Source organism: Glutamicibacter sp. JC586 (assembly GCF_009805585.1).
GTDB lineage: Bacteria > Actinomycetota > Actinomycetes > Actinomycetales > Micrococcaceae > Glutamicibacter.
Window position 1 is genome coordinate 230,686 of record NZ_VHIN01000009.1, and the last position, 57,671, is coordinate 288,356.

At 55.1% G+C, this 57,671-nt stretch carries 56 protein-coding genes and 1 other RNA gene (2 of these 57 only partly in view); 20 read left to right on the top strand and 37 right to left on the bottom strand.

The features are described 5' to 3' along the window. A protein-coding gene (locus FJV47_RS07510; RefSeq protein WP_159611614.1) for an AzlC family ABC transporter permease crosses the window boundary here: on the bottom strand, window positions 1-308 show its start. Its footprint begins 442 nt before the window's first position; 308 of the gene's 750 nt are visible here — the first part of the coding sequence; it begins with the start codon at window positions 306-308; the stop codon falls past the left edge of the window. 81 nt (window positions 309-389) lie between these two features. Here FJV47_RS07510 and FJV47_RS07515 point away from each other — a divergent pair, with 81 nt between their 5' ends. Then, entirely contained in the window at window positions 390-824 is a 435-nt protein-coding gene (locus FJV47_RS07515; protein ID WP_200831973.1) for an Lrp/AsnC family transcriptional regulator, read from the top strand. Here FJV47_RS07515 and FJV47_RS07520 read toward each other — a convergent pair. From FJV47_RS07520 to FJV47_RS07535, 4 genes are read right to left on the bottom strand one after another with little or no spacing between them, the layout of a single operon-like run. Continuing rightward, window positions 821-1,201, bottom strand: a complete 381-nt coding sequence (locus FJV47_RS07520) for a hypothetical protein (protein WP_159611616.1) — start codon at window positions 1,199-1,201, stop codon at window positions 821-823. The genes FJV47_RS07515 and FJV47_RS07520 overlap by 4 nt on opposite strands. A 6-nt stretch (window positions 1,202-1,207) precedes the next feature. Further along, window positions 1,208-1,636: an HIT family protein gene (locus tag FJV47_RS07525; RefSeq protein WP_159611618.1), complete on the bottom strand. Its 429-nt coding sequence runs from the start codon at window positions 1,634-1,636 to the stop codon at window positions 1,208-1,210. Between the two features lie 24 nt (window positions 1,637-1,660). After that, window positions 1,661-2,497 carry a sulfurtransferase gene (locus FJV47_RS07530; protein ID WP_159611620.1) on the bottom strand — a complete coding sequence of 279 codons (837 nt, stop codon included), beginning with the start codon at window positions 2,495-2,497 and terminating at the stop codon, window positions 1,661-1,663. Between the two features lie 5 nt (window positions 2,498-2,502). Further along, on the bottom strand, window positions 2,503-3,198 hold the full coding sequence (locus FJV47_RS07535; protein WP_159611622.1) for an MBL fold metallo-hydrolase: 696 nt from the start codon (window positions 3,196-3,198) through the stop codon (window positions 2,503-2,505). Between the two features lie 150 nt (window positions 3,199-3,348). On the opposite strand from FJV47_RS07535, the gene FJV47_RS07540 reads away from it, so the two are divergent. Both FJV47_RS07540 and FJV47_RS07545 read left to right on the top strand, forming a co-directional pair. After that, window positions 3,349-3,756 (top strand): Fur family transcriptional regulator, encoded by a 408-nt coding sequence (locus tag FJV47_RS07540; RefSeq protein WP_159611623.1) that lies wholly within the window; start codon window positions 3,349-3,351, stop codon window positions 3,754-3,756. A gap of 131 nt (window positions 3,757-3,887) precedes the next feature. Then, window positions 3,888-5,348, top strand: coding sequence for an HNH endonuclease (locus tag FJV47_RS07545; RefSeq protein WP_159611625.1), 1,461 nt, complete (start codon window positions 3,888-3,890; stop codon window positions 5,346-5,348). Between the two features lie 131 nt (window positions 5,349-5,479). On the opposite strand, the gene FJV47_RS07550 is transcribed toward FJV47_RS07545, so the two are convergent. The 4 genes from FJV47_RS07550 to FJV47_RS07565 form a co-directional block, all read right to left on the bottom strand. Then, a complete protein-coding gene (locus tag FJV47_RS07550) occupies window positions 5,480-6,340 on the bottom strand; it encodes a metal ABC transporter permease (RefSeq protein ID WP_159611627.1) in 861 nt (286 codons plus the stop codon). Window positions 6,341-6,349: 9 nt separating this feature from the next. After that, the gene (locus FJV47_RS07555) at window positions 6,350-7,183 is read right to left on the bottom strand and encodes a metal ABC transporter ATP-binding protein (protein ID WP_159611629.1); all 834 of its coding nucleotides are present in this window, start codon (window positions 7,181-7,183) and stop codon (window positions 6,350-6,352) included. A 131-nt stretch (window positions 7,184-7,314) separates the two neighbouring features. After that, on the bottom strand, window positions 7,315-8,388 hold the full coding sequence (locus FJV47_RS07560; protein WP_200831974.1) for a hemolysin family protein: 1,074 nt from the start codon (window positions 8,386-8,388) through the stop codon (window positions 7,315-7,317). Then, window positions 8,381-9,703 carry a hemolysin family protein gene (locus FJV47_RS07565; RefSeq protein ID WP_159611631.1) on the bottom strand — a complete coding sequence of 441 codons (1,323 nt, stop codon included), beginning with the start codon at window positions 9,701-9,703 and terminating at the stop codon, window positions 8,381-8,383. The genes FJV47_RS07560 and FJV47_RS07565 overlap by 8 nt, the downstream gene beginning before the upstream one ends. 429 nt (window positions 9,704-10,132) lie before the next feature. Between FJV47_RS07565 and FJV47_RS07570 the strand changes: the two genes are divergently transcribed. The 3 genes from FJV47_RS07570 (at window position 10,133) to FJV47_RS16760 (ending at window position 14,877) form a co-directional block, all read left to right on the top strand. Next, window positions 10,133-13,885: a multifunctional oxoglutarate decarboxylase/oxoglutarate dehydrogenase thiamine pyrophosphate-binding subunit/dihydrolipoyllysine-residue succinyltransferase subunit gene (locus FJV47_RS07570; RefSeq protein WP_159611633.1), complete on the top strand. Its 3,753-nt coding sequence runs from the start codon at window positions 10,133-10,135 to the stop codon at window positions 13,883-13,885. Between the two features lie 213 nt (window positions 13,886-14,098). Further along, entirely contained in the window at window positions 14,099-14,704 is a 606-nt protein-coding gene (locus tag FJV47_RS07575; RefSeq protein WP_159611789.1) for a GDSL-type esterase/lipase family protein, read from the top strand. A gap of 98 nt (window positions 14,705-14,802) precedes the next feature. Further along, on the top strand, window positions 14,803-14,877 hold the full coding sequence (locus tag FJV47_RS16760) for a 50S ribosomal protein bL37 (RefSeq protein WP_369299107.1): 75 nt from the start codon (window positions 14,803-14,805) through the stop codon (window positions 14,875-14,877). A gap of 72 nt (window positions 14,878-14,949) precedes the next feature. Here FJV47_RS16760 and rsrA read toward each other — a convergent pair whose 3' ends face one another. Then, window positions 14,950-15,210, bottom strand: coding sequence for a mycothiol system anti-sigma-R factor (gene rsrA / locus FJV47_RS07580; RefSeq protein ID WP_159611635.1), 261 nt, complete (start codon window positions 15,208-15,210; stop codon window positions 14,950-14,952). Window position 15,211: 1 nt separating this feature from the next. Next, window positions 15,212-15,865, bottom strand: coding sequence for a sigma-70 family RNA polymerase sigma factor (locus tag FJV47_RS07585; RefSeq protein ID WP_159611791.1), 654 nt, complete (start codon window positions 15,863-15,865; stop codon window positions 15,212-15,214). A gap of 278 nt (window positions 15,866-16,143) precedes the next feature. On the opposite strand from FJV47_RS07585, the gene aroA reads away from it, so the two are divergent. From aroA to crcB, 6 genes are read left to right on the top strand one after another with little or no spacing between them, the layout of a single operon-like run. Then, a complete protein-coding gene (gene aroA / locus FJV47_RS07590) occupies window positions 16,144-17,466 on the top strand; it encodes a 3-phosphoshikimate 1-carboxyvinyltransferase (RefSeq protein WP_255474747.1) in 1,323 nt (440 codons plus the stop codon). Further along, window positions 17,466-18,557, top strand: a complete 1,092-nt coding sequence (locus FJV47_RS07595; RefSeq protein WP_159611637.1) for a ribosome small subunit-dependent GTPase A — start codon at window positions 17,466-17,468, stop codon at window positions 18,555-18,557. The genes aroA and FJV47_RS07595 overlap by 1 nt, the downstream gene beginning before the upstream one ends. Window positions 18,558-18,572: 15 nt before the next feature. Next, window positions 18,573-19,376, top strand: a complete 804-nt coding sequence (locus tag FJV47_RS07600; RefSeq protein ID WP_159611639.1) for an inositol monophosphatase family protein — start codon at window positions 18,573-18,575, stop codon at window positions 19,374-19,376. After that, on the top strand, window positions 19,376-20,011 hold the full coding sequence (locus FJV47_RS07605; protein WP_159611641.1) for a metal-dependent transcriptional regulator: 636 nt from the start codon (window positions 19,376-19,378) through the stop codon (window positions 20,009-20,011). The genes FJV47_RS07600 and FJV47_RS07605 overlap by 1 nt, the downstream gene beginning before the upstream one ends. 19 nt (window positions 20,012-20,030) lie before the next feature. After that, window positions 20,031-20,456 (top strand): CrcB family protein, encoded by a 426-nt coding sequence (locus FJV47_RS07610; protein ID WP_235026389.1) that lies wholly within the window; start codon window positions 20,031-20,033, stop codon window positions 20,454-20,456. Between the two features lies 1 nt (window position 20,457). Continuing rightward, window positions 20,458-20,841 (top strand): fluoride efflux transporter CrcB, encoded by a 384-nt coding sequence (gene crcB / locus FJV47_RS07615; protein WP_159611643.1) that lies wholly within the window; start codon window positions 20,458-20,460, stop codon window positions 20,839-20,841. On the opposite strand, the gene FJV47_RS07620 is transcribed toward crcB, so the two are convergent. From FJV47_RS07620 to FJV47_RS07685, 14 genes are all read right to left on the bottom strand, one after another. Then, a complete protein-coding gene (locus FJV47_RS07620) occupies window positions 20,838-21,311 on the bottom strand; it encodes a DUF2568 domain-containing protein (RefSeq protein WP_159611645.1) in 474 nt (157 codons plus the stop codon). The genes crcB and FJV47_RS07620 overlap by 4 nt on opposite strands. Before the next feature lie 230 nt (window positions 21,312-21,541). Then, window positions 21,542-21,910: a transfer-messenger RNA gene (ssrA, locus tag FJV47_RS07625) on the bottom strand. 119 nt (window positions 21,911-22,029) lie between these two features. Further along, window positions 22,030-22,503: an SsrA-binding protein SmpB gene (gene smpB / locus FJV47_RS07630; RefSeq protein WP_159611647.1), complete on the bottom strand. Its 474-nt coding sequence runs from the start codon at window positions 22,501-22,503 to the stop codon at window positions 22,030-22,032. A 54-nt stretch (window positions 22,504-22,557) separates the two neighbouring features. Continuing rightward, window positions 22,558-23,991 (bottom strand): M23 family metallopeptidase, encoded by a 1,434-nt coding sequence (locus tag FJV47_RS07635; RefSeq protein ID WP_159611649.1) that lies wholly within the window; start codon window positions 23,989-23,991, stop codon window positions 22,558-22,560. 55 nt (window positions 23,992-24,046) lie between these two features. Next, window positions 24,047-24,961 carry a permease-like cell division protein FtsX gene (gene ftsX, locus FJV47_RS07640; RefSeq protein WP_159611651.1) on the bottom strand — a complete coding sequence of 305 codons (915 nt, stop codon included), beginning with the start codon at window positions 24,959-24,961 and terminating at the stop codon, window positions 24,047-24,049. Continuing rightward, window positions 24,958-25,755: a cell division ATP-binding protein FtsE gene (gene ftsE, locus FJV47_RS07645; protein WP_159611653.1), complete on the bottom strand. Its 798-nt coding sequence runs from the start codon at window positions 25,753-25,755 to the stop codon at window positions 24,958-24,960. The genes ftsX and ftsE overlap by 4 nt, the downstream gene beginning before the upstream one ends. Window positions 25,756-26,034: 279 nt before the next feature. Further along, window positions 26,035-27,150 (bottom strand): peptide chain release factor 2, encoded by a 1,116-nt coding sequence (prfB, locus tag FJV47_RS07650; protein WP_159611655.1) that lies wholly within the window; start codon window positions 27,148-27,150, stop codon window positions 26,035-26,037. Window positions 27,151-27,197: 47 nt separating this feature from the next. After that, window positions 27,198-27,704 (bottom strand): hypothetical protein, encoded by a 507-nt coding sequence (locus FJV47_RS07655; RefSeq protein ID WP_159611657.1) that lies wholly within the window; start codon window positions 27,702-27,704, stop codon window positions 27,198-27,200. Further along, a complete protein-coding gene (locus FJV47_RS07660; RefSeq protein WP_159611659.1) occupies window positions 27,646-28,092 on the bottom strand; it encodes a TadE/TadG family type IV pilus assembly protein in 447 nt (148 codons plus the stop codon). The genes FJV47_RS07655 and FJV47_RS07660 overlap by 59 nt, the downstream gene beginning before the upstream one ends. Then, window positions 28,085-28,459 (bottom strand): TadE family protein, encoded by a 375-nt coding sequence (locus FJV47_RS07665; protein WP_159611661.1) that lies wholly within the window; start codon window positions 28,457-28,459, stop codon window positions 28,085-28,087. The genes FJV47_RS07660 and FJV47_RS07665 overlap by 8 nt, the downstream gene beginning before the upstream one ends. Before the next feature lie 54 nt (window positions 28,460-28,513). Beyond that, a complete protein-coding gene (locus FJV47_RS07670) occupies window positions 28,514-28,729 on the bottom strand; it encodes a hypothetical protein (RefSeq protein WP_235026392.1) in 216 nt (71 codons plus the stop codon). 78 nt (window positions 28,730-28,807) lie between these two features. Beyond that, window positions 28,808-29,749 (bottom strand): type II secretion system F family protein, encoded by a 942-nt coding sequence (locus tag FJV47_RS07675; RefSeq protein ID WP_159611663.1) that lies wholly within the window; start codon window positions 29,747-29,749, stop codon window positions 28,808-28,810. Then, window positions 29,746-30,597 carry a type II secretion system F family protein gene (locus FJV47_RS07680; protein WP_159611799.1) on the bottom strand — a complete coding sequence of 284 codons (852 nt, stop codon included), beginning with the start codon at window positions 30,595-30,597 and terminating at the stop codon, window positions 29,746-29,748. The genes FJV47_RS07675 and FJV47_RS07680 overlap by 4 nt, the downstream gene beginning before the upstream one ends. Beyond that, window positions 30,597-31,820, bottom strand: a complete 1,224-nt coding sequence (locus tag FJV47_RS07685) for a CpaF family protein (RefSeq protein WP_159611665.1) — start codon at window positions 31,818-31,820, stop codon at window positions 30,597-30,599. Before FJV47_RS07685 ends, FJV47_RS07680 begins: the two co-directional genes overlap by 1 nt. Before the next feature lie 759 nt (window positions 31,821-32,579). Here FJV47_RS07685 and FJV47_RS07690 point away from each other — a divergent pair. Continuing rightward, window positions 32,580-35,750, top strand: coding sequence for an FtsK/SpoIIIE domain-containing protein (locus tag FJV47_RS07690; RefSeq protein WP_159611667.1), 3,171 nt, complete (start codon window positions 32,580-32,582; stop codon window positions 35,748-35,750). On the opposite strand, the gene FJV47_RS07695 is transcribed toward FJV47_RS07690, so the two are convergent. Continuing rightward, the gene (locus FJV47_RS07695) at window positions 35,751-36,164 is read right to left on the bottom strand and encodes a hypothetical protein (protein WP_159611669.1); all 414 of its coding nucleotides are present in this window, start codon (window positions 36,162-36,164) and stop codon (window positions 35,751-35,753) included. Window positions 36,165-36,519: 355 nt separating this feature from the next. Here FJV47_RS07695 and FJV47_RS07700 point away from each other — a divergent pair, with 355 nt between their 5' ends. Beyond that, on the top strand, window positions 36,520-36,768 hold the full coding sequence (locus tag FJV47_RS07700) for a WhiB family transcriptional regulator (protein WP_159611671.1): 249 nt from the start codon (window positions 36,520-36,522) through the stop codon (window positions 36,766-36,768). Window positions 36,769-36,979: 211 nt separating this feature from the next. Next, window positions 36,980-39,175, top strand: a complete 2,196-nt coding sequence (locus FJV47_RS07705; protein ID WP_159611673.1) for a Stk1 family PASTA domain-containing Ser/Thr kinase — start codon at window positions 36,980-36,982, stop codon at window positions 39,173-39,175. Between the two features lie 56 nt (window positions 39,176-39,231). Here FJV47_RS07705 and FJV47_RS07710 read toward each other — a convergent pair whose 3' ends face one another. Beyond that, complete coding sequence (locus tag FJV47_RS07710; RefSeq protein ID WP_370514995.1) at window positions 39,232-40,626, bottom strand: class II 3-deoxy-7-phosphoheptulonate synthase; 1,395 nt, start codon at window positions 40,624-40,626, stop codon at window positions 39,232-39,234. Window positions 40,627-40,703: 77 nt separating this feature from the next. Next, the gene (locus FJV47_RS07715; protein ID WP_159611675.1) at window positions 40,704-41,375 is read right to left on the bottom strand and encodes a 1-acyl-sn-glycerol-3-phosphate acyltransferase; all 672 of its coding nucleotides are present in this window, start codon (window positions 41,373-41,375) and stop codon (window positions 40,704-40,706) included. A gap of 135 nt (window positions 41,376-41,510) precedes the next feature. On the opposite strand from FJV47_RS07715, the gene FJV47_RS07720 reads away from it, so the two are divergent. The 3 genes from FJV47_RS07720 (at window position 41,511) to FJV47_RS07730 (ending at window position 44,658) form a co-directional block, all read left to right on the top strand. After that, window positions 41,511-42,296 carry a carboxylesterase gene (locus FJV47_RS07720; RefSeq protein ID WP_159611677.1) on the top strand — a complete coding sequence of 262 codons (786 nt, stop codon included), beginning with the start codon at window positions 41,511-41,513 and terminating at the stop codon, window positions 42,294-42,296. Beyond that, the gene (locus FJV47_RS07725; RefSeq protein WP_159611679.1) at window positions 42,293-42,736 is read left to right on the top strand and encodes a hypothetical protein; all 444 of its coding nucleotides are present in this window, start codon (window positions 42,293-42,295) and stop codon (window positions 42,734-42,736) included. The genes FJV47_RS07720 and FJV47_RS07725 overlap by 4 nt, the downstream gene beginning before the upstream one ends. A 110-nt stretch (window positions 42,737-42,846) precedes the next feature. Then, complete coding sequence (locus FJV47_RS07730; protein WP_159611681.1) at window positions 42,847-44,658, top strand: long-chain fatty acid--CoA ligase; 1,812 nt, start codon at window positions 42,847-42,849, stop codon at window positions 44,656-44,658. Here the strand turns inward: FJV47_RS07730 and FJV47_RS07735 are convergent. Together FJV47_RS07735 and FJV47_RS07740 are read right to left on the bottom strand one after the other, a co-directional pair. Then, window positions 44,631-45,173: a hypothetical protein gene (locus FJV47_RS07735; RefSeq protein ID WP_159611683.1), complete on the bottom strand. Its 543-nt coding sequence runs from the start codon at window positions 45,171-45,173 to the stop codon at window positions 44,631-44,633. The two genes, FJV47_RS07730 and FJV47_RS07735, sit on opposite strands and share 28 nt — an antisense overlap. Before the next feature lie 106 nt (window positions 45,174-45,279). Beyond that, the gene (locus FJV47_RS07740; protein ID WP_159611685.1) at window positions 45,280-48,735 is read right to left on the bottom strand and encodes a pyruvate carboxylase; all 3,456 of its coding nucleotides are present in this window, start codon (window positions 48,733-48,735) and stop codon (window positions 45,280-45,282) included. Window positions 48,736-49,085: 350 nt separating this feature from the next. Here FJV47_RS07740 and FJV47_RS07745 point away from each other — a divergent pair, with 350 nt between their 5' ends. Beyond that, window positions 49,086-49,901, top strand: coding sequence for a ParA family protein (locus tag FJV47_RS07745; RefSeq protein ID WP_159611687.1), 816 nt, complete (start codon window positions 49,086-49,088; stop codon window positions 49,899-49,901). A gap of 90 nt (window positions 49,902-49,991) precedes the next feature. Here FJV47_RS07745 and FJV47_RS07750 read toward each other — a convergent pair whose 3' ends face one another. The 4 genes from FJV47_RS07750 to FJV47_RS07765 form a co-directional block, all read right to left on the bottom strand. Then, window positions 49,992-50,585: a MerR family transcriptional regulator gene (locus tag FJV47_RS07750; RefSeq protein ID WP_159611689.1), complete on the bottom strand. Its 594-nt coding sequence runs from the start codon at window positions 50,583-50,585 to the stop codon at window positions 49,992-49,994. Window positions 50,586-50,827: 242 nt separating this feature from the next. Further along, window positions 50,828-51,310 carry a bifunctional nuclease family protein gene (locus tag FJV47_RS07755; RefSeq protein ID WP_159611691.1) on the bottom strand — a complete coding sequence of 161 codons (483 nt, stop codon included), beginning with the start codon at window positions 51,308-51,310 and terminating at the stop codon, window positions 50,828-50,830. Window positions 51,311-51,350: 40 nt separating this feature from the next. Continuing rightward, a complete protein-coding gene (locus FJV47_RS07760; RefSeq protein ID WP_159611693.1) occupies window positions 51,351-52,106 on the bottom strand; it encodes a MerR family transcriptional regulator in 756 nt (251 codons plus the stop codon). 72 nt (window positions 52,107-52,178) lie between these two features. Further along, window positions 52,179-52,631 carry an FHA domain-containing protein gene (locus tag FJV47_RS07765; protein ID WP_159611695.1) on the bottom strand — a complete coding sequence of 151 codons (453 nt, stop codon included), beginning with the start codon at window positions 52,629-52,631 and terminating at the stop codon, window positions 52,179-52,181. 266 nt (window positions 52,632-52,897) lie between these two features. Here FJV47_RS07765 and FJV47_RS07770 point away from each other — a divergent pair, with 266 nt between their 5' ends. Continuing rightward, window positions 52,898-53,269, top strand: coding sequence for a DUF488 domain-containing protein (locus FJV47_RS07770; protein ID WP_159611697.1), 372 nt, complete (start codon window positions 52,898-52,900; stop codon window positions 53,267-53,269). 221 nt (window positions 53,270-53,490) lie between these two features. Here the strand turns inward: FJV47_RS07770 and FJV47_RS07775 are convergent, their stop codons facing one another. The 3 genes from FJV47_RS07775 to FJV47_RS07785 form a co-directional block, all read right to left on the bottom strand. After that, on the bottom strand, window positions 53,491-55,380 hold the full coding sequence (locus FJV47_RS07775) for an FAD-binding monooxygenase (protein ID WP_159611699.1): 1,890 nt from the start codon (window positions 55,378-55,380) through the stop codon (window positions 53,491-53,493). A 243-nt stretch (window positions 55,381-55,623) separates the two neighbouring features. Further along, the gene (gene abc-f, locus FJV47_RS07780; RefSeq protein WP_159611701.1) at window positions 55,624-57,318 is read right to left on the bottom strand and encodes a ribosomal protection-like ABC-F family protein; all 1,695 of its coding nucleotides are present in this window, start codon (window positions 57,316-57,318) and stop codon (window positions 55,624-55,626) included. Window positions 57,319-57,532: 214 nt separating this feature from the next. Further along, window positions 57,533-57,671, bottom strand: the 3' end of a protein-coding gene (locus FJV47_RS07785) for a PhzF family phenazine biosynthesis protein (protein WP_159611703.1). The gene runs 698 nt beyond the window's last position; the window shows 139 of its 837 coding nt (coding positions 699-837); its start codon lies beyond the right edge, outside the window; it ends in the stop codon at window positions 57,533-57,535.

Below are 57,671 nucleotides of genomic sequence, written 5' to 3' on the forward strand. Positions count from 1 at the left end.
GAAATCGCATAGAACACATGCCTAAAGTTGACCAGCAACGTGGTCAGCGCGATGTGCGAAAGAGGAGCTACCGCAACGACGAGGCCAATCAATAGAAATTCCAGCGAGCCTGCGAAGACCAAACCGGCAAGTAATGGTGCAGACCACCAAGGCAGCCCCACTCGTACCAAGAGCACGCCCAGGGCCAGTCCCAACGGAACTACTGCAACGGCCGCCGGCAATACATTTTTGGCTCCCAAGCGCACCTGGTACCAGCGATTATCACCCACCTCGTGAACCGCTTCTTTAATTGCTAGATTTTCTGCCATGAAGCAATTTTAGGTATAAAATGACCAAATATGATTGCCAATTGACGCGAGGAATGGCTCAAGATCGGCAATAATAGGAACATGGATGATCTCGATCGAGCAATTATTGCCGAGCTGGAAAAAGACGCTCGAATCAGCAACTTGGAACTATCTCGTAGGGTTGGGCTCACACCCGCCCCGTGCCTGCGCCGCGTACAAAAGCTAGAGTCCGAGGCCATTATCAGCGGCTACAAGGCAATCATTAACCCCAAGGCCTACGGCCGCGGGTTCGAGGTGACCGTAGCCATTGACGTCGAGATGAACAACGAGCACAGCCTCGATGAGTTTGAGACGGCCGTGCACAACGTCGAAGGTGTTACCGAAATTCGCCGGCTCTACGGACAGCCAGACTACTTTCTAAGAATTCAGGTTGCCGACGCCGAAGCCTACGACCGAGACCTCATTCCGAAACTGACTGCGCTTCCCGCAGTACGACGGGTCACCTCTCATATGACCATGCGCCGAGTCAAAGGTTAAGGAACCACCGGGGTCGCGAGGACTTGGAACTCGTCTTCGTAGACGATGCGCCCCGGATGATCGCTTTCTAGTTTCTCCCACGGCACTTGGTGCGCGTCGAGCAACACCAAATATTGCTCAACGCGCTCTAGTAGATGCCGGGCACTGCTTTTGAACCAGGCTACTGCCCCAGGGTTGATCTGGTGATCGTAGACATCTGGATACCGATCGCTCGGATCGGGATAAGCCTCGTTGTACCAGTCGTTCCCGGTTCGCCATACGACCTGCTGGGTGGCGCTGAACTTTCCATCGCGACCAAGGACATTGGCCAACCCAAAAATCCCGGGGTGCACCCCACGCGAATTGGGCCGAGTCGACTGGTACCTTACAAATTTCACCTACTGCTAATCCTGCGGCACAAATTCGCCGTGCCCGTCAGCAACCAATCCTTCACGCAAGCGCTGCGCGTTGCGATCCATGGTTGCCGGGTCGGGGTTCTCGCTCGCGTTGGATAGATCAAAGTCCGCCAGCGAATTAGTGGGCCAGACGTGCACATGCAGATGCGGCACTTCAAAACCTGCGATCATTAAGCCCGCACGCTGCGCCTCAAATACTCGCTTCTGGGTCTGTCCAATCTTTCTGGCGACCAAGGTCAGGTGAGTGACTAGCTCTTCGGAGGCGTCGGTGAACTCATCCACTTCCTCACGAGGCACCACGAGGGTGTGCCCGTCGGAGAGCGGACCAATGGACAAGAAAGCCACACAGGTCTCGTCTTGCCACACGAAGCGTCCCGGAATCTGACCATCAATAATCTTGCTGAACAGCGTACTCATTGCTGCCTTTCTTTTGCGAAAATTCTAGTTTCGATGCTTTTCGTCGCTGGTTGCCACCGGCGCTTGCGGGTAGGAACAGTATTCTGACCAGCTGCCCGGATAGAGCCCGAGTTCAATACCCGCACTGGCCGCGGCGAGCACCTGATGGGCAGCCGTAATACCCGAGCCACAATAAGCCGCCGAGCCCTGTTGCTGCACTCCCAACTTGGTGAAACGTGCCAGCAGTTCTTCGCTACTGCGGAAGTTGGCCTGCGCGTCCAAATTATCGGTGGTCGGCCGATTCACAGCACCCGGAATATGGCCTGCGACCGGATCGATCGGTTCTTCAATTCCCAGATAGCGTGCGGTGGCTCGGGAATCGATCAATACCCCGGTCAGCGTGCCTAATTCGTCAAATTCCACCACCGACATGCGCCCCCAAGATAGTGCTACGGTTCCAGGTTGAGCCGTTTCAGGGCCAGTGGCAAGTTGATACCCGGCACGCTTCCAGGCCTCTAAACCGCCATCAAGCACCTGAACATTTTCGAACCCTGCATGACGCAATAGCCACCAAGCCCGAGCCGCTGCCAGCGCACCGGAATCGTCGTAGACCACGACCGAGCTGCCGGCACTTATCCCCCAACTTTGCGCAGCAGCCTCAAATTCTGCTGGCAGTGGCAAGGGGTGGCGCCCGGTGTGCTTCCCCACGCTGCCCGAGAGCTGGGATTCCAGGTCTACAAAGGCTGCGCCCGGAATATGACCTTCCCGATACTGTGCTTCTCCATCGTCGCGACCTAGAACCCAACGAACATCCAACAGCACCAACGAGTCGTCCTCGCGCACAAGACTTTCTAGGTCCGCAACGGAAATCAATGGGTTCATGTGCACTACCTCGCTAGGAGTTCTTCAACCTTGTATTCATTACCTACCACTAACCGCTGATATGAGCTGCCCGCACTCTGCCCGATAGTGCCAAGCTGGCGGTCGAACAGTCCGACGCCAGTTTCGTTGAGCAGTCCATCGTGGATCGGAACCCAGGTGGTCGCGTTAACCGCCACCGCAAAGTCGGCAGCTTCGGACATCTTGCCCCACGGTGCCATCACCGGCAGTAGCAAGAGATCAACCGGCACGTCCACCGGCACTTGATAGCTATCCCCCGGATGGAAGACGATCGGCTGGCCAACGGCCCGATCACCGAGCACGTAGCCCACATTGGCCACCAGATCGATGGAGCGGTGGATCGTTGCATGAGTACCGCCTACCGCGCGTACTCGAATCCCACCGACGATGAAGTCGGCGCCGGCGCACACCTGGTGCACCTGTGAAGCGGTGGCCGCGGGGAGTTTCTCGCGCAGAGTCTTGACCAATGCCAAAGGCGCGTAAACTTCCAACACCGGGTTGGCGAGCAACGCCTCGACGATGGCTTGCGGGTGGGCATGGTCCATATGTTCGTGAGTGATCAGCACCGCCGACTTTCTCTCGAACGCCCCAGTCAGATCCGAGAAACCGCCTGGATCCAGCAGCAGAGAACCGTCGATGGTACTCAGCTCAATACACGAATGGCCCCTAGTTTTGATGCGCATATCTTTACCCTAGGCTTCGCGCCCCGCCAGTGCCAGCGCCAGACACGCATCCATGAGAAAAATTGGCTAAAATTGAATGAAAGTACAGGTGATCACCCGGCAGTTTGGGTCGAACCGGTCCGCCACGAAGTCAAGGAATGGTGCACGTCGATGTCCCAGCCAGAAACCCGGATTACCAAGCAACGCTTAGCTGTCGCGCAAGCGCTGAGCGAGATCGATGATTTCGCCACCGCGCAGCAGCTACACCGTTGGCTGCAGGACTCCGAGAAGAAGGTTTCACTGGCGACGGTGTACCGTCTTTTGCAGTCTATGGCCGACGACGGCTTAGTCGACGTGTTGCGCAGCGGGGACGGCGAGGCTCGCTTCCGCCAGTGCGTTACCGATACCCACCACCACCATCTGGTTTGCCGTTCTTGCTCAAAAACCGTGGAAGTCCAGGCCCCATCGGTCGAACGTTGGGCAGCCCGCGTCGCTGCAGAGCACGATTTCTCTGAACCTGAACACACCGTTGAAATCTATGGCGTCTGCGCCGACTGCAGGGCAAAGAATAACGCCTAAACCTGAACCAGCAACAGGTCCAGATCGCCTCAATTCAGTGCTTGACCTGCAGCTCAATCGAGTTCTAAAAGTTATCCACTTGTCACCAAATATTCGAAGACATTTTCTATTAATCAGCGTAAACTGATGTCATGTCCGAAGCAAAGACGCCCGGAAGTGGCCTCTCATTTCAAGCGGATCAGCCGGATCTCGAAGTCCAGCTGATCCAGCTGCAAAAGACTTTGTCGTGGATCCAAGACCACGGCAATAAGGAAGACTGCGCTCAGGCCATCGAATCCATCGAAGGTGTCATTTCATCCCTGAACTGCTCGCAAGCAGGCCTAGCTCACCAGCTAGAGAAAGACGTTCTACGCGAGAATGAAGAGCGCGGTACCAATCTTGATGATCAGGTACGCGGTGCGGCCAGTCGCGTTGCCATTGCCCGCAAGCGTTCCCAGCACGGTTCAAGAAACTACATGACGAACTGTCGCATCCTCTTCGAAGACACACCTAACATTCTCGCCGCATACTCACGCGGCGAATTCACCGAAGCACAGATCCAAGCAATGCTGACTCCTCTGCAGGATGTTCCGCCACTGCGCCGGGCTGAGTTTGACTCGGTTTACGGACAGCATCCGGACATGTTTGAATCCATGGGACCCAAGCGGATCAAGGAAACGGTTGCCAATTACACCGTCAAATACGCCTCTGACCGGGAAGACAAGAAGCTCAAGGAAGCGAACGAGCATCGCTATGTTCGTTTCCGTACGGACCGTGAAGCCGGATGCGTTTTCGTCCAAGCACGCCTGCCCATCGTAGGTGGGCTCGGATTACAGATGTCGTTACGACAGCAGTCTTACAAGATCAAGAGCAAGGGCGACCCTCGCAATCGAACGCAGATCCAGGCGGATCTGCTCTCCCGGTGCATGTTCATCGATGAAAACGGTGAAGAAACGATCAACGTCCAGCTAGGTCTGATCATGACGGATAAGGCTCTGTTCATGGGTGATCGGGAACCTGCCTATTTGGAAGGTTACGGCTACATTCCAGCACAGACAGCGAGGGAATTGATTAGCGGACAGTCCATTCCTAACGAGATGACTTTCGAAGAAATGGATGCAAATCTGACTCCAGAGAACATTGAGCGGATCGAAGTGGTCACTGAGATCATGCGCCTCTATACGGCTCCGGGGGATCAAGAACTGATCGCAATGGATTCAAAAGCAAGGTTCTTCCCACCAAAACTCAAGAAGTTCATCAGAATTCGCGACCGGCACTGCCGCACCCCGTTCTGTGACGGGTTGGTCGAGGAAACGGACCATGTCACTCAGTTCGCACGCGGGGGCAAAACCAACGCGTCTAATTCCTTAGGCCGTTGCGAAATATGCAACAAGGCAAAGCAGGCCACCGGATGGTACGAGTACTCCGCGTTTAATGATCGCCATTCGATACTAATCTGCCCTGGTTCCAGCATGTCTTACCGGTCCACCGCCCCGCCGGCGACTGGATACTTACATGAATCATTCCCACAACTTATGTGTGAATCCCAGTGGTTCAACTACTTCAAGGAACGACTTCATCGACCTGTGGAGTTACGTTTGGTGGAGGCCTAGCCCTCAAATCATTAGTCGTGCGCTGTTCTTGCGTGACCGTATATTTGTCCCGCCCCGCACCGTTTTGCCCCCTACTTGGCGCCCGAGGACTATTCTCTGGCGCGGCAGGAGGTCAGCGGAGAGACAGTCAGCTAAACCTGATGACGACGTCGCGGCGAACGTACGTATTCGATGCCACGGCACACTACATAAATCAAGAACGAAATAGTTGTGACATACGGGCTGATTGGCAATGAACCAGCCAGAGCCAGCAGGATGCCACCGACTACGGCCAGTTCTGCAAACGCTATTGATAGTACGACGGTAAGTACTGGATTCGACGTCACTCTCATCGCCGCTGCAGCCGGAGTAATCAGCAATGCTAGGACAAGCAGAGCACCTACCACCTGGATAGTCACTGCCACTGCCAAGGCCAAGATGACCATGAAGAAAATCGATAGCCCTGAAGTGCGCACGCCTCTAGCGTTGGCCACGACGGGATCAACCGATGCAAATGTCAGTGGTCTCCATACCAGGAGCAAAGCGAGAACCACAACGAGTGAGAGCACCAACATGCCGGTGAGTTGAACGTTATCTACTGCGACAATTTGTCCGGTCAGCAGGCCGAATTTATTCGCACTCCTGCCCTCGTAGAGAGACAAGAACAAGATGCCTAGTCCCAAGCCGAAAGGCATCAGTACACCGGTAATGGAGTTTCGATCGCGCGCTCGGGTTCCCAAAAATCCAAGAATAAGCGCTGCAACCAGGGAGCCCAGCACAGAACCTGTGACCACGTCGGCGCCGATTAGCAAGGCAAACGCGGCGCCCGCGAATGACAGTTCGGCAATTCCATGAACGGCGAAGGCCATATCGCGCATCATGATAAAGATGCCGATCAGTCCCCCAACAACGCCCAAAACTGCGCCGGCGATCAGTGAATTGGAGACCAAAGGCAGAAGTAACCCATAGTCGTCAAAATTAAATGCTTTATCGATGAAGTCCGAAAAGTTCATGTTTAGCCTCTACTTTCCGGTCTCTAGTTCGATGTCGTGTGCGTGATCGTGACCGTCGGCCGGCAATGGACCTGAGCCTTCTCCAGCAACAACCACAATCCGACCATTCACGCGCAGCACCTCAACCGGTGCACCGTAGAGATCAGTGAGCACTGAGCTCTGCATGACCTCATCGACCGTGCCCAAATGGAACTTGCCCTGAGCCAGGTACAGTACTCGGTCAACATAAGGCAGAATTGGATTGATTTCATGCGTGACAAAAATTGCGGCGCTATTACGTTCCACTGCCTGTCGATGTATTACTTCGCTAATGGCCTGCTGATGATGCAGGTCTAAGGACAGTAGAGGCTCGTCGCACAGAAGCACTCGAGGATTCCCAGCAAGTGCTTGAGCTGCACGAAGACGCTGCTGCTCGCCACCGGAGAGGTCCGATACCGCCCGATTGGCATAACCACTAGCGCCGACCATGTCCAGCAATTGATCAACTTGCTTGCGCACCGAGTTCCGCCCAATGCGAATACCCAACTTCGAACCGTCCAGACCCAGGGCAACGAGGTCCCGGGCACGCAACGGTACGTTGTCGCCAAAGGGTCGTTGTTGCGGGATGAGGCCTACTTCAGCCGAACCACGACGTACCGGCGCGCCAGCAATTGATACCGACCCTCGGTTCAGTGACGTGGTGCCGAGCATGGTGTTGATGAAGCTGGTTTTACCCGAACCATTAGGACCCAGCACAGCAAGAAATTCACCTGCATCGATGGAGAGGTTCAGTTCATCCCAAAGCACACGGGACCCGTAAGCCAAGCGTGCGTCCTCAAAACGGACTATCGGGGTAGATGACATGGGCTGCTTTCTAAACTGCGCCGATCATCAGCGCGTCAACGACGAAAAAACTGCGGTGCCCATATCGGGCACCGCAGTCAATGTTACCAGTTGCGATTCATTCGCAATACGCTCTCATAGGTGAGCTTCGCCTAGTTTCCCTGCTTCTCTGAACGAGGCGGCATAGCGCGCTTTCGAGTGGTGTCGGTAATTTCGCCGACCAGCACCTCGATCACGTCTTCCAAGAAGACCACGCCAAGAGCTGCTCCGGAATCGTCAACGACCACCGAAAGGTGGTTGCCTTCCTGGCGCATTTCCTCCAGCGCGGCTTCAATTTCGGTATCCTGCCCCAGCTGACCCAACGGGTGCAGCGGAAGGTCCAAAAGAGGCTGAGTCGAATGCGCGTCGTCAATGAGCATGACATCCTTGACGTGCCAATAGCCCACGGGAATCTCATTCTTGGTGATCAGCATGCGCGAGAAGCCAGTCTTGCCGACTTTCTTCTCAAATTCGCGTGCCGTGGTCTGTCCCCATTCCAGCGTGAACAGATCATCCAGCGGAACCATACAGTTGCGGGTAGTCACCGAGGAGAATTCCAGTGCCTTGGTCAAACGCAGTGCGTTGTCTTCATCCAAGGTACCTTCCTCCGAGGAGGTATCGATGATCGAACGCACTTCGTCGGCAGTGTATGAGCTGCTTACTTCATCTTTCGGCTCGATGCCGAAGGCGCGAAGGACAATATTTGCCATGCCGTTGAGCATCGCTGTGATCGGCGTGAGCACCTTGGAAAGTCCAACCAGCGGCATCGCCAAAAGCATCACAGCTTTGTCAGCCACAGAGACCGAAATGTTCTTCGGCACCATCTCACCAAAGGTGACGTGTAAGAAGGTCACCAGGACCAAAGCGATCAGGAACGCAACCGTGTCCGCTACCGACTCGGCCATGCCTAGATGAATCATCGGCTCGGCCAACAAGTGGTGAATCGCTGGTTCGGAAATATTCAGGATCAGCAACGAACATACGGTAATGCCCAACTGGCACACCGCAAGCATCACCGAAACGTGTTCCATGGCGTACAAGGCGATTTTCGCGCGCTTGTTTCCTTCATCTGCCAACGGTTCGATCTGTGAACGGCGTGCGCTCATCACCGCAAATTCGCCGGCAACAAAAAACGCGTTGGCGAGCAGCAAAACGACTAGCCAGATTAGGCCCATAAAATCATGCATTGTCGGCCTCCGATTCTGGTGCCGATGGTTCAAAGCGGACCTGGGCGATGCGTCGACCGTCCAACTCGGTCACGGTGAAAGTACCGTGCTCGGTGACAGCTTGGTCGTTAAGTTCAGCCAGACGGCCCAGCTCGGCGAGCATGAACCCGCCGATAGTTTCGTACGAGGATTCTTCGGGAATAACCTCACGATCGAAGTTTTCGTTCACCTGATCGGGTCGGAACATTCCGGGGAACAGCCAGCTACCGTTTGGCTGGGTGACTGCCTCTTCTTCGTCCTCGTCGTGTTCGTCGGAAACTTCGCCGACGATCTCTTCAACTAGGTCCTCAAGGGTCACCAGACCCGCGGTTCCACCGTACTCGTCCATTACGATGGCAATCTGGAACTCAGCGGCACGCAGTTGTTCCAGAAGCACATCGAGGTGAATGGTCTCCGGAACGTAGAGTGCATCGCGAGCGAATTCGCCTACCTGCAAGGCTGCCCGGCGTTCACGCGGAACCGAAACAACGGCCTTGACGTGGCAAATCCCCTGAATCTCGTCACTTGAGCCCTCGATTACGGGGAAGCGTGAGAATCCGGTATCGGCGCTGACCTCAATCAGTTCCGATAATGGCGCCTGTGAATCGATGGTCGACATCGAGGTGCGCGGAGTCATAACATCGGCCGCGGTGCGTTCGGAGAATTCAATGGTGGACTGAACAAAACGTGCAGTTTGCACGTCCAAGGTTCCCAGCTGTGCCGAACGACGCACGAGCGAGGCCAGCTCCTGTGAAGAACGCGCTGCAGAAATTTCTTCCTTGGCTTCAAGTCCGAAAAAACGATGAAGTACGGCGTTGGAGAAACCGTTCAGCACCACGATCGTAGGTTTGAAGATTGCGGTGAATACCAATTGTGGTCGAGCCAGCAACTTACCTACGCGCATCGCTTGAGCGATGGCCATGTTCTTTGGAACCAATTCGCCAATGAGCATCGAAAGCAAGGTGGCCAGCACCAGAGCAACGATGACAGCAATGGCCATCGAGCTTGCTTCTGGAACACCGATCTTTTCCATCAAAGGTTCCAGCAAAGAGCTGATGGCTGGTTCAAGCACGTAACCGGTAAGCAACGTGGTCAGCGTGATGCCCAATTGGCAGCTAGAAAGCTGAGTGGACAGTGAAGTTAAACATTGTAGAAGCGGCTTCGCACCAGCTTCTCCCCGATCAATGGCACTTTGTACGGTGCTTTTATCGAGTGCAACCAGGGAGAATTCCACGGCCACGAAGAATCCTGTGCCAAGAATGAGCAACAGGCCAAAAAGAATGTAGAGCCAATCCATCGGTGGTTACCGCCACCTGTTCATTGACATCAAGAAGTGAGGTTCAGTGCCGCTAAAACGGCAACTAGAAGGCTCCAATAGGGAGCTAGAACCTGTTGAACATGGACTGTGTTGGCCGGCACTGCGCCCGTGGGCGGCACGCCGGCTTGGAGAGTGTGATTCCATAGTGCGATTAAGTCTATCGAACGATCACCTTTTGTGCACCACATTGAAATTGTGTCTTTTAGCGGTAGCGGAATCACGCTGAGTGGAATGTTATACATGACACTTTCGTGAGATTACATACGTGCCGTGGCCAAGCGGGCACAAAAGTCACTAGACTGGTGCGCAGGTCTAGAAATCTTGTGAGCCGAAGTGGTCGATTCACGTCCTCGGAAGACCATCGGCTCAAGCTAGAACAACGTAGAAATCAGGGAAGAGGCGTTGCACGTGCCAGAGCAAGCACACCACCGACTTACTGAAGAGTTTGGTGGAAACGAGTGGCTAGTAGACGAGCTGTTCGAACAGTATCTCGTCGACAAGAACTCGGTAGATAAGAAATGGTGGGATATTTTCGAATCTCTCGCCGCCGACAAAAAGGCACCGGCAGCGCAGCCGAAGCCTGCGGCGCAAGCAGCACCGGCCAGCAAGGGGCAAGCCGAACCACGCGCTGCAGCCCAGGCTCGACCAGCTGAGCCAGCTCCCGCGCCGGCGTCCAAGCCAGCACCCGATCCAGCACCAGCAGCTGAAGAAAAGAAAGCTGAACCAGCACCGAAGACCACGCCAATTCCGGCGCAGGCTCCCAAGGCTGCACCTTCCACCGAACTTTTCGGTGAGGAAAAGCGCACCCCACTGCGCGGGCCAATGAAGGCCATCGCCACCAACATGGATGCCAGCCTCACCGTGCCAACCGCAACCACAGTGCGCGCGGTTCCAGCCAAGGTGATGATCGACAACCGCATCGTCATCAACAACCACCTCAAGCGTGCGCGCGGTGGCAAGATTTCCTTCACCCACTTGATCGGCTTCGCCGTGATTCGTGCGTTGAAGCAGATCCCTTCGATGAACGTCACCTACGATGTGATCGACAAGAAGCCAACCGCCATCCAGCCGGCACATGTGAACTTTGGTATCGCCATCGACATGCCAAAGCCAGATGGCACCCGCATGCTGGCAGTGCCAAATGTCAAGGCTGCCGAAACCCTGAGCTTCAACGAGTTCTGGGCTACCTACGAAGATTTGATCAAGCGCGCGCGTGGCAACAAGCTGACCGCTGATGATTACGCAGGTACCACCGTCTCGCTGACCAACCCAGGTGGCATCGGTACCGTTCACTCGGTTCCACGTCTGTCCAAGGGCCAGGCAGCGATCATCGGTGTTGGCGCACTTGAATACCCAGCTGAATTCCGCGGCTCTTCGGAGAAGACCGTGGCAAGCCTGGGCATCGGTAAGCACATCACCCTGACCTCCACCTACGACCACCGCGTGATTCAGGGTGCAGGTTCGGGCGAATTCCTGAAGCTGGTTGAATCGCTGTTGCTCGGTGAGCAGGGCTTCTACGACGAGATCTTCGAGCAGCTTCGTATTCCTTACGAGCCGGTTCGCTGGGCCGTTGACAACCAGGTCGACATCGACCTGCAGGTCAACAAGGTCGCTCGCATTCAGCACCTGATCAACTCCTACCGGGAGCGCGGCCATCTGATGGCCGACATCAACCCACTGGAATACGTTCAGCGCAAGCACCCAGATCTGGACATCAACAACTACGGCCTGACCCTGTGGGATCTGGACCGCGAGTGGATCACCGGCGGACTGGGCGGCCGCGATCGCGCACTATTGCGCGATATCCTCGGCACCCTGCGTGATGCCTACTGCCGTACCATCGGCACCGAGTACATGCACCTGCAGAACCCGGTCGAACGTGAATGGTTCCAGGACAAGCTGGAGTCACGCTACGCCAAGCCAACCCGCGAAGAGCAGCTACGCATTCTCTCGAAGCTGAACTCCGCTGAGGCTTTTGAGACCTTCTTGCAGACCAAGTTCGTGGGACAGAAGCGCTTCAGCCTTGAAGGTGGCGAGTCGCTGATTCCACTGCTGGACGCCATCATTTCCGATGCTGCCGATGATCAGCTGGACGAGGTAGCCATCGGTATGGCTCACCGCGGACGCCTGAACGTACTGACCAACATTGCTGGCAAGACCTACGCACAGGTCTTCCGCGAATTTGAAGGCACCGCTACCCCAGGTTCGGTCCAGGGTTCGGGAGACGTGAAGTACCACTTGGGTACCGAAGGTTCCTACACCTCGGATGCCGGCAACCAGACCAAGGTGTACTTGGCTGCCAACCCATCGCACCTAGAAGCGGTTGACCCAGTACTTGAAGGCATCACTCGTGCCAAGCTTGACCGCTTGGGATCGAAGAACGAAGTACTGCCAATTTTGGTTCACGGCGACGCGGCCTTCGCAGGCCAGGGTGTGGTTTCCGAGGTGCTGGCGATGAGCCAGCTGCCTGGTTACAAGACCGGTGGTACCGTGCACGTGATCGTGAACAACCAGATCGGTTTCACCACCGCGCCAAGTTCATCGCGCTCTTCGGTGTACGCCTCGGATGTTGCTCGCACCGTTCAGGCACCGATCTTCCACGTCAACGGTGATGATCCAGAGGCAGTGGTCCACGTGGGCCAGCTGGCTTTCGAGTACCGCCAGAAGTTCGGCAAGGACGTCGTCATCGATCTGGTGTGCTACCGCCGCCGCGGTCACAACGAAGGCGACGATCCTTCGATGACCCAGCCGATCATGTACAACCTGATCGAAGCCAAGCGCTCCACCCGCAAGCTGTACACCGAAGCCCTCGTTGGTCGCGGTGACATCACGCAGGAAGAAGCCGAGCACGTTTTGGCCGAGTACAAGGAGAACCTGGAGCGCATCTTCGCTGAGACGCATGCCGCCCAGACTTCCCCGATCCCGATCATCACCCCGGGCTCGACCATCAACGACCTGGAGAAGCCATTCGCTCAGGCTGCCGACGAAAACACCGTCGATGGCGCCCGCGGTTCGGCCATCTCGGCTCAGACCTTGGCACATATCGGCGCAGCTCACCTTCAGTTCCCTGAGGGCTTCACCATGCACACCAAGCTGAAGTCCTTGCTGGAGCGTCGCGAGAAGATGTCCCGTGAAGGAGGCATCGACTGGGGCTTCGCTGAAATCGCTGCCCTGGGCTCGCTGTCCATGGAAGGCGTGCCGGTTCGTCTAGCTGGCCAGGACTCACGTCGTGGCACCTTCGTTCAGCGTCACTCGGTCTTCCACGACCGCGAGAATGACAACGAGTGGTACCCACTGCACAACCTCTCCGAGGACCAGGCGCCACTGTGGATCTACGACTCACTACTCTCCGAATACGCGGCGTTGGGCTTCGAATACGGTTACTCGGTAGAGCGTCCAGATGCGCTGGTTATGTGGGAAGCTCAATTCGGTGACTTCGTCAACGGCGCCCAGACCGTAATCGACGAGTTCATCTCCTCGGCTGAGCAGAAGTGGTCGCAGTCCACCTCACTGGTGATGTTGCTGCCACATGGCTACGAAGGTCAGGGCCCGGATCACTCCTCGGCCCGCATCGAGCGCTTCCTGCAGCTGTGCGCAGAGAACAACATGGTAGTGGCTCAGCCTTCCACCGGCGCTAATCACTTCCACCTGTTGCGCCGTCAGGCCTACGCCCGTCCACGCAAGCCACTGATTGTCTTCACCCCGAAGCAGTTGCTGCGCCTGAAGGCTGCAGCAAGTTCGGTGGAGGAATTCACCACCGGTGGTTTCCAGGAAGTTATCGGCGATAGCACCATCACCGATGCCAACGCCGTGGACAAGGTGCTTCTGTGCTCGGGTCGTGTGTACTACGATCTTGTCGCTACCCGCGCCAAGGCTCAAGACACCAAGACCGCGATCGTGCGTGTTGAGCAGCTCTACCCGGCCCCACTGGAACAGATTGCCCAGCAGCTGGCCAAGTACCCGAACGCTAAGGCATCGTGGGTACAGGACGAGCCAGCTAACCAGGGTCCATGGCCGTTCTTTGGCCTGTACGTTGCGCCGCAGCTTGAGCAGAAGATCGATTTGGTCTCCCGCCCGGCCTTGGCAGCAACCTCCGCTGGTACCGCAAAGCGCCACGAAGCAGAAAACGCAGTGCTGATGCAGCAGGCTTTCGCCCGCTAAACTGCACAAACGTTGATCGCTGGGCCCTAGTTGCCGGCGAGCATTCCTCATTGAACAAGAGGTCTGCTCGCCGGCAACGGCGTTTTAACAGCAACGGTGGACTGCAGGGTAACTTGTGGGCTTTATCCAGCATGAATCTCCCCGATTCCCCAGCGTGCGACTGCTAAGGTGGGGAACGATTCATATTCTTTGAGCCAACGAAAGGTCGCCCAGTTGGAGTTACGCACAATCCGAATTACCGCAATCGGAGATGAGCTACTGGCCGGTCATGGGGACCCCCGGGGACTAGGCTGGTTTGGCCGGGTTCTGGCTCGAACCCAAGACCCTGCCTTGCGACTGCAATCCTTCGTCCTGGCAGCCCCGGCCGAAGGCTCCGAGTCGCTCGCCGAGCGCTGGATGGGAGAAGCTTCTCGTCGCTTCAGTGACCAGTATGAGAACCGCCTGGTCATTGCGCTTTCAGATCGCGATGTTGATCTGGATGTCTCCACTGCCCGCAGCCGACTGAATCTGGCCAATATCCTAGATTCGGCGTCACAAATGAGCATCAAGGCCTTATTGGTTGGTCCTGCCCCAGGTTTGGACGATGCCCGAAACCAGCGCGTAGCTGAGCTGAACCGGGTGTACTCGGACGTGGCTCTGCGCCGCAACCACCACTATGTGGATACCTTCACTCCCCTGCGCTCTCACGCCCAGTGGCGCGCTGATCTGAACGCTTCCGGGGGTGTCCCGGGCCAAGCCGGTTACGGCCTGATGGCCTGGTTGGTGCTTCACCGTGGCTGGTACTCGTGGCTGGACTTGCCGGAGCCTGGCGAGGGCTAAACCAGCTTTGCGCGTTAGGAAATTAGGCGCAAAGTATGAAAGACTATTAGTCGGCCCGAACTATCGGGAGTAACCATTGATCCCTTAAAGGAGTCACCATGTCGAAGCGCGCTCGTAAGCGTCGCGATCGCAAGCGTGGCGGTGCCAACCACGGCAAGCGCCCAAACAGCTAAGCGAAGCGAACATAAAAAGAACCCCGTACCATTCGAGTTTGGCTCGAACGCTACGGGGTTTCTCTTTACCTGCTAGTGGCCCGACTCTAGGCGAACCTGCGAGATCTTCGCAAAGATACTGGCCTTCAGATTTTGTGGCGCCTGTTCCTGACAGCTGCGTCGCACCACCGAACGGATAATGCACTCAAGGTCATACTCCTCGGTGCATTCCGGGCAGCCATCAAGGTGCGCCTTGACCTCTTTGATGTCGTTGAGCGTCAACGCACCATCGAGGTATTCATAGATGCGTACGATGCGGTCATCGGCGCAATCACCTAGTGAATTGCAATCCATGTTATTTCGCTCCTCCATCAGCTTTCGCGGCGCTCTTGGCGCGAGCTGAGCTGGAAATTCCACGCTCTGCCGCGTAATCAGCCAGCAGTTCCCTCAAATTCTTACGTCCACGGTGCAACCGTGACATGACGGTGCCGATCGGCACACCCAGAATGTCGCTGGCTTCCTTGTAGCTGAAACCTTCAACATCGACGAAGTACACGGCCATCCGGAAATCTTCGCCGATGGACTGTAGCGCGGCCTTCACATCCGAGTCCGGTAGGTGATCCAGCGCCTCCACCTCAGCGGAGCGCAAACCCGTAGGTGAATGTTCCATGGCTGAAGCCATCTGCCAGTCCTCAACCGTATCGGTGCTGGTACGCAACGGCTCACGCTGGCGCTTGCGATACAGGTTGATATAGGTGTTTGTTAGGATTCGGTACAGCCAAGCCTTGAGGTTGGTCCCTGGCTTGTACTGGTGGAAGGCCGAGTACGCCTTGGTATACGCCTCCTGCACCAGATCTTCAGCATCGCTAGGATTACGAGCCATGCGCAGGGCAGCCGAATACAGCTGGTCCACGTACACCATGGCATCGCGCTCAAATCGTTCGCGACGCTGTACCTCGGACTCAGTGGCCACATCGGGCAAATTCTCGTCCACACTCTTGTTGTTCATCACGCCTGAGTCTACGCGGTTACCGGTGTTATTGCGCGAATTCGGGCGCGACCGGCTCACTGTGCGGGGTCCACGAGGTTCCGGATCCACCACGCAGGTGGTGCCGCTGGCTGTTGAAGTATCCTGTCTGATCGTCACACTAGGTACAACCACAAGGTCTAAAACCTTATTCCCCCAGAGATCTCGGCTAAGATTTAACTAAAATCGCACGAGCCTAAGGATCAGCAATCAACACCGCAAGCGCCTCTGGAAGCCAGCACACGCAACCGCACACGAACATCGAGAACTGGTGGCCCGCACCATTTACCGGCGCACCGGTTCACGCGACCGTAAACGTGCCGGCCTCCAAGTCGCTCACCAATCGCTATCTGATCCTTGCGGCACTGGCCAGCTCCCCGTCGACCATCCACAACACGCTGATCAGTCGGGATACCGAGCTGATGCTCGCTGCCTTGGAAACCTTTGGCGTGGGCATCAAACGCACCGAACAGCCCGATGGATCCACCACCGTTGTGATCACTCCTGCCGATCAGCTCAACCAGGCGCAGCCTGATGGATCGGCCCTGCGTATCGAGTGTGGCTTGGCTGGCACCGTGATGCGCTTTGTTCCCCCGTTAGCTGCCGTCGCCAAGGCTCGGGTCCACTTTGATGGCGATCCGGCCGCCCGACTGCGTCCCATGGCCCCGGTTCTTGATGGGCTAGGTGCCCTGGGCGCAACATTCGATTACCCACAAGCCAAGGGCATGCTGCCCTTCACCATCGATGCCAGTGACGTGCGCGTATCGGATACGGTCATCGTTGACGCCTCAGGTAGCTCCCAATTCGTTTCGGCACTGCTGCTGGCCGGGCATGCACTACCGGGCGGACTTCGTCTTCGTGCGGCTGACGGTCCGGTGGCCTCCCCCGATCACATCATGATGACCGTGCAGACCTTACGTGAGATGGGCGTGGAAATTAGTGTGGACGCCGATTCTCGCGGATGGCGGATCTCTGAGGGCAGCATCGATGGCTTTACCGTAACGGTTGAGCCGGATCTATCCAACGCCGGACCATTTTTGGCGGCCGCACTAGCCAGCAATGGTAGCGTCGGCATTCGATTCTGGCCACAACAGACCACCCAAGTCGGCGGCAAGTGGGTGCAAATCCTCAAGAGTATGGGCGCAGAGGTTGAACACGGAGCCGATTCGGTGCTCACGGTGCGCGGCACCGGGAAGATCAAGGGCATCACCTACGCCGATGCTTCGGAACTAGCGCCAACTTTGGCGGCCCTGTGCGTTTTGGCTGACTCGCCAAGTAAGCTCACCGGCATCGGCCACCTGCGTGGACACGAAACCGACCGACTGGCGGCGCTAGAAACCGAGCTGCCCAAGGTCGGGGCCACGGTGAAGGCCACCGAGGACACACTTGAAATCATCCCGGGTTCCTTACACGCCGCCGATCTGCACAGCTACGAAGATCACCGCATGGCCACCGCCGGCGCCTTGCTGGGCCTGGCCGTCGACGGGATTCGAGTCGAAAACATTGCCACCACTGCCAAAACCATGCCCCAATTCCCCCAACTCTGGGCGCAGATGGTCGACACTTCTAAGGACCGTGGTTAATGCACTACTCAGACTACGACGAATCCTCGGTTCGCGTTCGCCCCAATAAGCGTGGCTCGCGTCCGCGCACCAAGGATCGCCCGGCCTACGACAAGGCGGTTATCGGCCGCATCATTACCGTGGACCGTGGCAGGTATACCGCGATCCTCGATGAGGATACTGCCAACGAACGCATCGTCATCGCCGCCCGAGCCCGCGAGCTGCGTCGTCAGGCGATTGTGCCCGGAGACTTGGTCGCGCTGGTCGGCGATACTACCGGCAAACCAGATACCTTGGCCCGGCTCGTGCGTATCGAAGAACGCACGACCCTGTTAAGACGCAGCGCCGACGACACCGACGCGACCGAACGAGTTGTGGTGGCCAACGTCGACAAACTGGTGATCGTGGTGGCCGCGGCCAATCCCGAGCCGCGCACCGGCTTCGTTGACCGTGCGTTGGTCGCTGCCTTCGACGCGGGAATCCAGCCGATCTTGTGCGTGACTAAGGCCGATGTGAAGGATCCGGCCGAGTTCCTCGAACACTATGAGGGGCTGGACTTCCCCGTGGTCATCTCCCGCACTACCACCGAAGAAGCCTCGGGTGTTGACGCACGAGGTGCCGATGGCTCTAGCGCTAGGCTCGATGCGAACGCCCTGGCCGAACTTGAGCAGTTACTCGGCGGATGTGTTTCGGTGGTTCTGGGCCATTCAGGGGTCGGGAAATCTACCTTGGTCAACGCGCTGACCGGGGCAACACGCGCCACCGGGCACGTCAATGCGGTGACCGGACGCGGACGGCACACCTCTTCGAACGCCCTAGCGCTACGCCTAGGACAGGTACCAGGATCGTGGCTCATCGACACCCCCGGAATTCGTTCCTTCGGCCTGGGCCTGGTCGATCCGGATAATATTCTGGCTGCCTTCGAGGATCTGGCACAGATCGCCACCGCATGCCCGCGCGGTTGCACCCATGCGGCGGCAGAGGCTGGTTGTGCACTAGAAGCCTGGGCCAAGGATGCCGAGGGTAGCCAACCGGCAAATCGTTTGGCCTCCTACCGCCGGCTAGTGACTACCGAGGAAACCACGCACGAAAAGGAGCTCGGCGCACTGTAGGGCGCTGTACACACCATGGCAGAATTTAGCTTGCAGCAAGATCTTGAGTTCGCGTTAGAACTGGCCGACAAAGTTGACGCACTCACCTTGGCCCGGTACGGCTCCAATGATCTGGTAGTTGAGTCCAAACCGGATATGACACCTGTTTCTGACGCCGACCGTGGCGCCGAGCAGCTGATCTTGAACGAACTGGCAAAACACCGACCCGAAGACTCTGTGCTTGGCGAAGAATTTGGCGTGCATGGATCTGGATCACGCCGCTGGGTGATTGACCCGATCGATGGCACCAAGAACTTTGTGCGCAGGGTCCCGGTCTGGGCTACCTTAATCGCATTGCTCATTGATGACGAGCCGGTGCTCGGCGTCATCTCCGCTCCCGCCCTGTCCCGACGCTGGCACGCCGCGACGGGTCTGGGTGCCTTTGTCACCGAACCAGGCACCAGCGTGGGCTCAATAACCACCCGGGCGATCTCGGTCTCCTCGGTGTCCGAACTCGCCGATTCCTCCTTGGCCTATGCCTCGCTGAGCGGTTGGAAAGAGGCCGGAAAACTCGATGGTTTCCTGGACCTTTTGGACACCGCTTGGCGCACGCGTGGTTACGGGGACTTTTACTCCTACGCACTACTAGCTGAGGGGGCCGTGGACGCGGCGTTTGAACCGGAGCTTGAACTGTACGACATGGCTGCGCTGGTACCGGTAGTCCGCGAAGCTGGCGGTCGCTTCACCTCCGTGGCCGGAGTTGAAGGCTGCCACGGGGGCAATGCGCTGGCCACCAATGGCAAGTTGCACGAAGCGATCCTGCCCTACCTGAACCGCTAATGAGCGTCCCGAGCCCCGCTGGACCGCTGACCACCAGCGAAGAAGACTACCTCAAGGCGATCTACACCCTCACCGAATGGGATGACGCTGAAGTCAGCACCGGCATCCTCGCCGACCAGTTGGGCCTATCCCCTGCCTCGGTGACCTCCATGGTGCAAAAGTTAGCCGGAAAAAACTTGGTGGAGCACATCCCGCGCAAGTCAGTCTCGCTCAGTGCCACCGGCCGGCGTGAAGCCCTACGTATGGTTCGGCGGCATCGGCTGTTGGAGACCTTTCTTCGCGACGAGCTGAGCTACGGCTGGGACGAGGTCCACGACGAGGCCGAAGCCCTTGAGCATACGGTCACCGATCGATTTATCGATGCGCTCGACGCGCGCCTAGGACATCCGGTTCGTGACCCGCATGGAGATGCCATTCCAGGCCCCGATGGCAGCATCCCGGTCTCCCAAGCGATCCGTCTGGACCGTTTTGGCGGACGTAAGGCCATCATCGACCGGATCAGCGACGAAGATCCGCAGTTCCTGCGACGAGCTGCTGCACAAGGGTTAGTGCCAGGAGCGGCCATAACACTTCCTCACCAATTGGACTATATCGAAGCCTCATTGATCTGGGTCCACGACGTGACGGGGGCGTGAAACACGGTTGAGTTCCCCATTGCACAAATTCAGGCCAACATTCCTGCTGGTCGATATCGTACTGGTCTTTGTTGGCGGAACCTTGGGTACTGCCAGCCGGCTGGGCATCAGCCGGTTACAACCGGCGAATTTTTCTGTTCCCGTAGCGGTATTCTCGATCAATGTTCTTGGAGCGCTTGCCTTGGGCTGGCTACTAACGACGCTCTCTTCATCGGCGAGCCAAACCCCGAGACGACACAAAATTCGCCTCTTGCTGGGCACCGGATTCCTGGGCGGTTTTACCACCTATAGTGCCTTGGCCACCGACAGCATGTTGCTAATTGCACGTGGCTCAGCCCTGGCCGGCGTGGGCTACGCCCTAGCAACGGTCATCATCGGCGCGCTAGCAACCTGGTGCGGAATGTTACTTGGCACCAAAGTTGGCCCATCGAAGCCGGTGAAGTGATATGCAGCTAGATCTGACGCTATTTCTCATCATCGCCCTGTGCGGTGGAGCTGGCGCAGTACTGCGTTTGATCGCCGACACGTTGATTGCAGCGCGGTTCGGTTCCCGCATGCCGTGGGGCACCATCACGATCAATCTTTCGGGGTCCTTCGCCTTGGGGCTGTTCACCGGATTCTTTGCGAACAGTGTGCCAAATCAAGCTTGGCTTCTGGCTATCGGCACCGGGCTGCTAGGCGGTTATACGACCTTCTCCACCGCGAGCTTTGACACCGTGCGCCTGCTAAAAGAAGGTCGTGCACTGGCTAGCTTGGCTAACGCTATGGGGACTCTAGTGGGAGCAATTATCGCAGCCTACCTAGGCTTTTTGCTCGCCACTGGATTTTAGCGGGCAGCCCGGCGCCCCTTGGGAGCACTCGAGTTGTCTCGTTGAACCGACTGCTTCGCGGCTTTGGGGGTACGGTCATGCGGAACTGCTTGACCACCGGTAGCAAGGACCAGGATGGCGCTAATACCGGTCAGTGCCAGCATCGCGATCGCCCAGTTCTGTGACTGGTCGGTAAAGGCGTGGTCAATACTCAGCCATAGTGTGTAAGCTCCGCCGAGGTAGATCAGATGGATCAACAACATTCGGGTACGAAGTCTGAATTTGACGGTAGCTTTCGGCGAAAAGAAGATCGCCCAGATGACCAGCAGTGGAATAACAACGACCAAAATCGCTGGCACTGTTGGCCAAGGGATGAATGCGATAGCGGCCAAAGCTGCAGCAAAAAGCAAGCCAACTTCGAGGAGGAAAGCCACGACTGCATAGACTGCTGAAAGGATAGGCGACACCCGCTGGGAACTGTTTTTACCCATCGACTCTTATCTCACTCCAATTCTGCACAGTCCGTGGCATGAAAATCTTCGACTTTCATCTCAAGTCTATGTGTAAATGCTCCTAGCCGCGAATAGGCTCGCAAACTTTGCGCCGTGTTTACTGACGGTGCAGTAGTATCCAACCGGGCGACATCTCACGTTGATGCAAGGTCTCCAACGCACAAAAAAGCTCCGGAACCAGGTACGAAACCTAATTCCGGAGCTCAAATATGTGGAGATGGGGAGAATTGAACTCCCGTCCGATGTGGTGTTGCCAGGTCTTCTCCGGGCGCAGTTTGCTACGGAATTTCTCTGCCCCAACCATCACGCAAACATGTGGTTGATCCGGGCACAGTTACCTAAATATGTACCCAACAGCGGTAACAACCGCTGGATACAGTGGCTATCTAAATGACGTTAGGATCAGAGGCAATAGCAACCTCTGGCTAACGGACTGTCTGGCTGCTTAGGCAGCGAGAGCGAAGTCAGTGCGCTTTGATTCGGCACTTATTGTTTTGCAAAGAGCGTTTACGAGATAACTTTGCATCCTCGGCCCGCTTCATCTGTCGCGACTCACACCGTCGAAACCGATCATCCCCGTATTTTGTTGTCAGTCCCAGTTTCCCAGGTACAACCACGCTCGAAAGCGTGTTTATCCATCATAGCGCATCCCCTAGGACTAACCCAAAGTAAGATGCGCCACAATTTAGCCTTTTAGCTAGCCGCGATTACGTTCACGCATGGCGCGCAATGCTTCACGATTATCTTGCTGCTCACGCAGGGTCTGACGCTTGTCATACTCGCGCTTACCCCGAGCGACACCGATTTCGATCTTTGCTCGACCTGACTTGAAGTAGAGGCTCAACGGCACGATGGTCAGACCTGCTTCGCCAATCTTGCGCTCAATCTTCACCAACTCTTGACGGTGCAACAGAAGTTTGCGGCGTCGTCGTGCGGCATGATTGGTCCACGATCCATTGAGGTACTCGGGGATATAGACGTTCTCGATATAAAGCTCGCCACGGTAGAACTGGCCAAAGCCGTCTACTAGCGAGGCTTTACCTTCGCGTAGTGACTTTACTTCGGTGCCGCTAAGCACCATGCCAGCTTCGAAGGTATCGAGGATTTCGAAATCGTGGCGCGCTTTGCGATTACTCGCAATGACCCGATCTTCTTGATTCTTCTTAGCCACGTTACTCCTTGCATGTCGTGGGCGGACTCCCGCGCACAGACTACAAGTCTAGCGCTAGAGAAGTCCCAATGGGTTCACGGCCTCACCATTTACTACGGTTTCAAAGTGCAGGTGACATCCGGTCGAGTTACCGGTGGTCCCGACATAACCGATGACCTGCCCCTGCTTCACATGCTGGCCAACACTAACTGCGACCCGAGACATGTGGTGGTATCCAGTGGCCAGAGCCTTACCGTTGACAATGCCATGGGAAATGATGACCTTGTTGCCTGCGGTTCCACCCCAACCGGCTGTCCAAACTTCACCGTCAGCCGCAGCTGTAATCGGCGCTCCGCACTGACCGCCAAAGCCCCAGTCAATTCCGGCGTGCACATAACCACCGCGTCCGCCGTAATCAATAGTACCGGCAGGGGTTGGACGGAATCCGAAGCTCGAAGTCAGGTTGTTGGAAGTCGTTGGCTTAACCAAGCCCCAAGCGCTGGATCCCGCTGATTGGCTCGCTGTCGGTTCTTCGACAGGAGCAGGTACGAAGGCCTTCTTCTTATAAGCCTTCTTCTTCGCGGCCGCTTCCTCTGCCAGTCGCTTCTGTTCAGCTTCATAGGCAGCCTTGCGCTTAGCTTCAGCCTCAGCAGCCTTACGCTTACGCTCAGCTTCTTCTCGCAACAGACGCTCTTGGCGTTCCTTGATGTCGGACTTTACCTGAGCGTATTCCTTTTGCTGCGCGGCTAGCTTCGCTTGAATCTGTGGCTTCTTGGCTTCGAGTTCAGCACCTAATTTTTCGGTACTGGCGACCAATGCGTCCAGTTCGTTCTTCGCGTTCTGAGCCTGATTGCGTGCATTTTGCTCTTGGGCTAGCGCATCTTCAGCTTGTGACTTAAGTGAAGAAATTTCCTTCTCTACAGCATTCAAACGAAGCTTATTGTTTTCGTTATTTGCCTGTTCTTGAGCCAAATCGTTATAAGTGTTGCTCTGCGCTTCCATCGCACGATTGGCAAGATCCAGCCCATCAGCCATTTGCTGAGTTGAATCCATGTTCAGGATCATGTCCAGGCCGCTAGAGACACCTCCACGCTTATAAGCTTCGGAGGCAATTGAAGCCATCGCAGCTTTTGCTTCGGAGATCTTTTTAGCGTTTTTCTCAATCTCGGCGGTCACCTGATCACGAGTCGATTGAGCAGCGATCAATCGATCGTTCAGGTCCGCAAGTGCGGACTGTGCATTGGCGACGCGGCTTTGTGCGTCAGCCAATGCCTGTTCAGCTGCGGGAACTTGAGCCTGCTGATCACGCAACTTTTGGTCGGTCGCCTGAATATCGGAATCCAAGAATTCCATATCCTGCTCCAGGTTGTTGATATTGCCTTCAACCTGAGTCTTTTTATCGTCAAGATCATCTGCGACAACTATGCCTGCTGGCAACGTTAAAGCGAGAGCCATTGCCCCACCGATGGTGGCGCGCAAGAACTTACTACGCACTGCGTTGGACAGCATGTGGCTCCTTTAAGAAAGTTATCGTGCTACTAGTTCACCGAAGTTGAGTGTTCGATCAAACCTTCAGGTAACGCTTCAACGTTACCACTGATGAAATTGTGGCCAAAACGATACCAATAATCAAGAGGACTGGCGCAACTAGCCAAACTTCATTGGTGGAGATGAATGCAACTCCTACGTTTTCGCTAGCCAGCTTGTCTTCAACGAGGAACTTCAGCAAAAGCCACAATGTTCCAGAAGCGAGAACGCCACCGATCAACGATGCGATGACTCCCTCGATGATGAAAGGTAACTGAATCGTTGCCTTAGAAGCACCGACCAACCGCATGATTGTGGTCTCGAGGCGTCGATGCATGGCCGATAGCTGAATGGTTGTTCCTGTGAGCAAGACAGCACAAACAATCATCACAATTGCGACTACCGCTGCAGCAGCCGAAGCAACCCGAACCAGTTGGAACACCTTTTCCAAGAGTTCTCGCTGGTCTACGACGGAGTCGACGCCACCGACGGTGGAGAGAGCTTCGTTGATGACCGGGTACTTCTCCGGATCGACAAGTGCGACGCGGTAAGATTCGGGCAATTGATCGGGAGTGATCTGATCGACTAGCGAAGAGTTCTTGTATTGGTCCAAGAAGTTCTTGTAAGCCTGATCCTTAGACTCATAGGCGTACTCCTTGATATAAGGAGCAAGCTGTTCAGACTTAAGTACCTTTTCAATGTTTTGACGCTGGGCGTCAGTCACTTCGTTGCCAGCACAGTTTTTTGAAGAACTGGAATCGTCACAGAGGTAGACGGCTACCTCCATCCGGTCGTACCAATAGCCCTTCATCTGATTGATCTGTAACTGCAGGAGCGCCGAAGCACCGACGAAGGTCAACGACACGAAAGTCACCAACACCACAGAAACGACCATAACGACGTTTTGGCGAAGACCCTTAGCTGCCTCGCGAAGAATAAATCCTAGTTTCACTGATCCTCGTCCTTCTGGTTCTCAGTAAACTGCGATTCTTCATCATGCTCCACCGCAGAATCACCCAAGAGCAGCTCACGTGAACCGTCCTGATTCACCACTGTGGTCATCGGCGTGTACTGACCTTCAATCTCATCACGGATAACCTGTCCGCGCTGCAGTTCAATTACTCGGTGGCGATATTCACTAACAAGTTCATGTGCGTGTGTAGCCATCAAAACGGTCGTACCGTTCTGATTAATGCGGTTAAGGACGTTCATGACCTCAATGCTGTTCTTGCGATCGAGGTTACCGGTGGGCTCATCCGCCAAAAGAATTGATGGTCGGTTCACGATAGCGCGTGCGATACCAACGCGTTGCTGTTCGCCACCGGAAAGTTCGGTAGGTTTACGGCGCGCCTTGTCTTCAAGCCCTACAAGCTTGAGCGCATCTGGCACACGTTCGCGAATCTGCGCACGCGAAGCACCGATGACCTCCATCGCAAAAGCAACATTGTCAAAGACAGTGCGTTCGCGCAATAGGCGGAAATCCTGGAATACGAAGCCAATATCGCGGCGTAACTTTGGAACACGATGACTAGGTATGCGGTTGAGGTTTTGCCCTGCCACATACACAGCGCCACCAGTGGACCGCTTTTCGCGTAGCACCAAGCTGAGGAACGTCGACTTTCCGGAACCGGATTCACCGACAAGGAAGGCGAACTCGCCACGGTTAATCTCGATGTTTATGTCATCCAGAGCAACGTTCTGCTGCTTTGGCTCGTAAACCATCGAGACATTTTCGAATTTAATCATGTCTTCAATCGTTAGTTTTCGTCGGGGCGCGACCCACGAATACCAATCTCGAGATCAAACGTCAATAGATGCGCCAATGTTCCACACACTATCGGTGCAGTCAGTAGAACGCGCCTAAATTGCAGGCGTGTTGCCAGATTCATCAGATACCCACAGCCTCAGCGTAGCCTCGCTAACCGGTGTAAGCACGAGATTTTCAGTCATTGCCGACAACGTAGCGATGATACTTCCAAGGTCTTCGACAAGTCTTCTCAGATCGACTGGTATTCGCTTGGTTTGCTATTTGCTTGGACGGCGCTGTCCCGCGCGCCATCGAATACCTGCATCAATAAAGTCATCAATTTCGCCATCCAGCACCGCTTGAGTATTTCCAACCTCGTGCTCGGTGCGCAGATCCTTAACCATTTGATATGGGTTCAGCACGTATGAGCGCATCTGGTCACCCCATGATGCCTTCACATCGCCTGCAAATTCTTTCTTCTGTGCATCTTCTTGCTCCTTTTTCAGCAGCAAGAGTCGGGACTGCAAAACACGCAAAGCAGCAGCACGGTTCTGAATCTGAGACTTTTCATTCTGCATCGATACAACTACACCCGTAGGAATGTGAGTCATACGAACCGCAGAGTCGGTAGTGTTAACGCTCTGACCACCAGGGCCCGAAGAACGGAATACATCGACACGAATCTCAGACTCCGGAATTTCGATGGTGTCCGTTTGCTCGATGAGAGGAACTACTTCTACTGCTGCAAAAGAAGTTTGGCGACGTCCCTGATTATCAAATGGTGAGATTCGCACGAGCCTGTGCGTTCCAGCCTCGACGGACAACGTTCCGAAAGCGTAAGGTTCGTCAATTTCGAACGTCGCGGATTTGAGTCCTGCCTCTTCGGCGTAGGACGTGTCCATTACAGTTGCTTTGAAACCACGCTTCTCTGCCCAGCGTAGATACATTCGCATAAGCATCTCGGCAAAGTCAGCTGCGTCGACGCCTCCTGCGCCTGAGCGAATCGTCACCACAGCACCACGTGAATCGAATTCTCCGCTGAGCAATGTGACGATCTCTAATTCGTCGAGCGCCTTATGGATGCTGACAAGTTCTTTGTCCGCTTCCTGAATGGTCTCTTCGTCATCCTCTAACTCTGCCAGCTCTACCAAAACTTCCAGATCATCGATTCGAGTCTTGATCTTGGTCAATCGCTCCAACTCCGATTGACGGTAGGAAAGCTTGCTAGTCACGATTTGCGCAGCAGCGGGGTCATCCCAAAGATCGGGAGCACCAGCTTCTTCGGAGAGCGTCGCGATGTCAGCTTTTATCTGATCAACATCGCTCACATCTTCAATTGATGAGAAAGTTGAGCGCAGTGTGCGGATTTCTGCAGAGAAGTCAGTTTTTGCCATGGTCTTCTAAGACTACGTCATTTCGGCAACTAATCCCGAGCTATAGGTCATCTACTAAGTACAGTTTGAGCCGTTGAATTCACCGATATCGGCACTCCCTGGGGAACAATCCAGCCAACGATTGGTGGTTGGACCGAACCAGAAAGTTCCAATGTGGCTCCCTGCCCGTCGGGACGGATTTGGACGGAGCGGATTTGCAGATTATCAACTCTGCCAGTGGCTCCGACATCGCTTAGATACTTCGCGACTGCGTGCTGAACCCTCTGCTGATTTAGTTGAATGCGTGGGTTTGGACCGTCGGCAACAAATTCAAACTCGTCAACAGAGGCCACCACGGCACCGTCGGCGATGGACAGAAGCTGTCGAGCTTTGAGTTGTACCGCGCTCACCGCCAAGACGACGGATATTGTCAACAAGGTAATAGCACACAGGCCGATGGCCAGCACCAGCGACTGCCCGTCTTCACTGGCCAGTTGCCGTCTGAAACGCCGGATTCTAACCAAATCGATCAACTCTTTGGGAAGCTGACGAATCAACCGAGAAGACTGAAGCATCGAGAAAGTCTGAGACAAGCGGAAGCGGAACATCAAGCTCGACCCGTACCGTGACGACGCTTCCCGGACTCAGACAGGTGGAATCGCACGAAATCGAAGTCCTTGCGCTTGAATAGCCAAAATTATTCATTGCACGGTTCGCTGCCTCTCGGGCGTCAGCTTGTGCTTGCGCTGGAGTGTCAGCCGCAGCAAACACTTTGGCGGCTTGATCTGCAGCGCCAACGACAGCGTAACTACCGGCCTGTAGCTGACTCGCTGCCAGAATGAGATAGATCATCGGGATCAGCAACACAGTAGCGGCAAAAATAAACTCAACGATGGCGCTACCAGAATCGTCGCGACGTAGTTTCCGCGCAGCATCACCTGCGACTCTCATAGGACTACCCATACCGCACGGCCTCACCTTGGACATGAAGGTTCCACCCATTGGGCAGCAGCCCAATCAGTGGCACGTGCGTATCTACCGACACGGTAATAATCCGGTTCTTGCCAACGTTGGTGGAGCTCACGCCCACGTTCTGCGCGAATCCGCCATGAAGGCTTTCGGTGATCAATAACTGGGCACGGCTTCGTGCGTCAGCTTCAGATCTGTTGGCCAGTGCCCCGTAGTGTGCCCCGCCAGCTGCAGCATCGGTCAGCGTATTTCGAACATGCAAGACCAGCGCCAGTTGAATCAAGGTCAGCGCGATTACGACAAGCAGGGTGGTAATCATGACAAACTCGGCCACTGCAGACCCGCGAGTTTCCTCGCACATCAGTCGTAGAATTTGTCGTCGCTTACCATTGCTTGCTCGGCGCATTATTGTCGCCTAGCCCAGACCAGAAACCCGGTCGATGGCTTGATTGAACAGATCTTGTAACCGTGGTCCGGCAATCGCCAGCAACGCCGCGACGAGAACTGCGGACATTAAGGTAATCATTACCCACCCGGGCACATCTCCCCTACTGTCTTTCAACTTAGGAACAAGATGGTCCCACACCGATTGTGCTCGGGTAGTGAGCCCAATAACGAACCGAATTATCATCTCTTGGATTGAGAACATGACGTGCCTTTCTAGGAATTTTGAAAATCTATGCGTTGCAGTTCTGCCTTTTTGAATGGTTCAATAGCTCATCTCCAATAGCGCTAGGCCTGGGAACACTGCGAAAACGATGGTCAACGGCAATATGCCAAAGACCACGGGAACCAGCATCAAAATTTCTCTTTTACCGGCAACTTCCATCAGTTCTCGTTTGGAAGCGTCGCGGACATCCTGAGCTTGATCTCTCAAAACCTGAGCGATCGGCGTTCCACGTTCGGTAGCAACAACAATCGCGTCGACAAATCTAGAAATGGTGCCAACCTGCATTCGATCGGACATCTTTTGCATGGCTTGAATCATCGGTGTTCCCGAATGAATGTCATTCAAAGTCTTCACAAATTCATCGCCAATGACGCCGTGGCAAATTCGTGAGATACGTTCGATCGCTCCGGTCGTTGATTCCCCGGCCCCAACGGTGAGTGCCAGGACTTCTGCGACCGTGGGGAATTGAGTGAGTATTTTTCGGGCACGACGGTGGATTTGTTCTCCGAGCCACCAGCCGCGTAGAACATAGCCTAGTAGTCCAACCCCGATGACTACTACGACTGCAAAGACCAAAGACAAGTGATATTGCATAGAGGCCAGCCCGGTGAGCACGGAACCTGCAGCCAATCCACACAGGGCACAAATAATCTCTTGGGATCGGTAATCAATGACGCTAATTTCCAGTCCGGCCGCATCCAACCTTTTTCTGAGAATGTCCCCAGAGGGACTGTGCCTACTAGCAAACTTCCTAATTTGCGTCACTAGCGGCGAGGCGAGCTGTCCTAGGGTGGAATGTCCTGACTCTGAGTGCCAAGAGTCTTCAAGCATTCGTGCGCTTCGCACACCTACGCGTACGTGGGGAGCGATTCGTTCAGCAAAGGCCATTTTTCGCCACCCAGGAAGGTTTACGAGGATCATCCAGATCCCCAAGCCGAACCCAAGCCCGCACAATGCTGCCCAGGATACGTAAGTGTTCATGAGAGCACCCGCTCTTCAACAGGCAGCGCGCCAAGACGGAGCATGACCCTGTAGCAAATGACTGAAATGCCGACTCCCAAGCCCAAGACAATGACTCCGCCTGCAGTCATATAAGCCTCCTTTGCTGCCTCTTGGGTACCAAGGACTAGCAAGAGAATCCACGGTGCTGCGACAGCCAATCGGGCAGCTGAGACGATCCACGACTGTCGTGCTGCCAATTCGCCTCGGGTGCGAACATCGTCTCGTAGGAAAGCCGACAACGTGGCGAGCGTATGCCCAAGATCCGTGCCTCCAACTTCGCGGGTGATCCTTAGCGTCGTAAGAATCTTGTCCGCAACCGGATCCGCCAAACGCTCTCCGAGTTGCTCTAAGGAAACAGAAAAATTTGCAGTCGCCCGGTAGTCCAAGGCAAAATCGGCGAATAACGGTCTCAAAATTTGCGGACCGACTGTAGCGAGCTGGCTTAACGCTTCAGGCAAGGACAATCCTGCGCGAATCGCACTCCGCAAGTGATCCACAACCTCAGGCCATTGTTCCTGCAACGCAGCTTGGCGCTTTGTTGCTTGATGGCGCAGGTAAACCCATGGTGCAAACACACCGAATCCGAAAAATACCGCAGCAAATAGAACAGTTCCAGTTAGTCCCAAAGTGAGGATGCCAAAAGCCAAGCCACACCCTAGGCATATAACAACAAATTTTGAAGGCGCAACATTGGTCATGCCGGCCTGAAGCAAGGCCGCCTTGATGATGGACTTTCTTTTGGGTGCGCGGACCCATGGGGCAAAGAGCAACCAATCCGCTAAGATCGCCACCCCCAGCCCACCTAAGAGCGCAAAGAAGAAAACCATCATTGGACTGCCATCAATTCGGCAACGTTAACCCCAGCGAGGTCGAACTTTTCGTGTTCCCAGTCTGCCCCACGTGAGGTGCACAAGGAATCGCTTTGACGTTCAAAGAGAGTCGATGATTCAATTTGTCCGTCTTCAACTCGATTGCGAATACTGAGTATCTCGTTGACGTAGCGGTGTCCTGAGGGGCTGCGTACACAATGCACAACGAGGTCAATACAAGCTGCAACCGTCTTGACAGTGAAGTCGGACGTGATATTCGGCCCGGCGAGTAGTGGCAACGTACAAATCTTGGTAATTGCGTCTCGCGCCGAGTTCGCATGAAGGGTACACAACCCTGAAATTCCCGAATTCAGAGCGATCAACATATCGAGAGATTCTGCCTCGCGAACCTCTCCCACAATGATCCGGTCGGGCCTCATACGCAGGGCTTCCTTGACCAACCTTCGCATCGTGATTTCACCTGTACCTTCAAGATTGGCCAGGCGAGTTTGCATCGCCACCACATCGCGCAGTGACAGATTGAGTTCAAAAATTTCTTCAATCGTGATGATTCGTTCGCGCGGGCCGATAGAGGAAGCCAAGCAGTTAAGCATTGTTGTCTTGCCTGCTTGGGTTGGACCAGTGACGATGACGTTCAACCCAGCACCGATTGCGGTCGATAAAAACAGAGCTGCTTGCGAGCTCATGGAGTCCAGTTCAACGAGATCCTCAAGTTTTCCAGCTCTCGCAATGAACTTACGTATATTCACGGCCCAGTGCTCATGCGTAATGTCTGGAATAACGACGTGCAGTCGAGAACCATCTGGTAGCTGGCAATCAACAAATGGTTGAGACAAATCCAAGCGCCGACCTGAAGACTTCAACATGCGCTCTACAACCGCGGCGATTTCAGTCGACTCCATCCGAATGTGCGTTAGTTGGCTCTGCCCGCCACGAGCACAAAAAACTTGGTGTGGCGCATTGATCCAAATTTCTTCAACACTCGGGTCATCCAAGAGTGGTTGTAAAGCGCCGAAACCAGCAACGTTATCGAAGACTGACTGCCTTGCTGAGTCTAAAGAATCCAGAGAAGGAACCGCACCGAGTAAAGCTCGCTCGTCATAGTCGCGAATAACTTCCTCAATTAGCGACTTGATCACCATTGGCTGTTTGGCCGGGTCTAAACCTCGGCGTCGAACCAGTTCACGGACCTCGTCCTCAACGATAGACAACGCTTCCACGACATACTCCTGCTGTTCGTCCTGTCTTAGGATCCCGAAACGGGGACAACCGGCGAGCGCATCATCGGTGCAGCAATCATCTTCGTATGAAATGGGATGCTATAGGCACATCCGTTTGCTTTCAAGGTCTTTCTTGAATGTGGATAAACCAGAATCCGATCTCCACAGGTCGTCATTTATTTATCCGAGCAGGTTGAATAGTGCGATCTGATAGTTCCACGCGTTCATTGAATCTGGTCTGGAGTTTTCATGGTCAAGTACGAACTACTACTGATATCTCGGAACTTTCAGCGTCCACGGCAATTTGAGTTGGATATGACTGGTCGGCTGTCAGGAGCTGAGCTGGCTACTTTGCTCCTATCCGTGTTCCCCGGACAGCATTGGTTCATTGGTGCTCAGCGGCTCGAAACCTTTGGGGTTTGTCAGTCTGGCCAAAGCCTGATCCTCAGTGACTTGCCGCAGGGAAATTCAAAATCGTTGGCAAGCGGGCCTTCCACAAAGTTATTCATCAGCGATGGTCGTGATGCTGGCGCGTGGATCACTTTGGCCCAAGGTGAGCAGGTTTTGGGACGAGGCGCACCTCTTTGGCTTCAGGACCCGCTACTTTCTCGCTGCCATGCTGTGCTCACGGTGTCACCCCGCAGGTGGCGGGTGGTACCGTGCGAGGGGCACAAGGTTTTCGGTGCAGACGGCCGAAGTTACGACAGCTTAGATTTGGGAATCGGATCTACCTTTCGGTTAGGAAACACGACCTTCATCGTGGCAGACCCCGTCGGCGCCGATTCAAATAAACCAAATTCGACTGCAGACCTAGAAGTCAAGGTCGCGGCCAAGCCTGATGTATCGAGGCTCATTACCGTAATCCTTGCGGCTTTCGTACCACTTCTGACCGGCGTACTGCTGGCTTTTTTGATGCATTCAATGCTGTTCTTGATCATCAGCGGCGTCTCGGCACTGATGGCTATCGTCCCTGCATGGCAGATGGTTTCAGAACGACGTAAATGGCAACGGACCATGCGCGCGCAACGAACTCTCGTCATTCAGGCACGGGACCAATACGCTGCTCCGTTGGGTCAGAGCCTGCTGGCTGGTCTTGATCGCACTGCATTAGGAATCGCTCCGACCCAGCTGCCTCCCATGGTGTGGGGCGACGGGCTCTGGTATCCGCATGTTGCTGAAGAATCAGGCGCCACTACGCACCGAAGGTCAAGGTTACGACGTGCTCGTACAAAATCAGATGCGCCGTGTCCGGGCCCCGTCTTTTGCGCGCCAGATCCCGGAGTATGGCAGATTGTCGCATCACAAGACTCGGAAGCGGCGGAGGTCCTGGCCAACATCTTCTCTCGCTTTATTCCACTGATCAGCGTAGGTGCGCTGAAGCTGGTCATCGATCCGAGCATATGTTGCTTACCTGCATCCTTGTTACTGCTGAATAATGTACGGCATTCAGAACTCAACGTGCCGGATGATTCACCAACTTTCGGGCGAGAGACTCCCGAGTTGAGAACTATTTACCTGACTTCCAGAACACCGTTCGAGCTACCGAATACTTTGGTGATTTCGTTATGCCCGGCGCTTAGCGAACAAGCTAAGTATTGGATCTCGTTGGACCCGATAGCCGCCACCTTGCCGGATTCGCGTTTTATCCTGCAACGGCTTCACCGACTGAGCACTTCGCGGCTAGATCGCATCGTGCACCAGTTTGTTGATCTTCAAACTGCGCAAAATGTGCCATCCACTGATCAGGCTCTTAGCTCCACACAGGGTTTTCGTGCCTGTGTCGGTCTGAACGCGGATGAACAAGAAGTACACCTTGATCTGGATGCTGATGGACCACACATGTTGATTTGCGGGACCACGGGTTCAGGGAAGTCCGAAGCGTTGCGACGAATTATTTCTGACCTTGCGTACCAGTACTCCCCCGAGCAATTAGGACTTGTACTGGTGGACTTCAAAGGAGGTGCGGGGCTTGGGCTTTATGAGCATTTGCCTCAGGTGCAGCTTTTCGCCAGCGACCTGGATGAAGCGGCGGCCCAACGAACAATTGAGCAGCTCGAGCATGAAGTGCAAAGAAGAGAGAGGATCCTGGCCGACAGCGGATGCAGCGATCTTTTCGAGTACCAATGCCTCGACACGAAACCGCAGTCTCTTCCAAGGTTGTTGGTCGTCATCGATGAGTTTCGTGTCTTCGTGGAAACCCTGCCGCTAGCAGGTCCCAAGATCGACCGCCTGGCCGCGGTGGGGCGAGCATTAGGGATACATCTATTACTCAGTACCCAGCGACCTGCCGGTGCACTTACCGGCCAGACTCGGGCAAATCTGAACACCATCATCGCCTTGCACGTCAACGATCCCAGCGAATCCGTAGAGCTAGTTGGTACCACTGCTGCGACGACTCTAGATCGGCCGGGTCTGGCGATCATTAAGAGTTCCTCCCGCCCTACCGAAACTTTTCAATTTCATCTGGCAGTCGAACCACCTCTAGAAGGTGAGCTCTTTGAACGAGACCGACACACGATGCGTCTGATGCCGCTATATAAATTCTCGAAGTCAGCTGAGCTTACGGAATCAGATCCATTACGAGCTCACGCATCAGGGTTGATTTCCCGGTGGTCAAACAGTCCAAAGCCTTCATCGGGGTTTGCGCTTGCACTACCGATGCCCAATGATCCATGGACAATTCCTTCAAATTGGCAGGAAAAGCCAGAAGGGAGTTTGTACTGCGGGGTCCGGGATAACCTCCACGGGGGCAGGCTTGACTCGTTGATCGTCGGATTAGGACAGAAGCGATCACTGCTAATTAGTGGGCTGCCGGATTCTGGAGCGAAGCATGTCTTTAGTTCCCTCGCACGAATGCGCCGGCGAATATTATGTTTTGGTCCTTCTCCCCTGGCCCAGAACGATGAGAATAGCGGTCTCAAGGTAGTTACCGGCCAAGATCCATATCTCTTCTTTGACGCTTTAGATTTTCTGGAGACCACACCTAAGGACTCGGACCTGATTATTCTGATACACGGCATCACACAACTTCAGGCGGAGCTTCACCCCCAGCACTTTCAACGACTCGATGAGGCACTTGGCACACTGTTGCGTCACAGCGATGAAAGCACTCCCTTGGTTATATGCGCAGCGGACCGAGACCAGAATTCGCTAAAGTCGACGGGCTTATTTACCACGCAATGGTATTTTCCGCTGAACGCCTCAGACTCACTAAAAATGATGTGGCCCAAGCTCCCGGCATGTTCTGATTTAACCGGCCGTGGGGTCGAAATAACCTCGGGACATCCGCCCCAAATTTTTCAGCTCACTGCGCTTTCGGCACGTGAGGTTGATGATCATCAATGGGACGCACGAGGCACTTGGTTCGAAAACCCGGAACAATCCGGGCATACTCGGCAAATGTTGCTCGGCTACCTACCGTTTGGCGGCGCCACTTTGTCTCTACCGGATAGTCCACGTCTAGTGGTGATCTATCACGATGAGGCAGGTCGGATGGCAATGTCCAAAACGCTGTCGCAAAGATGGGGAGCGCTCTACATGGATTCTCTGGAAGAAATTATTGCGTTCTCCAGCATGTGTCATTCCGCCGTCGAGGCCGCCCCTACAAGAATTTGCGCCAATTTAGCGTCGACATCCGATTCACGGCTTGCACCTGCCCTGGAAAATATACGGCTTCAAGGTATCAAGACCATCTTGTTCGTTCCGCCTTCTTCCCGGCTGACCTACGACTTGGGCAATTCGTCGCTGAATATTGATGACCGTGAACTTGTAGTTGTTGAGTCCGAACATGCACGAGATATGTTGCCTTCCACGTGGCCTCCACTGCACCGTGGTGACGATGTTCAGACTAGGGGATATTGGCGTGCAATCATCTCTCGCAATGGTCAGCCCAGATTGCTGCACATTCCTCGTACCAGCGTGACACGCTAGCTAGCGACTTGGCCTATCCCCTAGGAATGCAGTGGTCTTGGGAGCGAAAAGCATGACAATGCAGACCCCCGCAACCGCCATCGCCAGTACCGCAGCAAGTTTAACGAGAAGAATGTCTGTACTCAGGAACGAAATAGAAAGAATAAGCTGGAAGAGTTGCCAGACAATGATTGGTGCACGAGTGAAGGCTTTTCCTTTATAGAAATTAATCGCCACCGATCCCTGCCACACTGCCACGAGCAAGCACAAGACCAACATGAAGATCTGTCCGCCGATGTTCACGGTGCCATCTGTCGAAAGGTTCACCAGATAGCTCACCGCGTAGATCAGCACTGCAACGGCTTCTATCATCACCAACGCAGCTACGACAATTGCGCTACCGGGACGGGTCATATTACGTTCTTGATGGCTCACGTCAATAATCTTCGTCGACCTTCGTCTGGAACTCAAACTACTGAGATTTGAGCCGGTGTTGTCCGGGCCACATCATTTTGACCTAGCGGACTTCATGGCCAATTGCCATGTGAGAAAGCACTCAGGCATTCAGCAACATTTCGCTATCATGACTCTTGTTTACTTCCTCGTAACATGAAAACCTTATGTGGTCGGTTAAACGAGGTGCCCATTCGGGCCTCACTGACGATCAGAAGAGCCAACCAGTAACCGTAGGGTAATCAGGATTTAATTTCATTCCTAGCTAACGTTTACCCCTACTTTGATTGCCGTTAGACCTTCAGACCCTCTCAGATTTCAAGGAGCATCAATAAGCATGGATTGGCGTAGCCGCGCGGCGTGTCTGGAAAAGGACCCGGAACTGTTTTTCCCAGTGGGAAACACCGGACCGGCCCTATTGCAGATCGAAGAGGCCAAGAGCGTCTGCCGTCGATGTGAAGTAACCGAAACTTGCTTGCAGTGGGCCATTGAGTCCGGTCAGGATTCAGGCGTATGGGGCGGTATGAGCGAGGATGAGCGTCGCGCTTTGAAGCGTCGCGCTGCACGAGCTCGTCGCGCTTCGTAATTACGAGCTCGAGGTAAATCTCGCAACCCGAGACGTCGGTCAGAATCCGCCAGCGGTCAACACCACTGGCGGATTTTGAGTTTAACCGGCAATTTGTCAGGTCGGGTAGGTAGATTAAAAGTAGTGTTCATGTTCGAAAGGATCAGTTGGTGACTTTGCTCTGCTTTGTGCGCGCTCAACAAGTGGGTGCCGACGAACGATGAGCTCGGCCTTGACTGACCCACATTTGGGCAAGACGCTTGATGGTCGATATCGACTGGACCATCTGCTGGCATTAGGCGGTATGTCCAGAATCTATCGCAGCATGGATAAACGACTGCATCGCGCCGTGGTTGTGAAGATACTGAACGATAATTTCGCCAGCGAGTCTACCGTTCGAGAACGCTTTGAGTCCGAAGCGGTGATCGCGGCAAATATCACGCATCCCAACGTCGTTTCCATCCGAGACCATAACGTCAGCGACAACCTGGTGTATCTCGTCATGGAATACGTGCGCGGCCGAAATCTTGATCAGGTCATTGCGGAGCGCGGCCGCTTCACCCCGCGTCAGATGCTGAGCATTCTCGAACAAATCTGCAGCGGGCTAAGCGCGGCGCACAGCGAGGGAATCATTCACCGAGACATGAAACCCGCCAACGTCTTGCTCTCAGATCTCGGCGAAATCAAGCTCACCGATTTCGGACTGGCGCGTGCGGCAAGTGCTCATACGCAGTCCGCGACGTTGCTTGCCACGCTCTCACACGTTTCACCTGAACTGGTCTCGGGGGCGCCGGCTGACTCGCGCAGTGATATTTACGCGGTAGGCATCATGATCTACCAGATGCTCACCGGCCGGGCACCATACTCTGAAACCAACCCCGCAGCCATGATGAAGCATCATCTTGACTCCCCCATGCCATTGCCTTCGCAGGTCATTCCAGAACTGGCCGACGACCTCGATGAGCTGGTTCGCTGGTGCACCGAGAAAGATCCCGAAAAGCGTCCCCAGGATGCTTCCCTCCTTCTAGAGGAAGTCCGCCAGATCCGAGCCACGCTCAGCGAAGAGCAGTTGGACCTTGGAGCTGAAAGCCTAGGCTCGATTCAGGACCTCGTTCCAGAACGCTTCGCCCATATGCCTACTACGTTGCAACAACGGCTTGATGCCATGCAGCGCGATCGAGAAATTGATCGCGAGAAGCAGTGGCAGCAACTTAATACCGAGGCTGCCACCGGCGATTATGAACTCGATGAGGACCTGAACGATCAATCACCAACAACCGTGATTGCAACCGCGGATGCCACTGAAGTTCTCGACCTTCGTGAACCAGATCAAACCATGGCCATGGACCGTCTGCCGGAATCTGATGCTGCCTCGGCGCTAGCGGCTACATCGGTGTTTTCACGCAAGGATTCCGCGACGGTTGAACCGGTGCAGGACGATTCGCAGTTGGCACCTCGTGAGGCCAAGCGCGCGCAAAAGCAAGCGGAAAAACGGTGGCGCAAAGAAGCGCAGATTCCCACGCATCGGCTTCGTCGTCCTCGAAGTGGGACTCAAAAGACCGTCATAATTCTTATGTGGGCCTTGATTGTCGCTCTGGTGGCAGGCGCTGGATGGTTCTTTGGCCGAGGACCTGGAACTATCGTGCGCATCCCATCGCTGACCGGGTTAATCCAAGAACAGGCGATCGCGCAGCTGGATGATGCTGGCGTACCTGTGCGAGTCAGTACTGTCTACGACGACGAGGTCTCCATCGGTCGGGTGGTGCAATCACGCCCAGCCACTGGTAAGAACATCATGAAATTTCAGGGTGTAGATCTCACAATTTCCCAAGGCCCGCAGTTGGTTCAGATTCCTTCGCTCGCCGGCGACACAGCAGAAAAAGCTAAAAAGGCGCTGGCACAGTCGGGGTTTGCGAACCTCACCACCACTGAGGCCTATTCCTCCTCCGTACCTTCTGGTTCGGTGATCTCCTCCAGCCCAGCCGCAGGTGAGAAATTGCCCAAGAAGAGTCGCATCAAGCTCACCGTTTCCAAGGGACATGCTCCGGTGCAGGTTCCATCGGTGATGGGTCTGAGTAAAGATGAAGCCATTCAGCGGCTCAAAGATCTAGGATTGCAGGTTACGACCGGTCAGGAAGTTCATTCGGAGCAGTTTGAGAAGGGCTTGGTCGCCGAACAGTCACCGGCCCAAGGCGCCGTCGAATACGGCAGCTCGGTAGAGCTCAAGCTTTCCTCTGGCCCCGAGTATGTTCAGATTCCTTCGGTGACCGGACTGAGCGTTCAAGACGCCACCGCGCAACTTGAAGCGGCGGGGTTCACGGTGAAAACGCATCAAGTGTTCGGCGGCCCCCAGCAGCTGGTACATATGCAGACGCCGCTGAATCAGCAGGCGGTGCGCGGTAGCGAAATTAGCATCTACGCCTTCTAGCGGGTACGACAAAGGCTCGGCTCCCTGTGAAGGGAACCGAGCCTTAGTTCTAGGCCTTAGCGGTTGCGGCTACGGCTTTGCAGTGCCGAAGAAACCAAGAATGCCATCTCCAGGGACTGACGGTGGTTCAGGCGTGGGTCGCAGACCGACTCGTACAGCGAATCAAAATCTTCCTCGCGGATCGGATCAGCACCACCGAGGCACTCTGCCACGTCGTCGCCGGTCATCTCCACATGCAGACCACCTGGGAAGGTGCCCAGCGAGTCGTGAACCTCGAAGAAGCCACGAACTTCATCCATGACTGCATCGAAGTTACGAGTCTTGTAACCGTTCTGGCTGGTCACCGTGTTGCCGTGCATAGGGTCGGTAACCCACAGTACCTGCGCGCCGGAAGCGGTCACCTTCTCCACCAGGTTCGGCAACTTCTCACGAATGTTGTTCGCGCCCATACGAGTGATGAAGGTCAGACGTCCTGGCTCGCGGTTCGGATCGAGCTTGTCGATCAGGCGCAGTGCATCTTCTGGTTCGGTGGTTGGGCCAAGCTTTACACCAATTGGGTTGCGCACGCGCGAAAGGAAATCGATATGTGCGTGGTCCAGCTGACGGGTTCGTTCGCCGATCCACAGGAAGTGACCGCTGGTGTCGTAAGGCAGGCCGGTCCGCGAATCGGTACGAGTCAGCGCGCGCTCGTAATCCAGCAGCAATGCCTCATGGGAGGCGAAGAACTCGGTACGCTTCAGCGCTTCGAAATCGGCGCCACAAGCATCCATGAAGCGGATGGCCGAGTCGATCTCGCCGGCCAGCTGCTCGTAGGCGGAGTACGCCGGGTTGGCCATGAAGCCGCTGTTCCACGAATGCACACTACGCAGGTCTGCAAAGCCACCCTGGGTGAAGGCACGAATCAGGTTCAGCGTGGCCGAGGAGGTGTTGTAGGCCTGTACCAGACGCTTCGGGTCATGGGCACGAGACTCTTCGGTGAATTCGAAGCCGTTGACGATGTCGCCGCGGAATGCTGGCAGAGTGACACCATCTCGGGTTTCGTCGTTCGAAGAACGTGGCTTGGCAAACTGCCCCGCCATGCGGCCCATCTTGATCACCGGCATCGACGAACCATAGGTCAGCACAACAGCCATCTGCAAAATGGTGCGCACACGGGCGGAAATCTTATCGGCGGTGGCGTCTGCGAACGTTTCGGCACAGTCGCCACCCTGAAGTAGGAAGGCACGTCCCTGTGCAGCTTCGGCAAGACGTTCACGCAATACGTCAACTTCGCCAGCAAATACCAATGGAGGACGCGAACCCAATTCGTCGATGGAGGACTGATAGTCCTTGTGCTCACGCCAAGTTGGCTGCTGGGCGATCGGCAGTTCACGCCACTTATCTAGTTGCGGATCGGTGGCGGGGCCGGCTACAGAGGAACCGGGCAATGGGGTTCGATTTTCTACGCTCACCTTGGCAATTCTACGTGTCTTTTGAGCAAAGCACCGCGACGAATGTAACAGCGTCGCGTAACACTGTGAACTGAACGCTATTTTGAGGCCTTGCGCGGCGCATAAACGTCCACGTAGCTCTGCCCCGAAAGCACGTTGATGGCCTTGCGAATATCGTCGGCACATTGACGCAGGGCTTGCGGGTCGTTGTGCTTTGTGGCCAGGTGCTCGAAGTGAATTGGCTGACCAATCTTGATCCCGATCTTGCCCGGACGCGGAATGCTTCGCCCAATAGGCTGTGCCTTATCGGTTCCGATCATCGCCACCGGAATCACCGGAGCGCCAGATTCCAAGGCCAGTTTTGCGACGCCAAGCTTGGCCCGGTACAGGCGCCCATCGGGTGAGCGGGTTCCTTCGGGGTAGATACCAAGGACTTTACCCTCGCCCAACGCTTGATTGGCACTGGCTAAAGAGGCGGCAGATTTACTTCCACCGGAGCGATCCATCGGCAACTGATTAATATTGCGGAAGAACCAGGCGGTAATGCGTCCCTTAAGACCACGACCGTTGAAATATTCGTCCTTAGCCAAGAAGATCACTGGGCGTTCAAGCATCGCCGGCAAGAAAACAGAGTCACTGACCGAGAGGTGGTTCGACGCCAGAATAACCGCCCCGGTCTCAGGAATGTTCGCCAGTCCCTGCACATCAACGCGGAAGAAGATACGAATCAGCGGCCGAACAGCAAAACGCTTAAGGAAGTCGTACAGCACGGCAGAAAAGTTCCTTTTTCTCGAGGATCAACTAGGTGGCGAACTATTTGCACGCCATTGCGGTGATGGCACTGTTCGCACCCTTCAATTGTGCACTACGCTCGATGGTGTAAGCAGAAAATAGGAGTGGTCACGATGAAAAATGATGCTCAGAACGATTGGCCAGCAACCGAGCCGACGGGTTGTGCGGTACTGCTGATCCATGGATTCACCGGTTCACCCACGGCGATGGAGCCATGGGCACAGGCCTTAGCACGCCAAGGATTCAAAACTTCAGTTCCGTTATTGCCCGGTCATGGCACGCGTTGGCAAGAGATGATCGGCACCAACTATGGGCAGTGGATCAGCGCCACCGAGCAAGCTTTCGATCAGTTGGCGCGTACACACCAAACCGTCTTTGTTGCGGGATTATCCATGGGCGGAGCGCTAGCCCTGCATTTGGCAACACGCCGCAACGTTGCCGGAGTTTCATTGGTGAACCCCGGGCTAGTCGTGGATTCGCCGCTAGCCCCCTACACACCGTTGCTCAAACATGTTGTGCGTAGCATTGCGCCGATCAGCAACGACATTGCCAAGAGCGGTGTTGATGAAGGCGCCTATCCACGTACCCCGATCGCCGCAGTCGCCGAACTTCATCGGCTGTTCGCCCAAGCTCGTGCACGTCTGGACCTTGTCACCGCACCGGTGCAGCTATTCCGTTCCACGGTCGATAACATCGTCTCGGACGCATCGGTGCGCGAACTGGTCGCTGGGCTAAAGCCAGGCACCTTGACCGAGCACCACATGCTGCTACATTCCAAACATGTGGCCACCCTTGACTACGATGCCCAGCAGATCTTCGATGAATCCGGTCGTTTCTTCTCCCAGCTGGCCACCGGCGAGCAACGTCAATCCCTGAGACAGACAGGCAAGCACGTATGAGCACCTCCAATCCGAGTTCCACCCCTGAAGATGATCCGCGGTGGGAGAACTTGGTGAAGAACTTTCAAGAGCTTGATGCTTCGGTCCCTCGTGAGCCCAGCGCTCAAGAACGCTCCGATCGGCTGAAAGAGCTCTTTAATAGTGGACCGGGCGCTGCGCTGGGGCCACGAGATTCGATCCCCGCGGAGCTCGAAGAATCCGACGAAAAATTTGTTCCCGATGAACCAGCCGCGTTGGGCTCCGGAGACCCCATGGTGAATTTGTCGTGGGTCGGGGCAGCCGGCGGTCCGGTAGGGCTCCTGCTGTGTGTACTTTTCTTCCGCTCGGCACCGACGTTTGTGTATATCGGTTTGGCTCTTTGCGCGGTAGTTGGCATAGCTTTCTTGATCAAACGTCTTCCAACAGGACGCGATCCGGGAGATGATGGGGCTCAAGTCTGAACCGAACTTGGAGCGTTGAGCACGGTAGGTTACTGTAAAGTAATAAAATGTGATGCGGGTTACCCGCCATTGCTTTTGGGGTCACACAAAGTTCAGGAGATGAGTACCAGATGCGCGAATACAGCTCGCCAATTCGCATCCACACGCCACAGCAAACAAATATCACCGACTTGCTGTTACGCCACGCAAATTCTGCGGCAAACCCGGCGCTGTTCTCCATGCCTGGTGCGGATTCAACATGGCAAGACGTCACTGCATCGCAATTCGCCGCCGATGCCAAGGCGATCGCCAAAGGATTTATCGCCAACGGCATCGAGTCAGGTGATCGCATCGCGCTGATGGCCAAGACGCGCTACGAATGGACGCTGGTGGACTTCGCGATCTGGTTTGCCGGATGCGTTACCGTTCCCATCTATGAGACCTCCTCCCCTAGTCAGGTCGCATGGATTGTCTCGGACTCCAGCGCCAAGGCAGTGGTCGTAGAATCTGCTAACCACGAAACTGTAGTGCGCAGGGCAGCACACCAAGAACAGCTCGAAACCTTAGACAACATTTGGCAGTTCGAGGATGGTCTGGCACAACTGGTCGAAGACGGAGCGGCGATCCAGGACGATCTGCTCGAGTCTCGCCGCGCCGTAGCATCACTGAACGATGTTGCCACGATCATTTACACCTCTGGCACCACTGGTCGACCCAAAGGCTGCGAACTGACCCACGGCAACTTTGTCGAGCTGGCAGAAAATGCGGCGGCATCTTTGCCAGACGCTGTCTATCCAGGCGCCTCAACCATCATGTTCCTGCCGCTGGCACACGTTTTTGCACGCTTCATTTCGGTCATCAACGTCGCCGCCGGATGCCGCACCGGCCACACCCCAGATGTGAAAAATCTTCTCGGCGATCTGCAATCTTTTAAGCCGAATTTTATCCTCGCAGTGCCTCGCGTCTTTGAAAAGGTCTACAACTCCGCAATGCTCAAGGCAGAAGATGGTGGCAAAGGCAAGATTTTCCACGCCGGAGTCGATGTTGCAGTGGCCTACTCGAAGGCAGAACAAGCAGGAAAGATCCCGCTCGCGCTGAACCTCAAGCACAAGCTTTTTGATGTACTGCTCTACAAGAAACTGCGCGAGGCCATGGGCGGCAATATCCGTCATGCGGTCTCGGGCGGCGGGCCATTGGGAGAGCGTCTTGGCCATTTCTTCAACGGCATCGGTGTCACCGTACTGGAAGGCTATGGTCTAACCGAGACCACGGCCCCGATCTCGGTTAATACAACAAGCCGTATCAAAATCGGCACCGTGGGTAAGCCGTTGCCGGGTAATGCTGTGCGTATCGCCAGCGATGGCGAGATTTTGGCCAAGGGTATTTGCGTCATGCGCGCCTATCACAACCGCCCAGAGCTACAGGACGAAGCATTTACCGATGGCTGGTTCCACACCGGAGATATCGGAGAGCTTGATAGCGACGGATACCTGAGCATTACCGGACGCAAGAAAGAAATTATCGTCACCTCCAGTGGCAAAAACGTGATCCCTGCGCTACTTGAAGATCAAATCCGTGCCGACGCGTTAGTCTCGCAGTGCGTGGTAATCGGCGAAGGCCGACCATTTATCGCGGCCTTGGTAACACTGGACGCTGAAGCACTGCCGGGCTGGCTCGAGCGTCATCGTCTTGCCAAGGACACTTCGTTAGAAGACCTAGCCCAAGACCCAACGGTGCGCGAAACCATTCAGAAAGTCATCGACAAGGCCAACACTTCGGTATCTCGCGCCGAGGCCATCAAGTCCTTCCGCATCGTTGCTGCGGACTTTACCGAGGAAACCGGACACTTAACACCCTCGCTAAAGATCAAACGTGCGGCAGTGCTTAAGGACTACAACGAGCTCATCGAAGAGATCTATTCGGCGCCTAAACCTACGGCATAATCAAGAACAGCACCAACAAGCTCCCACGATTCACGAGCTGAAGCGGCCCAGGGCAACCTGAGGCCGCTGTGTTGTGTCCGGGCAAAATAGCTGCGAGGTAATGCCACCTTGTTAAAGGCCGGAACCGGGTGATCTGGGCGTTCGTCACCAAGTACTGCGAAAATCAGGTTTTCGGCCAAGGCTTTGCGTCCGTTGGCCAGCAACCACTGGACCAGATCCATCAGTTGATCTTCGCTATCTGGTCCGGGTTCACCCACGACCACCAGAACGTCGGCCGCGCTAAATTTGCCTTCGAGAGCTGTTTGAACACGTTCTGGCCCCGAAGTGGAGACCTGCGCGGCGAGGTTTAGCTCGCTAAATTGTTCGGCCAGATGCTCTGCAATCTCAAAAAATGGCAGGTGGGTATCCAAGGTGAAGACCAGGACCCCCAGGCGGCTTCGCAGTGTCAAAAATTCTTTGGCCCGATCACTAACCGCTTGAGCAGTTACTCCTGCTGGAGTCTTGCTGGCGCGCATCGCAGCTCCTTATACATCTAAAATTCTCTACATTGGTGAACTGAGCACAAAGGCCCGCAACATGGTGTTGCGGGCCCCTGTGCCCAGTACAAGTACCTGCTGGTTACTACTTCGGCTCAATCACCAAGAGTAGATCCCCGCCCTGTACTTGGCTTGTACCGTCCAAAGTGATCTGTGTGACCACACCCGAAGCGTTGGCAGTAATACCGGCTTCCATCTTCATTGCCTCAATCGTGGCCACCGACTGACCTGCTTCGATCAGATCACCAGTCTTCACATTCACCGTGACCGCACCGGCGAAAGGAGCTGCCACGTGGCCGGAATTATTCGGGTCAGCCTTCGGAGCGGACTTGACGGTGGATTCTACCGATTCGTCGCGTACCTTGATCTGACGGGACTGACCGTTCAGGGTGACCACGACGGTGCGTAGCCCCTTTTCATCAGCTTCCGAAACTGAGACAAGCTTGACCAGCAAGCGAACTCCGGTACCCAAGGAAATTACGTGCTCGAAGCCCGGAGTCAGACCGTAGAGGTAGTCACGGGTGTGAAGTACCGACAGGTCGCCGTAGCTCTCTACGGAGTTCTCGAAGTCTCGCGTTGGACCTGCAAAGAGCAAGCGGTTCAAGGTGGTGCGAACAGTCTGCGCATCCGTTGAGACCAGGCCTTGGGCGTCCTCGGCACTAAGTTCCTCAATACGGTTCTTGACGTTACGTCCCTGTAGCGCCTTGGTACGGAATGGTTCTGGCCATCCACCCGGAGGGTTACCCAGTTCGCCTGACAGGAACTGAATCACCGAATCCGGGATGTCGTAGTTCTGTGGGTTGGCTTCGAAGTCGGAAGCTGTCACCGAGGAGCCGACCAGCTGCAATGCAAGATCGCCGACCACCTTGGAGGACGGAGTCACCTTCACCACGTTGCCCAGCATGTCGTTAACCGAGGCGTACATCGACTCAATGGCCTCAAAACGCTCGCCCAGGCCCAACGCAATGGCCTGCTGGCGCAGATTCGAGAGCTGACCGCCAGGAATCTCGTGCTGGTATACGCGGCCGGTTGGCGATGGCAATCCGGACTCGAACGGCTTGTACAGCGCACGAACCGCTTCCCAGTAGGGTTCGAGAGAAGCCACTGAATCCAAGGACAATCCTGGATCACGTTCGGTAAATTCCAACGCCGCGACCAGTGCCGAGGCTGATGGCTGGGAAGTGGTCCCGGCCATAGCCGCGCTGGCTACGTCCACCGCATCGACACCAGCCTCGATAGCGGCCATCAGGGTCGCCAGCTGTCCACCGGCGGTGTCGTGGGTATGCAGGTGAACCGGCAAGTCGAAGCGCTCACGTAGAGCGGTGACCAACTTGGTCGCTGCCGCTGGTCGAAGTAAGCCCGCCATGTCCTTGATGGCGATGATATGTGCACCGGCATCGACGATCTGCTGGGCAAGATCGAGGTAGTACTCCAGCGTGTACAGCTTCTCGTTGGAATCCAACAGATTGCCGGTGTAGCACAGTGCCACTTCGGCCACCGCGGTTCCGGTCTCACGTACCGCCTTGATCGCTGGTGCCATCTGCGAAACATCGTTCAGCGCGTCAAAAATGCGGAAGATGTCGATGCCCGAAGCCGCAGCCTGCTTTACAAACGCGTCGGTAACTTCAGTTGGATACGGGATGTAACCAACAGTATTACGTCCGCGCAGCAACATCTGCAGTGGGATATTTGGCAGTTCCGCACGGAGCAATTCCAAGCGCTTCCATGGGTCTTCACCCAAGAAACGGAGCGAAACGTCATAGGTTGCCCCGCCCCAGACCTCCATGGAGAACAACTGCGGTACGTTATGTGCGTAGGCGGGCGCTGCGGCTAGTAAGTCGCGGGTACGTACGCGGGTAGCCAACAATGACTGGTGCGCATCACGGAAGGTCGTATCGGTGATGCCAACGGCCTTTGACTCGCGCAGCGCCTTGGCAAAACCATCGGGGCCAAGTTCCAGCAACTTCTGACGCCATCCGTCCACCGGTGCTGCAGACTTTGACGGCCCATCAAACGGTGAACGCTCCGGCTCATCGGCCTTATCCCCCGGGAAGGACGGAAGCTTCTTGCGTGGGTCAATGCCCTCGATGCGTTCCCCGTGAGGGTGATTAACCGTGACGTGCGCAAGGTAGCTTAACGCCTTGGTACCGCGGTCCTGGGATTCATTACCAGTGAGCAGATCCGGACGGGAGTCGATGAAGTCTGTTGCGACATCGCCGGCGAGGAATTGCGGGTCACCCAAAACATTCTGGATGAACGGAATGTTGGTAGCCACACCACGCACACGGAATTCTGCCAACGCACGACGGGCACGAGCAACGGCAGTTGCGTAGTCACGCCCGCGGCAGGTGAGCTTGACCAGCATGGAGTCAAAGTGTGGTGACACTTCAGCGCCGGCGTAGATCGTGCCACCATCTAGGCGAACGCCCGAGCCACCGGCTGAACGGTACACCGTGATAGTGCCAACGTCTGGGCGGAATCCGTTGGCTGGGTCTTCGGTGGTGATGCGGGATTGCAGAGCCCAGCCGCGAACCTGCACCGAATCCTGGGTGATACCCAGGTCATCGAGCGACTCTCCAGCTGCGATGCGCATCTGCGCCTGCACCAGGTCAATGTCGGTGACTTCTTCGGTCACCGTGTGCTCAACCTGAATACGTGGATTCATTTCGATGAACACGTGCTGACCGGCACGTTCACCAACCGTGTCCACCAAGAATTCAACGGTTCCGGCGTTCTGGTAGCCCAGGGTCTTGGCAAACTTCACCGCGTCACGGAACAGCGCCTGACGAATCGACTCATCCAGATTAGGCGCCGGAGCGATCTCGACGACCTTTTGGTGACGGCGCTGCAAGGAGCAGTCACGTTCGTGCAGGTGAACGATGTTTCCCTGTTCATCGGCAAGGATCTGCACCTCGATGTGGCGAGGGCGAAGTACTGCTTGCTCAAGGAACACCGTGGGATCGCCGAAGGCCGTGCCAGCTTCACGCATGGCAGCTCCCATTAGTTCCGGCAAATCTTCACGCTTATCAACGCGACGCATGCCACGACCGCCACCACCGGCAACGGCTTTGACGAAGATTGGGAAACCAATGCGGTCGGCTTCAGCGATCAGGAAGTCGACGTCATCGCTTGGTTCAGACGACTCAAGAACCGGGATCCCGGCCTCGCGAGCTGCTTTCAGAGCGGCGACCTTGTTGCCAGCCAGTTCCAATACATCGGCTTTGGGGCCAATGAACTTAATGCCTTCTGTTTCTGCGGCACGAGCCAGATCAGGATTTTCGGACATGAACCCGTAGCCTGGGTAGATTGCATCAGCGCCGGCTTCTTTGGCAACGCGGATGATCTCGTCAATATCCAAGTAGGCGCGAACCGGATGGCCCTCTTCACCAATTTGGTAGGCCTCTGCGGCCTTCTGGCGGTGAATTGAGTTGCGGTCCTCATGGGGGTAAACGGCTACGGTTTTTGCACCGAGTTCGTAGCTTGCGCGGAATGCACGAATTGCAATCTCACCGCGGTTGGCGACCAAGATCTTTTCAAACATAGTGTCCCTACATCGAATCATTAGAGGTTGACATCCAAGTCCACTGACATTGCTACAGTGGCCCTTTTTGCAGACATCAACGGCCCTTCGGGTCTCGAAAAGTAGCTAGCGTTCGCCACTTCTGTGAGACACACTACACGGGTGACCCGCAATACACCCAAACATTTCGCCGTGTGGTCTGACCATAGGAAATATTCGCCTTGGATGCTCTTTTAATCACTAAGTTGGATTCAAGAGCAAAAACTAACGTTGCAAAGTCGGGGAAACGACCCTCGGCACACTATGATGATGAGAGACTAAATATTCGGTGGGACGTTAAATAGCGAACAGTGAAAGGCGTGGTCTGGTCCGTGCACGTAGTGAGCATCAGCAGCCTCAAGGGTGGCGTAGGAAAAACCTCCGTAACGCTCGGACTGGCTTCAGCAGCACTTGCCGCCGGCATTCCGACTCTCGTCATTGATCTGGATCCCCACGCGGATGCCAGCACTGGCCTCGGAGTGCGAGCGAACGGCAAGCAGACAATTGGGCAAATGCTCAAGAACGCTCGTCGAGCCCGTTTGCAGGAGCAGGTAGTGGCAAGCGCCTGGCAATCAAAGGCAGCAGAAAAGAAGTCGCGTACCCGCATCCCGGTACTAGATGTTGCTGTCGGTGATGCCTATACCGGCATTTACGACCGACCAGACCTACGTACCAGGGATCTGCGTCGACTCACCCAGCTCTTGAGCCGCACCAGTGGATACCAGCTCGTGCTAATCGACTGCCCTCCCTCCTTGAATGGGTTGACCCGCATGGCATGGAGCGCATCGGATCAGCTGCTGTTAGTTGCAGAGCCAAGTCTTTTCTCCGTAGCCGGTACCGAGCGCACGCAACGTGCACTGGATCTGTTCCGTCGCGAATTTGCCCCCTCCCTCGGACCAGTGAAGGTAGTAGCCAACCGGGTTCGCAAGGACTCGGCAGAGCACACGTTCCGCTTGGGCGAAATGCGTCAGATGTTCGGCGATTCCATGGTCAAGCCTGAAATCCCAGAGCATCCAGAATGGCAGCAAATCCAGGGCGCGGCTTACGCCGTGCATCACTGGCCTTCGAAGGCGACTGCACCGATGCTTTCGCAGTTCGACGGGTTGCTTAAGGAAATTATGTCCACCTCGGGCAAGTCCAACGGCTAAGCCCAGAAGGCTAGATAAAAGATACACATTTGAGGCCAGATCACCGATTGGTGATCTGGCCTCAAACGTATAAGTTTCTAGATTATGTCACTAGCCGACATTACGAGCTGCTTTAGCCGCACGTCGCGCTGCGAGTTCATCTTCTGGCAATTCCTGGTCAACGGAACTCTCCGAGGGAAGCTGTGCGAGCGATCCTTCAACCTCACGCCAAACACGGCCGACAGCAATGCCGAAGACTCCCTGACCTTTTTGGACTAGGTCAATTACTTCGTCGGCACTCGTGCATTCATAAACTGAGGCACCATCGCTCATCAAAGTAATCTGGGCAAGGTCCTCTACCCCGCGTTCGCGCAGATGCAGAACTGCTGTGCGAATCTGCTGCAACGATACGCCGGTATCAAGCAGGCGCTTAACGACCTTGAGAACGAGGATGTCGCGGAAGGAATACAAACGGTGACTGCCCGAACCCTTGGCACCGCGAACGGCTGGTTCAACTAATCCAGTACGTGCCCAGTAGTCTAATTGGCGGTAGGTAATTCCTGCCGCTTTGCACACGACGGGACCACGATAGCCGGCATGTTCATCCAGCTCAGGCAGATCATCGGTGAAGAGCAATCCTTGGGTATTGGAATGCTTGATGCCACCGTCGCCCCCGTGACGAGGCCCTGTCTGGCGTGACTCCATCCAATTGCTCCTTGCGTATCAGCACGTTTCTCAATGAGTAAAGTAGCGACTAACTCAGAACCGTGCAGATGCGAGCGATGATCATCAAAAACAGTTCTTGTTTATTGTCCCTATGCTTCGACGGTACGGCTATCTTCCCCAATGGTCAAAGACCTTCAAGCTTAACTTTAAGCCGTGTCGCAATTGCTGATCGAATATCCCAATTCAGCGACAATAATTCACTGAATTCAGCTATGAAACCTTTAGGAAGAGAAGTCCTCAGGATCAATCTTGTCCAAAAATTCTCGGAACTCACGAAGCTGCTCTTCTGGGGCCTCTTCCTCGTCAGCTTCCAGCTCAATAGCTACGCCAGCGTCGTTGAGTACCTCTTCCGCGCAATAAATGGGGCACTGCGTCCTGACCGCCAACGCCACCGCATCTGAGGATCGAGAATCGATCCGTTTCCCGTTAGACAGGACGAGCTCTGCCACAAAAACAGCATTGTGAACAGAAATGATTTCCACTCGCTCCAGCTTCACACCGGTGGCTTCAAAGATGCTCAGGATCAAGTCGTGAGTCATTGGCCGCGGTGGGGTGAGCCCTTGTTCCGACATGGCGATCGCAGACGCTTCTGGCGCGCCAATCCACAGCGGGAGGTAAAGGTTTTGTTCAGCGTGCCTTAGCAGTAAGAGCGGCTGGTTTGCCGGCAGTTGAATACGAATTCCTGAAAACTCCAGTTCCAGCATGTCTGCCCCCTAGAGTTGTGAATGCTTGGTGTGTTCTAGCCTAACGATCCAGCTGCGAAATAGCACGCTGCACCAGAGCTTCATGAATTTCTAGACATTGACGCGAGATCTCTTGGGCCTCTTCGGCAGCACGTGCGCGGGCAGAAACCTCAGGCTTCTTCCATTCATTGCCAACAATGCTTTCAATCAGCGAGAACTCACGATCCGCAGCTGTACGGAACTGTCGCAGGTGTCGAGGCTCCACGCCGTGACTGGCAAGCCGCACCGCCGACTTGGTGACCTTGATACAGTTTGCGTCAAATAGGCCACCGGTGGCTTCGAGAAGTCCAAACTTAAGTAGCTCATCGATGAGTTCTTCGCTGGCTCCGGTGATCCCCTGCAGCTCTGCCAAAGACACCAGGCGACTGGTACGTTCAACCGCTTCAGTCATCTCACTGTTGACTAACTGCGGGGCAGCTGGCGCTCCCCCAGGCAGGGCCTCGGGAGCCTCGCCGCGGTCAACAGCGTCTAGATGGTCCTTGATCACTTTCAAGGGTAAGTACTGATCGCGTTGAACCGAGAGAATAAATCGTAAGCGAGAGACATCCGACGCAGAATACTTGCGGTATCCCGCGGAAGTGCGCTGCGGGATAATTAGACCCTTGTCTTCCAAGAAGCGAATCTTCGAGGCCGTAACCCGCGGAAATTCGTCCTTTAGTTCCGAAAGGACTTCACCAATATTCAGCGCGGCCTGCCGGATCGTCTCGTGGCGTTGCGCCTCAAGTCGTGGGCTTCGTGCTGCGTCAAAAATCGGCAAAGGGTCTACACCTCGGATGTTTGGAGAAGACGACGGATAAACCGTCGGCGAAAAACCTTGAACTCTACTAGCTTAAAGGTTTGGCACGCTCTGGTAAAAATTCAAACGGAATTTGCCGATTTGGACCTGTACGCCGCTGTTGAGTTGAATCGCATCAATTCGATCGCCGTTGATGTAGGTACCGTTCAGCGAGCCGATGTCGCTCAGACGGAAGTTCTGACCTTCGCGGGTGAACTTTGCGTGTCGGCGAGATACTGTCACGTCATCTAGGAAAATGTCTGCGTTGGGGTGACGACCGGCAACACTCTCATCGGTATCCAGCAGGAAGCGTGCACCCTTATTCGGTCCTGAGTGAGCGATCAGCAGCGCCGACCCCGTCGGAAGAGCGCGTACAGCATTCTTCTCGTCTTCACTCAGTGTGTAAATCACCGAGGGTTCGCCTGGCTTATTTGCCGATGGGAGCGAGATATTGGTCGTCTCGGAGGCAGACTCTTTGTGCGGGTCAACCGGCCCATGTTCCGACATTTGGGATCCTCCAGAAAATCTTGCTAACAGTTCGTGCGCGACGACCTTGTATTCGAATTTGGCACTTTAAGTGATACCAATCTATCTACAGATTAGCCTACTCACCACCGAAGTGATAACAGATGAGACCATATTTTCCGACGTATAGAATTCTTGAAGAACGGCTTAGGGCAATGTAGGCCGGATTCTCAAGAGTCGCCATAACATCGATCTTTCTCGGTTTTTCGAGCAGGTGCAAGTGCAGAGCAGGGATTAATAGGTGAACCATGACTGAAATACATCTCAAACGCGTCTACAACGAACCCGATCCGAGCGATGGGTACCGAATACTGGTGGACCGTCTGTGGCCACGTGGCATGAGCAAGGAGCGAATCAGGATAGACCAATGGGCCAAAGCCTTGGCGCCGAGTACTGAACTACGTAAAGCTTGGCATCACGATCCAGATCAGTTTGAGCATTTTGCCCATGTTTACCGTAGTGAGTTGGAAAAGACTGATGCGGTGAGCGATCTGTTGGAGACCCTTGATGAGGTTTCGGTCATCACCTTTGTCTTCGCCTCAAAGAACGAAGAGCTCAATCACGCTGTTGTTCTACGTGAGTACTGTCTGGAACGGTATTCACGTCGTGAGAGGGAATGAAGCACACTCCATCGGCACAAACCATATCGGAATCAACAACTTGCTGTAGATCGAAACTGAAGTCCTGGCTCACGAGGCAATCCTTTGAATGGTTAGCTTGCAGGTACTCCAGTAGAACAGCGTAGACCTCCACAAATATTCCGCTACGCTACCCTACGCGCCACCGAGGAACCAAGCGCAAGAGTTGATTCCCCGGCGAGCCGAAGTGCGCACTACGGATACTAATTTTGCGGCAGCAAAACAGCATCAAAGAATGTTGCCAGTTCTTCCCGGGCTTCCAGTGGCATTACGTGAGCGACATACATGTCAGGGCGCACAATAACAATTGCGCCCGAACGAGAGACCTGCCGTCTGTCGAAAATGTCATCAGCACCCAGTGCGGCATAGACCTTCTCGTAATCCACGAGGCCAAATTTTCCAACGTTGGGACGGAAAATCTTCGGGACTTCGTTGATGTTCAACGTCGAGTAGTCCTGCTGGTAGATGACCTTGATGTCAAAGATCGCATCAAGATCTGCACCCTGAGGAGTAAATTTGACCACCGGTGATTCATCTGACGCCAACAGCCACCGGCCTAAGGCTTCGAGCGCTGCGGAGCTTGCCACTGGGTCTTGATCGGCAAAGACGTAGACCCGATAACGGCCATCTGCCTTATGGTGATGCCCAAGATGCTTGAGGTTTGCATCCGCTACACGCATAACTTCTGCGGACCTGAAGCGCTTGCCAATCGGGAATCCTGCAGCGAGCTCCTGGTACTGCTTGGTACCGGTAAGTTCTGATGGCGCGTATTCGGTCATGAAACCTGCAGGGAACTCAGCGGTGCGTACGTAGAATTCCGATACACCTTCTTTGCCAGCTAAGTCCTTTGGAGTTGCTGCCATCAAGGAGGACCACTGCTTGTCAAAGTCGATCAGATCCTTTGCAATGACTTTTCGCTCCGCCGTGTAGGTGCGCAGCAGTTGTGCCGGAGCGCGCCCCGAGAGCACGTACCCAAGTTTCCAGGCCAGGTTAAATCCGTCCTGCATCGACACGTTCATCCCCTGTCCCGCCTTAGCCGAGTGGGTGTGGCAGGCATCGCCGGTGATGAAAACTCGTGGATCGCGTGAAGCAAGCTCTTCTTCGGCAACGTCGTCAAACCGGTCGGCTAGCCGGTGTCCCACCTCGTACACGCTATGCCACGCGACATCTTTAACCTCGAGCGTGTAGGGGCTCAAGATCTGCTTGGCCCGCTCGATGATCTCCTCTAGCGGGGTTTCACGAATCTTGCCATTGTCCGCCTCGGGAACTTCACCCAGGTCTACATAGAGCCGGAAAAGCTGCCCACCTTCACGCGGGATGAGCAAGATCGAACCGGCTGCGGAGTGAATGGCACACTTGATACGCACGTCCGGGAAGTCGGTGATGGCTAGGGTGTCCATAACACCCCACGCGTGGTTGGCTTTGTCACCGGCGAGCTTCACCGACATCGAACGACGAACGTTACTGCGCGCTCCATCGGCTCCCACTACGTACTTGGCACGCACCACTCGCTCGGTGCCTAAGGTGTCTTCTGCACAACTGATCAGAGTGACCTTTACGGGGTACTCGTGCTGTTCTTCGACAACAAGTTCTTTGAATTCCCAACCATAGTCTGGGGCAATTCGTGTTGGAGAGTTCAAAGCGAATTCCGCAAAGTAATCGATGACCCGGGCCTGATTGACCACAAGGTGCGGAAATTCGCTCACCCCAGCAGGATCATCGCTGGTCCTAGCAGTACGGATAATCTGCGTCGGGTTGGCTGGATCGGGGTTCCAGAACGTGGTCTCTTTGATGACATAGGCCTCGGCAGCAATTCGTTCGGCGAAACCAAAGGCTTGGAACGTCTCGACCGTTCGGGACTGAATCCCGTCGGCTTGCCCGATCTGTAAACGTCCCGAACGACGATCAATAATTCGGGTGTGCACGTCGGGGAACTGAGAAAGCTGAGCTGCAGTGATAATGCCAGCCGGACCGGTGCCCACAATGAGCACATCCATCATCTCGGGCAACTCCTCCGGGCGATTGACGCCGGTTCCCGATGCTGGTTGAACTCGCGGATCGGCCGAGACGTATCCATTGTGATGAAACTGCATTGTCCCATCCCCCATTCGCTGTGGTTGATTCACTACGGTTGAATTATTCGATAATAGAACAAGCTACTCTTTTATCGCACACTCATCATATACAATCTGTGAACCCTCCCACAATGCCCGTACTCAATCGCGAGTTCTAGTACCCAAAGCCCCGTGCTTATGCTGGATAGAAGTAAAACAACGGGCCACCCATCAGCACTTGATTTTGCTGATTGGCGGCCCGCTGCCCCTAAGCTAACTTTTTTACTTCACAACCTGTACCTGACCATCACGCACATGCAGTCGTTGCAACCGTGTTTGCTCCTTGAGTTTTTGCTGCCATCGGCGATCATGAGTCACCGTAATGACAGTTCCCGGATAGTGTTCGAGCGCGTCTTCAAGCTGTTCAACCAGTGCTGGCGACAAGTGGTTGGTTGGCTCATCCAAGAGCAATAGTTGTGCGCGGGTACTCACCGCGACTGCCAGTTCAAATCGACGACGTTGCCCGGCAGAGAGGGACATCGGATGCCGCAAAAAATCCTTGACGTCAAAGAGCCCTAGGTTTGCCAGCGCTGGCGCAGCGTCCTGCACAAATTGGTCGGTTGCCAAGGCGAATGATTCTACGACGCTCTGCCCTACGATCGGTGCGAGTTCTTGGCGCAACCACGCACAACTCAGGTTTTCCGCCCGCCAGATATTCCCTTGTTGATGATCCACTTCGCCGGCAATCAGTTTGAGCAAGGAAGTTTTGCCGGCACCATTGGGACCGGTGACTAACCAGCGCTGCCCGAGATTGATCTCGAACTTCCCGGTCGTAAGCAATGGTGCCTCAAGGCGTCGTGCCTTATTCACCCGCAGGAGAGACGTGGTCTCAACCGCCGAAGGCTGGACCGAAGGCAAGGAGAAAGCTAATTCGGCGGCTGGCTTAAGCGCCGGGTTTGATTCCAGATCTTCGATCCGTGATTTGGCCTGCCGGATCTTTGACGTTGACCCGTGGCTTCGACTTCGCATTCGAAAATTGCCGTGTCCAAATCCGGCCTTTTCCTGCTTGCGTGGCACCGCGTCGACCCTGGAAGCGTTCTTCTCAACCAGCTTCTGAGCGTGTTCCAACTCTTCTAACCACAGCTCATATCCTTCTCGCACCGCGATTCGCTCTTGCTCTTTGGCGTGAAGATATCCTTCGTAGCCGTTGGAATAGTGAGCCAGTGCTGAGTCCTGAACTTCAACAATCGAGCGCGCAAAGCGTTGAAGGAACATTCGATCGTGGCTAATCACCACTAAAGCACCGGCATGCTGGTTCAGGCCCCGGTCCAACCACGCCAAGGCCGAATCGTCCAGATCATTGGTTGGCTCATCTAAGAGCAATAATTGCGCGCCCGAGCAGAGCACACAGGCCAGTGCCAGCCTTGAGCGTTGGCCACCGGAAAGCTGTGACACGGCTCGTTCCCGATTAAGATCGCCCATGCCAAGTTGCTCAAGAGCGCTATTCACCCGCTGTTCCAGGCTGTAACCGTTCGCAGCTTCATAAAGGTCTGTGACCAGCTGCAATTGGGACATCAGTTTTGCCGCGGAGCTTTCATCGGCACCTTGTAGTCGTTGTGCGATGGCGTCCATCAACGATTCAAGTTCACGGAACCGCCGGTGATAAGAATCGATGACATTCTGAACGCTCATCGTGGTGGCAAACTGCGGATTCTGCGCCGCGTAGGCAACACCACCGGGGGCGTTAATGGTTCGTTGGCCTTGATCCGGATCGAGAATTCCGGCAAATACACGCATGAGGGTCGACTTGCCTGAACCGTTATCGCCTAAGACCGCGAGGCGGTCATGGTGGTTGATCACCAAATCTATTTCGGAGAACACATCTCGGTCGCCGAAGCTGACACTGATGTTTTCCAATGTGCACAGCGCGTTGCACGTTGCTTCCAGCCCTGAGCTCGAATTGTTATCGTGGGTCATGGGATTTTCCTGCCTTGCGTGCCCCGACAATGAGAGTCGAAAAATCACGCAGCTAACTTTGGTGCATCAAGGTTTGATGCAGTGGACTCGCAGCGGATCCGGGCTCAACGTCGCGATTAGAGCGTCCAGTCTTTAGCGGAAAAGGAGCCCTGAAATTATCGTTCCCATCTCTCAAGACTAGATCCAGTTGCCAGCTCGAACAAGAAATTCTGGCTTAGAGCTCGATTGAACCGTCAATGAGCACTTGGGTTTGGCCGCCCACCCACAATTTCTCATCGGCCACACTGATATGTACCTGTCCGTCGTACCCGATAACGGATCCTTGACGGTTGACCAGCGGAGGTTGCACGTGA

Coding starts and splice junctions, on each gene's coding strand:
- rsrA (WP_159611635.1), bottom strand. CDS start 15,210: ATGGATTGCAATTCACTAGGTGATTGCGCCGATGACCGCATCGTACGC.
- FJV47_RS07545 (WP_159611625.1), top strand. CDS start 3,888: ATGTCCGAAGCAAAGACGCCCGGAAGTGGCCTCTCATTTCAAGCGGAT.
- FJV47_RS07525 (WP_159611618.1), bottom strand. CDS start 1,636: ATGAGTACGCTGTTCAGCAAGATTATTGATGGTCAGATTCCGGGACGC.
- FJV47_RS07680 (WP_159611799.1), bottom strand. CDS start 30,597: ATGGTTTTCTTCTTTGCGCTCTTAGGTGGGCTGGGGGTGGCGATCTTA.
- FJV47_RS07655 (WP_159611657.1), bottom strand. CDS start 27,704: ATGCTTCAGTCTTCTCGGTTGATTCGTCAGCTTCCCAAAGAGTTGATC.
- crcB (WP_159611643.1), top strand. CDS start 20,458: ATGCAGCTAGATCTGACGCTATTTCTCATCATCGCCCTGTGCGGTGGA.
- prfB (WP_159611655.1), bottom strand. CDS start 27,150: ATGGCAAAAACTGACTTCTCTGCAGAAATCCGCACACTGCGCTCAACT.
- FJV47_RS07555 (WP_159611629.1), bottom strand. CDS start 7,183: ATGTCATCTACCCCGATAGTCCGTTTTGAGGACGCACGCTTGGCTTAC.
- FJV47_RS07700 (WP_159611671.1), top strand. CDS start 36,520: ATGGATTGGCGTAGCCGCGCGGCGTGTCTGGAAAAGGACCCGGAACTG.
- ftsE (WP_159611653.1), bottom strand. CDS start 25,755: ATGATTAAATTCGAAAATGTCTCGATGGTTTACGAGCCAAAGCAGCAG.
- FJV47_RS07765 (WP_159611695.1), bottom strand. CDS start 52,631: ATGTCGGAACATGGGCCGGTTGACCCGCACAAAGAGTCTGCCTCCGAG.
- FJV47_RS07585 (WP_159611791.1), bottom strand. CDS start 15,865: ATGAACAACAAGAGTGTGGACGAGAATTTGCCCGATGTGGCCACTGAG.
- FJV47_RS07515 (WP_200831973.1), top strand. CDS start 390: ATGGATGATCTCGATCGAGCAATTATTGCCGAGCTGGAAAAAGACGCT.
- FJV47_RS07665 (WP_159611661.1), bottom strand. CDS start 28,459: ATGTGCGAGGAAACTCGCGGGTCTGCAGTGGCCGAGTTTGTCATGATT.
- abc-f (WP_159611701.1), bottom strand. CDS start 57,318: ATGACCCACGATAACAATTCGAGCTCAGGGCTGGAAGCAACGTGCAAC.
- FJV47_RS07735 (WP_159611683.1), bottom strand. CDS start 45,173: ATGCGCGCCAGCAAGACTCCAGCAGGAGTAACTGCTCAAGCGGTTAGT.
- FJV47_RS07720 (WP_159611677.1), top strand. CDS start 41,511: ATGAAAAATGATGCTCAGAACGATTGGCCAGCAACCGAGCCGACGGGT.
- FJV47_RS07560 (WP_200831974.1), bottom strand. CDS start 8,388: ATGCATGATTTTATGGGCCTAATCTGGCTAGTCGTTTTGCTGCTCGCC.
- FJV47_RS07605 (WP_159611641.1), top strand. CDS start 19,376: ATGAGCGTCCCGAGCCCCGCTGGACCGCTGACCACCAGCGAAGAAGAC.
- FJV47_RS07595 (WP_159611637.1), top strand. CDS start 17,466: ATGCACTACTCAGACTACGACGAATCCTCGGTTCGCGTTCGCCCCAAT.
- FJV47_RS07565 (WP_159611631.1), bottom strand. CDS start 9,703: ATGGATTGGCTCTACATTCTTTTTGGCCTGTTGCTCATTCTTGGCACA.
- FJV47_RS07620 (WP_159611645.1), bottom strand. CDS start 21,311: ATGGGTAAAAACAGTTCCCAGCGGGTGTCGCCTATCCTTTCAGCAGTC.
- FJV47_RS07675 (WP_159611663.1), bottom strand. CDS start 29,749: ATGAACACTTACGTATCCTGGGCAGCATTGTGCGGGCTTGGGTTCGGC.
- FJV47_RS07550 (WP_159611627.1), bottom strand. CDS start 6,340: ATGAACTTTTCGGACTTCATCGATAAAGCATTTAATTTTGACGACTAT.
- FJV47_RS07750 (WP_159611689.1), bottom strand. CDS start 50,585: ATGGAGTCACGCCAGACAGGGCCTCGTCACGGGGGCGACGGTGGCATC.
- FJV47_RS07670 (WP_235026392.1), bottom strand. CDS start 28,729: ATGATAATTCGGTTCGTTATTGGGCTCACTACCCGAGCACAATCGGTG.
- FJV47_RS07740 (WP_159611685.1), bottom strand. CDS start 48,735: ATGTTTGAAAAGATCTTGGTCGCCAACCGCGGTGAGATTGCAATTCGT.
- FJV47_RS07660 (WP_159611659.1), bottom strand. CDS start 28,092: ATGGGTAGTCCTATGAGAGTCGCAGGTGATGCTGCGCGGAAACTACGT.
- FJV47_RS07635 (WP_159611649.1), bottom strand. CDS start 23,991: ATGCTGTCCAACGCAGTGCGTAGTAAGTTCTTGCGCGCCACCATCGGT.
- FJV47_RS07755 (WP_159611691.1), bottom strand. CDS start 51,310: ATGCTGGAACTGGAGTTTTCAGGAATTCGTATTCAACTGCCGGCAAAC.
- FJV47_RS07775 (WP_159611699.1), bottom strand. CDS start 55,380: ATGCAGTTTCATCACAATGGATACGTCTCGGCCGATCCGCGAGTTCAA.
- FJV47_RS07770 (WP_159611697.1), top strand. CDS start 52,898: ATGACTGAAATACATCTCAAACGCGTCTACAACGAACCCGATCCGAGC.
- FJV47_RS07725 (WP_159611679.1), top strand. CDS start 42,293: ATGAGCACCTCCAATCCGAGTTCCACCCCTGAAGATGATCCGCGGTGG.
- FJV47_RS07730 (WP_159611681.1), top strand. CDS start 42,847: ATGCGCGAATACAGCTCGCCAATTCGCATCCACACGCCACAGCAAACA.
- FJV47_RS07535 (WP_159611622.1), bottom strand. CDS start 3,198: ATGCGCATCAAAACTAGGGGCCATTCGTGTATTGAGCTGAGTACCATC.
- FJV47_RS07540 (WP_159611623.1), top strand. CDS start 3,349: ATGTCCCAGCCAGAAACCCGGATTACCAAGCAACGCTTAGCTGTCGCG.
- FJV47_RS07600 (WP_159611639.1), top strand. CDS start 18,573: ATGGCAGAATTTAGCTTGCAGCAAGATCTTGAGTTCGCGTTAGAACTG.
- FJV47_RS07530 (WP_159611620.1), bottom strand. CDS start 2,497: ATGAACCCATTGATTTCCGTTGCGGACCTAGAAAGTCTTGTGCGCGAG.